The sequence below is a fragment of the Vibrio sp. S/42/10 genome (assembly GCF_029890535.1).
GTDB classification, from domain to species: Bacteria; Pseudomonadota; Gammaproteobacteria; order Enterobacterales; family Vibrionaceae; genus Vibrio; species Vibrio cyclitrophicus.
Genome location: NZ_JAKMZC010000015.1, coordinates 57,672 through 115,342, shown reverse-complemented (window position 1 = coordinate 115,342; position 57,671 = coordinate 57,672). Strand labels below are relative to the sequence as shown.

The following is a 57,671-nucleotide window of genomic DNA, read 5'->3' as shown; positions in this document are numbered from 1 at the left end:
GACTCAAGCTGATTTTTGGCAACAAAGCATCGACATGGTCAAAGTTCAAATCGATGAATTTGAAAGATTGCTGAATCAGAAAGATTAATTGATCTCAATCTGTTCATCGCGGGTAAGAGCTGTGTTAGCTTACGTGGCTCTTATCTTGCTGAAATGACTAAACTTAAAATGATCATCTAGAACAGAATTAAAAAATCATTATTTGGAACAGACGTCGGTTTGTTGATAAGCAAGAAATCTAAAATATATGGGCAGTATTTGTGAGTGATAACGGAGTTTCTGTTGATAAGTGCGATCCTAGCAACACAATTTCTATGTACAATTTATTAACATACGGCCGTGCAATTAAGGAGTAGCGCATGACGAAGACCCTCTTTCGCCAATCATTTCTTTTTGACAGCCTAGATCTTGAGCAAGAAGTGGTTGCAGGACAGACCGTACTGAGTAACGGTGTTCAAATTAAGCTTCATCAACGCGGTGTATTGGAAGTGATTCCCGCAGAGTACAATTCTGAAACCAAAAACATCATCTTTTCAACAGGTGTTCATGGCGACGAAACCTCTCCAATGGAGCTTATCGATAAGCTCATTGAGGATATCGAAACAGGCTTTCAGGAAGTGAACGCGAGATGCTTGTTTATCATCGCTCACCCTGAAGCAACCAACGCGCATACCCGTTTTCTTGATGTGAATATGAATCGTCTGTTTGATGAAAAACAGCACGAGAGCAATCGAGAAGTGGATATTGCGAAGAACTTAAAGTTCTTAGTGACTGAGTTTTATAAACAAACGGAACCTGCCACTCGCTGGCACCTCGATCTGCATTGTGCGATCCGCTTGTCTAAGCATTATTCGTTCGCCGTGAGCCCCAAGGTTCGACACGAAGTTCGCAATAAAGAGCTGTTTGATTTCATTAATAGCGCGCATGTTGAAGCGGTGTTGTTGTCGAACGCACCAACCAGCACCTTCAGTTGGTACAGTGCTGAAAATTTTGCAGCTCAAGCACTGACAATGGAGCTAGGGCAGGTCGCGCGAATTGGTGAGAACCAGCTTGATAAGCTCACTGCTTTTGACCTGGCGATGCGCAACCTGATTGCTGAAATAGAACCAGAGCATTTGCCAAAGAAAACCATTACCTATCGCGTAAGCCGAACGATTGTTCGTTTGCACGATGACTTTGATTTCATGTTCTCTGATGACGTTGAGAATTTTACCGCGTTTAAGCACGGTGAAGTGTTCGGTCATGATGGTGATAAACCATTGATGGCGAAGAATGAAAACGAAGCCGTGGTATTCCCAAATCGCAACGTGGCTATTGGTCAACGAGCGGCCTTAATGGTGTGCGAAGTTGAAACACGATTCGACCACGGTCAGCTTGTGTACGATTAATATCCAGTCGGATTTAATCGACTAAAACAACTACTCAACTGGTTGAAATATCAAGGTTCACATTACGGTGTGAGCCTTGAGTTTATTTGGGTATACAGGTAAGGTTACGCGAACATTTTCAAAGTAGCTTGATATGGATTTCCAACAACTTCTTCACCAAAAACAGCACAAATGGACGCGAGCCATTTATTTGATGGCAGCATTGCTTGTCGCGCTGAGTGCAATTTACCTAATGGTTGGCGATCTCTTCATTTCCCCTCTGGGCACCTTGTCCACGTTAGAACAAAAACTACTGATTGATTTACGCTTACCTCGACTATTGGCTGCTATTGCTATCGGGGCTGGATTAGCCGTTTCAGGCGCAAGTTTGCAAGTCTTACTCGGTAACGTATTAGCCGAACCCGGCGTGCTTGGTATTTCCGGTGGCGCGAGCTTGGCCATGGTGATAGTGCTGTTCTTCTTACCGTTTGCTCCAACTCCAGAACTGTTCATGATTGCTGCCGTTTTAGGCTCGCTCTGTTTCACCGTGATTCTGGTGAGCATGGTCAAAACGATGCGACTGACCACGGCCAAATTATTGCTGGTGGGTGTGGCGTTAGGCATTCTTTCAGGCGCGATGGTGACATGGGCATTCTATTTTAGTGATGACCTAAGCCTTCGCTTGCTGATGTATTGGTTAATGGGCAGTTTGGGTGGTGTGACTTGGTATCAACACTCGCTTACCTTAGTGATGATTCCCGTGATTATTTGGTTGTGTCTGCAAGGTAGCAAGCTCGATAAGCTGATGATTGGCGAGACTCATGCTGCGCAATTGGGTGTTAACGTTCCGAGATTACGCTGGCGCTTGATCTTCGCTGTCTCTATTTTAGTCGGCTGCGCAGTAGCTTTAGGTGGCGTGATCAGTTTTGTTGGTTTGGTTGTGCCACACTTGTTGCGCTTAGCGATTGGTACTGACAACAAATACCTGCTTCCTTTGTCCGCGGTTGCTGGTGCGGCACTGCTGGTGTTTGCTGATATTTGTGCGCGTACATTACTTGATTCTGCAGAATTACCTTTGGGTGTGATGACCACCAGTATCGGTGCGCCTATCTTCATTTGGATGTTAATCAAAAATCATGATTCAAATTAAGAGCCTGAGCGTAGGCGCTCGTTTATTACCGCTATCATTTGAGATCAAGCAAGGGCAGGTGACTCATGTCATCGGTCCTAATGGCAGCGGTAAAAGTACCTTACTAGAAGCGATATCTGGTATTGGTGATGGTTACAAAGGCGATATAAAGATCGATGAGCAAGACTTATCTGTGTTGTCGTTACAAGACTTATCATTACACCGTGCTTATCTGTGTCAAAGCGCAAGGCCTGCCTTCAACTTAGAAGTGTTCCAATATCTCGCGCTCTCATTACCAAGTTCATCACATGGACTTAATACTGAAATCAACGCAGCTTTGGACGAAATAAGCCAGATGTTGGACATCACAGACAAACTTCATCGTTCAATTCAGACACTGTCTGGAGGTGAATGGCAACGCGTACGTTTGGCCGGAATGTGCCTGCAAATTTGGCCGACGCTTAATCCTTACGCAAAGCTGCTGATCCTCGATGAACCCGCAGCTCCGTTGGATATTGCTCAAGAAGGCTTGTTATACAAGCTGATTGTTCGAGTGGCAGAGAAGGGCATTGCGGTGATCATGGCCAATCACGACCTGAACAGAACCCTAAGACACGCAGACCAAGTGTTGTTGCTCGACAAAGGTGTACTTCAAGCATCAGGTAGTGCAGAACAAGTTCTTACTCCCGAGCAGCTTGAGTCGGTGTTCAATACGCAAGTGAAAAGCATCTCTGTAGATAATCAAACCTATCTGCTATTTGGTTAGAGAGGGCGTTTGCTAAAGGTCATTGGGTTAAAGACGAGTGAGTAAAGGATCAAATATGTTTAGATACATCCAAAGACGACGAATCAAAAAGGTCATTAAGCTACTGTCTGTAAGGTTGGTAAAGAGCTATGGAAGTCGTGACTTCTTCTCGATTGGACAAGTTGAAACGAGTTCTCGCGAGTTGAGTAAGCGTCAACAACAAATCGCATTGGCTTTGTTTGATGATTCACAAGATTTGGATGTTGAATTAGTTCCCACTATCCAGCTGTTACGTAATGATGTGTCTAATGACTTCTTCGGCGGCGAGAATTACACCGCGCGTGATGTGCTCAATCTCTTAGGCGGAGGCGGCTGGAAGGGTGGCCGTATGGACGATGACATGTCACATCGCTTTGGTATGAACAGCCGCTACTAACTCTCTTCTTATTGCTGAACTAGTGTACAACTCGTGCAGTGTACTTAGTGCCTAGCTCCAAAGCTCCTTAATCATTAAGTCGCTTTTTTATGCATCTCGGATGGTTTTTCCTCTATCAACACGGAATACTGAAATTTCATAATTCGAAGCAACATCATCTATCTACAACGCTTTTGTTTGAGTTGTGTGACTCTGATTCCTATCAGTATAAAACCCGCTGTCATTGATATAATTGACGTATATATTTTTCGTTGTTCTTTAAGTCAGAAACTATAAACCCTCGAATTACAGTGCTGGTTGGTTAGTAACCAATTAGTTTTGTGTTTAGGGTAAAATAATAGAGAGTGGGAAAGTGACAACAATAAATAATAATATTCTAAAAATAGCAGTGGGTATGGCTATGCTATCGAGTGTGCCGTCAGTGGCAAATGCTCATGGCTGGTCTGAATTTCCAAGTGCACGTCAGAACACGTGTTACGAGCAAGGCGGGGTTTGGTCAGGTACACCACCCAATGCTGCATGTGCTCAAGCAAAAGATATTTCGGGTTCATACCCGTTCGTTCAACGTAACGAGTACGCGAAAAATATCCAAGATTTCAACAACATCAATGCTGTAAAAGCGGCGATTCCTGACGGCACTTTATGTTACGCCAATGATTCGCAAAAACGCGGCATGGGTGCACCTCATACAGGCTGGACTCGCACTGAGCTTAATACTGGTACATTTGAATATGTATTCAATGCGACTGCGCCACACAATCCGTCATTTTGGGAGTTCTACCTAACGAAACCAAACGCAGATCTAAGCAAAGGCCTAGCGTGGGGTGACTTAGATCTTATCCAAGAAGTGGGGAATGTTCCTGTAAGCGGTGGCAAATATCGTATCAACGTAACGATTCCTTCGGACCGCTCTGGCGACGCAATCTTGTATGTGCGCTGGCAACGTGATGATTCGGCGGGCGAAGGTTTCTACAACTGTTCAGACATCACTATCGCGGGTGGCACAACCCCTCCGCCAGAGCCGGGTCCTGAACCTGATCTGGTACGTGGCGACCTATTCATTTCAGAAATTTTTGGTACCCCACAAGTTGGCGACACCGTTAAGTACGACATCATCAACAAGTATGGTGAAGTAGCGCGTAGCTTCGACATCGCTATCGACGCTTCAAACGTTAACGATTGGGCTCGCTTGTTGGCTTCAGAAATTAACGGCTGGCATGAAGAGTTTAAAGATGGTGCGATTTTCATTGGTGATTGGCATGCTGAAATGCAGCACTACATGTACTTTCAAAACGATCCTTCACGTAACTTCTTCAACTCAAAAGATAGCCGTGCGTCAGGGAAACTAACATTGATTGATGGTGGTGACGGTGGTGTTGAGCCATTGAAAGGCGACATCTACGAGCTAGTGAAGAGTGATAATGTAGTGAATGCTGGCGACAAAGTTGTGATTGCAACAAGCGAAGCGGCAAATCTAATTCAGACACAAGGCTCTTCAGTAAGCATTCAAAATAACGGCACGGCTTCTATCGTAGTTGATACCACTGGCATCACTGCAAACGAAACTCTATCGTTTATGGCTAGCTCGATTGAAAGCGAGAGTGTTGAAACCTTCACTTTTGAAGTAATTGCTGATGACGGTGGCGTAACACCAGACCCAGATCCAACGCCGGATCCAGATCCGACTCCTGACCCAGGCACATGGGATTCATCAGCGACTTACCTAGGCGGTGAAGTAGTGACTTACTCGAACCAGTCATGGAAAGCGCAGTGGTGGGTTCAGGGTGGTACAAACCCTCAAGCAACATACGAAAGCGACAAATGGGGCGTTTGGCGTCCAGCTAACTAGTCTTTGTTTTAAAGATACTAATTAGCTTAGTCAAAACTACACAGTAACATCAGCACCATGCTTTATAAGTGTGGTGCTTTTTTGTGGGGTATAAGTAAAGCATGATGCGATATCGTCATGAAAATAATAGTACTGAGTCGACTGTGAAGTGAATTGTGTTTATCTTTATTAGTTCAAGTCTGACTAAAGAGTACATTGGGTTAACGGCTGGTTTTTTCGATGTTCCCATTTACTACTCCATCGAGTGTATCCAAGCCTCAGCTTTTGCGTTTTGTAATGTGTTAGCGAATTATTCCAGAATAAGGTTTTCTTTAATCTCATCGTTAAGATACCCCTGATCAAAATCTGGTGTCATGAATTCGACGGAGGAGGAGTCTAGATAGCTGGTTTCTAGATAACTCGACTCTAGATAATGGGAATCTAAGTGATCAGCACTTGCGTAGGTGGGAATCGCAGAAAACAAAACGATACTGATCGCTGCAGCGATATTAATGGCTTTGTTACGTTGAGAAGTAATTTTCATAGTAGTGCCCTCGAAAGGTGGGCAAATCCATCTGCCTATGAGAATTGAATCTGAGATATTTAGAAGTCGTAAGACAAACCAAGTGTGATGATGCTGTCGTTGTCGATCGGGCCCATCGATTGGCCGTTCAAGTAAAGGTCACCTTCGTTGGTGTTGAAATAGGTGTATTTCACGTAGGGTGTCCAGTCGTCGATGCTCTTAGAGAGAACGACTTCGTGTTCATTGGTACGGTAGTCGCCTTGATGAAAGATTACGTTGTCATCGTTGTGGGTAAACCCGCCATTGGATCCATCACTGTTTTCGTGAGTGTATTGATAAGCTAAATCCCAGCCTGCGAGTGAGTACCCAGCACCGGCGATGAACTTATTGGTGTTAATCGTGGTGTCGCCTACATTCTCGAGTACTTGCCCTGACTGGTTATATCCCAATCCACTGAATACATTGAAGTTGTCGTTCACTTGATAATCAATAATACCTTCGATTAATAACTCTTCACCGTTGTCCCATTTACCGAGTTCACCGTATAGGTTGAACGTGAAGGATTCGCTGATGTGAAAGTCGTGTCCGTAACCCGCGGCTAGCCAACCCTGGTCATCAAAACCTATATAGACTTGTCCATTTTCTGAGGTATCGATTAATGCGCCAGCTTCTGTGGTGTAGACACCGTTATCAGCAGCATTAGAGGCAACGTTTTGTTCGATGTAAACTTGAGTCGAAGTCGCAAACGCTGCGCTGCTGAGTAACGTAAGTGGTAGAGCAATAAGGTTAAGCTTTTTCATGGATTCTCCAGTGTCGTTCTATTGAATTAACTTGCTGGAGAGTATGTGATTAAACTGAATTTATATTAATAGGGTTAACTTTAGTTAAAACCTCAGTTTCATTTATGTTTTCTTAATGCTGACTTGATTGCTTCACGGGTTTTGATGTGTTGTTCGTCATTAGCATAACGGCGGTGATAGAGCATTCGAAACGTGAGCGGTTTTAATTTGATGGGGATAGGGTGAACGCGTAAGCCAAGCGCCGGTGCGAGCATTTCTGCAAAAGAACGAGTAGAAGCGGCGATATAATCTGTCGTGCTTGCCAAAATCAGCATGCTTGAAATTGAGCTGGTTTCAATTCTGACTTTTCTCGGCTCGATATCGCTCTCTGATAAAAATTCGACTGTGTTCATGTTGGCGCGTTTGATCTTGAGTGCAATATGTTCCTCTTGGAAATACTCTTCTTTACTCAGTGTCTCACCAATTCGAGGGTGATTGATCCGAGTCAGACACACGGGTTCCTCATCGACGATGGTTTCTTCAATCAATGAGTGTTTCTTACTCGAAAGTACATCAATGACGATATCCACTTTTTGTGCAGTAAGCGCATCAAACAGTTCTTCTTCTTCGAGCGGCGCTTCCGTGAAGCTTACGCCTTCAACCTGACTAACGAAATGAAGCAAGCTCTCTGTGCAATAAACCTTAAGGTCATTTTTTTGCTGCTCAACCGTTCCAATGATGTTCAATGGGTCTTCTATCTTGTTAGCGAGTGATACCGCTGCTCCAGTGGGTGCGATACCTCGTCCTTCTCTCACAAATAAAGCCTTGCCCACGACACCTTCGAGTCTCTTAATCGCCGCGCTTACCGCGGGTTGAGAAATATCGAGCTGCTCTGATGCCACGGTGATAGAGCTGTGTTTGTAAACGGCCAAAAATGTAGTCAGTAGATTAAGGTCCAAATTCAGTTCCCTCTATTCTTATTGCCACCCATCCAAATCATGGTGGAGTCGTTATTAACTCATAAATGAAATGGAGGTTTTAAGTAAAGTTTACACTATATATCAAGGTTCTGTTTATTAATAAACTTGTTTGCATCGGAGTGAGGAAGGAACTTCATTCATTTACTAAATACTCAGACCGATAGGTGAAACTATGAGAACTTTCGCAAAATTATCAATCATCTCTACAGCAATGATCATCACGACAACCGCTTTTGCTGCTGACCCAATGATGCAATACAACACCAAGCAGACTAACTCTGATATTCAAAAACTCGAGAAATTTGAATATCACGAGGGTGAAACCCTTGAAGAGTATCTGAGCACTCAACCTAAGGGGAACTTGTACTCTTCAGAAGAAGAAGTGCTTTCTGTGTTAATGGGCGGTGTAAACAATGGTGACTATCGCAAAGAAACCAATTCAGGTTGGAAAGAAGGCCTGATGTTTGAGGGCATTGCACCTTATGGTGATCACATGGTGTCGGGCGCAAACTGGTTCCCACGCACTGAAGAAGTTCAACCGGATGAAATGCGTGTCACGTTCATGGGGACATCACCAATGATTCGCCCGGGGCAAGCAAACACCTCGATATACGTAGAATTGGGTAACGGCTCTAACTTTGTCTTTGATTTAGGTGAAGGATCAATTGCGAACTACGTAGCGGCGGGTGTCGCGATGAATGAACTCGACCATATCTTCATTACTCACTTACACGTAGACCATTACGGCTCGTTACCTTACCTGTATCAATTTGGTGGTTGGAATGGTCGCTGGGAAAAGCCGCTTAACATTTATGGCCCGAGTGGTGCGACTCCAGAATATGGCACTCGTCATATGATTGAAGGCATGCAGCAAATGTTGAACTGGCACACCGATGCATTTGATGTGTTCCCATCAGGCAACGACATAGTGGTACACGAGTTTGATTTCCGCGACGACGGTGGCGTTATCTATGACCAAGACAATGTGGAAGTGATTCACTGGCGACGCAGTCACGCAAAAGATGGCGCGTCTGGTTACCGCTTGAATTGGACTCAAGATGACGGTCGAGTGCTTTCGTTTGTTTGGACAGGAGACGGTCGCCCAACTGAGTTGGATTTGAAATACGCAAAAGGTGCAGACTTGTTCATTACTGAATTGCAAACCGAAACGTTTGGTGTGTCTTCAATTATTCAAGGTGTGCCGCCATTCTTAGCACGTTACACCGTTGATACTCACCATACACCAGCGTACGCGGCGGGTTATGTGGCCAATGAAGTACAACCGCGCTTGTTCATGACAACGCACATGACATTCGACCCATATCTCAATGAGGAAACCGTTGCAGAGGTTCGCCACCATTGGCAAGGGCCTTACCACTTCGGTGCGCCAGATGGCATTGTCGTTAACATGACTAAAGATAACGCGTGGGTTCGTGAAGGTATTTTACCTGATTTCCCGAATGCGCGAGCGCCGCAATTTGATATGGCAGATGGGTCTGATTTTAGAATCCCATTACCTAAAAACAGCCGTGAAGACATACAAGAACAAGAGATTCGTGATTTAGAGTTGGATCCAAAACTGTACTACCCAGAAGGCTACCACCCAGAGCTGTTAACAGAGTGGCCAGTCGACCGTGACATCGTGATCCCAGCTGAACAAGTACCAGAAGCAATGAAGCAAGGTATGAACACCAAGCAAGAATACATGGATAGAGTGCGTGCTCACCACAATCTTGAGCGCAAGTCGGTAAGTCGTCCAACTGAGCCTGGTGAAGGAGCAGGAACCGATAACAAATAGGGTATTTGCAGTGAGGGCTGATATTGCCCTCATATCCTAAAAAGTTAGGGAAATAAACCCATTCTCTTACTCAATCATAAAACTATTGCTTACAACTTCTTTGCTTAGAATATCTGGAGTTCATTATGAAAAAATCAATTTTAGCGGTCGTCATTCTATCTTTAGTGTCAGCGTCTGTTTTCGCTAACGGACAATCCAATGCTCACAACTATCAACCTGGTGCGACGAATAACTCAGAACGTTTAGCGGATATTGATCCTAACTACGAACTGACCTTACCTTCAGAAAAAGAAGGCTACACCATGTATGACAACCAATCCATGTCAGACGGCGGGACCTACACAACGTATGTCAAACCGAATCCTTCCGATGCAATGCATGTTGCCGATGAAGGCTCGCTAAAAATAACGCATGGAGAAGGTGGTGTCATTATGACGGAATACACCACAAAGAATGGGCAACACACGTTTTCAGTGATGTGCGGCTACACCTCGGGCCCATCATACTGGGCTGACGGAAAACCAGCGAAGGTATGTGAAGAGGCGCAAGCACTAGCGGTTGCATTGGAAGCAAAAGGTGAATGGGAGGTGAAGCCAATGACTTACACCATCGCACCAGCAAGAATCGTAGTTGATAAGTGATTTTTGTCTACAGAACGCTCTTTATATCGAGCCTCGTTATCCAATCATATTGATTATTTGTAGTGAGACAGAGGGGTACTCAGGCTGAAATGGTCTTGAAGTTCCCCTTAACTTAGCTCATCTCACAAGAAGCTAAGTCAGCCAACTAATCAAATTTGTATTCGAAAATACATAAGGTCTATCCCATGAAAAATACCATTAAGCTACTGGCTATCGCATGTGTTTTACTTACTCCAATGCTTGTTGCCGCTGCCGAACATAATCACAGTCACAATCATTTTAACCCTGAATTAGAGAAACTTGGCGACGATATTATTGGTCTAACCGTGTGTTACAAAAATGGTCATCTATCAGATGAGAATCAAGAGCCTGCGTTTATGAACCTTATCAACCACGCCAATGTAGAAGGTGAGGAGTTGGGGATGTACTACATGGATAAGTTGGGCCCTAAAGCTGAGCAAATCATGAGTGATGATGAGGCTCGTCGCTTATGGACTGAAGATTATTGTGCTGATTTGACTGACACTTATTTGGACTCAGACAGGTTAGCTCAAAGAGCTAATGAATATCAAGGTCATTCCCACGACCATGGGCATCACCATAATCATGATCACCATGGACATGGCGATTTGACGCCAGAGGTACTTGAGCAAGATATCGAGCGAGGGCGTTTACTTAGTATCAACTAAGCCCAATAAAATAAGTCCATCTAGCCTATTGTTAAATATTTACTATTTGTTAGTGTGTCTAGATGCACATTAAGGATGTGTTTCATATTTAGCGAGACAATAGTAGGAGTTGCGATGAGTATTATCGTGAGACGGTCTGAGCCGTCAGATGCAAAGGGAATCAAAGAAGTTTACGAATGCACTAATGCTTATACCGGTACGTTGCAACTCCCAAACCCATCTCTGGAAAGCTGGCAGAAGCGAATCTCCAATATGCCTGATAATGTCTACTCTTACGTCGCATTACTGGAAGGCGAGATTGTTGGAAATTTGGGCATGGAAGTATGTGTAAATCCGAGAAGGCGACATGTCGCTTCATTTGGCATGGGTGTTAAAGACGATGTGTTAGGCAGAGGTGTTGGTAGTCAACTGCTCGCAACAGCAATCGATCTGTGTGATAACTGGATTAACATCAAGCGAATGGAATTAACGGTCTATACCGACAATGAGAGAGCGATTAATCTCTACAAGAAATTCGGCTTTGTTATTGAAGGGGAATCGGCAGGGTTTGCCTTTAGAAACGGCGAATATGTAGCGGTTTATCATATGGCGCGACTGGTATAACATTCGGCTACAACTCAAACAGCTAAAATTAACTGACAGATAATAAAACGCCACGTTATTTAAACGTGGCGTTTGTTGTTTAGCTAACCAAAAAGTGAATAATTTATAAATCTAAAAGATTCGCTTAAGCCGTTAGTGGTTCAAGATTTGCCGGTCGGTAGTGTACTGATTTAAGTACTTTACCTTGGCGAATCGTCTTACCTTCAGATATAAAATCTTCTGCACATTTAGCGATGATGTATTCGCCTTTTTGAACCGCCATCAGTTTGATGTTTTGTTCAGCATAGAAAGCTTCTGTTTCTGCGTATTCTGTTTCGTTACGACATACTTTGCTCATGTTGCTTGAATGTACTTCGTCCCAGCAAGGTAAAAAGTCGATCGAACGGTTATTACAAACATTCAATAGCAAGTCGATCAAATAGCTGATCGCTAGGTTATCTTCAACCTTAGCTTGGCCAAGGTGAACTAAACGCCCCATCAAAACATAAACGCTGTCTACGATAGCGTCAGCTTGCTCAATTTTAGAGTCAGCTTCCGCTAGTTCTGTTAGTTCTTCTATCGCTAGAGATGTATGTAGCGTATCGCCTTTTTCGTCCATTGTTTCAGGATCAGCAACCGGCAGATCAAAAGTGCTGCGGAACTCTTCAATATCGCGGTAAAGGTGATCGTAGATTTCTTGGTTTAGTTGAGAAAGGTTCATTTTCCTATCCATTTTGTTTCGTTAATGAATTATTTTACCAAAGCTAGGAATAGGGTGCTAACGCAAAGTAGAAGAAGTCGACCTATATTCGTTTGACCAATGAGGTATTTTGCATAAAAACCAATTGATTATTATGTTTTTTTACCTTTTACTCTCCTTTATATACCAAATGTTAATGTTGTCATTAAATTCGACAGCAATGAGATCCAGTTATGTATAAAGCTAGTGAAAGCGAAATTGTTATACGACGCTTATATCAAATTACTAATGAGTACCGAAAAGGTTTTGATACCCAGATCGCTCAGCTGCTTATGATGGGACTCGAACGCTTTGATCTAGATATTGGTATTCTGTCAAAAGTAGAAGGCAATCACTACCGAGTTGAACACTGCATTGCCCCTGACGGCGTGGAACTGCAAAGTGGTGATACTTTTGATTATCGGTCGACCTACTGCGAAATTACGTGTAAATCTATCGGCCCTATCGGTATAGAACATTGTGGTAAACATGATAAGTATGCGACTCATCCTGCTTATCAGTCTTTTGGATTAGAATCCTATATAGGCATTCCTATTTTCGTTAACGAAGAGCTTTACGGCACCCTAAACTTTTCAAGTCCTAGACCTTACTACAGAGAATTCAAAGAGTTCGATATAGACGTAATGAGATTAATGGCTTCATGGATAGAAGTGGAGCTAGTGAGAAGGAAACAGGAACGCAAACTGCAAGAGTTGAACGAAAAGCTAGAATACCAAGCTTTTTATGATCCCCTGACTCGTTTACCCAATAGACGTTGCTTATTCCGGACTCTTAATATTGAAGTAGAAAAACTGAAAGGCTCTACTGGAAGTGGAACGCTTGCGGTGGTGGACATCGATTTATTTAAGCAAGTCAATGATACTTATGGCCACCAAATGGGTGATAACGTGTTGAAAAAAGTCGCTGATATACTGCGCAATAACGTTAAAGCTGGGGAGTTCGCCGCTCGCTTTGGAGGCGAAGAGTTTGTTATTTGGTATCCTCATGCTACCCCTGCTCATGTGGAAGATAAGATCAGGATTTTGCTGGAGAAGGTGAAGGCGATTACGCTCGATAGAAAGCCGGTCACCATCTCCGTAGGTGCGTGTCATTTTGAAATGAGTGCGGGCGAGAGCAAATCTGAAAGAATGTCGGCATTGGATTCTTTGATCAAAGTGGCTGACGATTGTTTGTACATGGCAAAAGAAAATGGACGAGATCAGTTTGTTGCTCGTCCATTTTATCAAGAGCGCTTAGGTTCGTAAGTTAAAGTTTGGCGATTTATTACGGTATACTGCCTTTAAGCCTTAGAGATTAATTGAACAGATATGGGAACAGCTTACGACGTTCTTCCTGCGTTAAAGATTCAACTCTCGCGATGTTGGTATCAGGGATCGCTTCAGGGTTAGGGTAGTGCTTCAGCACTTTTTCCATGCTTGCTTCGCGAATTAAGTGGTAAACCGGATAAGGAGAACGATTCGTTAGGTTCTCATCGTCTTCTGGGTCTGCGCCACCAAAACAGTAGTCTGGATGGAAGGTGGCCACTTGATAAGTACCTTCCCAATCTTCTTGTTTGATCAGGGCTTCAATCCAATCAATGAACATGTTGTAGTCGAAAAAATCTTGTAGCATGTTAGGAACAACCACCAAAGTCGTCTCTAACTCGGCAACCGGTGTGTTATCTAACTCAACAAAATGCGTCATGATGTCTTCTAGTAACACTTCTTCGGTTTCTGCTTCGCTCACAAAGATCTTTATTTGCTTATTCCGTTGTGGCTTAGCTGCGAATGGACACAGGTTTAGGCCAATAACGACATCGTCTAACCACTGTTTTACTTGGTCGTGGATGGTTTGAAGATCAGTGCTTTGAGTGTTCGACATAACAGGTTCCGAAATGAAATTTTGCGTAGGATATCAGAACGGACGTTAATCAAAAGCAATAATTGAGTTACAAACTCAGTCATACCTATGCTTGTGCGAGTTTGGAAGCCGATACTTGTAACTGTTTCAACTGATAGACCCATGCAAAAATCGCAACATAGAAGATAGAGCCGCCCGCAATTACGCCATTCCAACCGAATAGTTGCCAACAATACAAGAGTAAGAAACCACCCAGGCTCCCGCCTATGTAATAGTGGACTAAGTAAAGTGCGGTTGCTGTGGCCTTAGCGCTCGGCGCTTTTTGACTTACCCAAGAGTAGGCAAGGGTATGGGCGAAGAACGCGCCGCCGCTAATCAATAACAAACCAGCTAACATGAATGGGACTTTATCGACCGCAGAAATGAGCATTCCGATTAAGCTAATGCACACGCCCATCAATATTCCGCTTAACGGGTCAAAGCGAAGTGTCCATTTGTTGGAGAGCTTAGAGCTTACCGTACCAGCCAAGTAACATAGGAATATCAGTGAAGCTAAACCTACAGGCACTGAGTGAGGTTCGGATACCAACCTAAAGCCCATTACTGAATACAGGTTAACGAATAGCGCGAAGTTAGCGCCACCAATCAACATCGCGAGCCACAAGGTACGGTTTCTTAAGTGCATCACAACCGAGCGGTTATGATGAAAGAACAACCCTTTCTGAGGTTTGAAGTTTTGTTGGTCAGGCAGGCTATACGCAATATAGAGAGCGCCGATTAAGGAGCCGACCACGAAAAACAAAACCGTTGCGTGCCAGTCAAAATAATCCGTAATCAAGCCACCCAATACACGCCCGAAAATTCCACCTAGTGAGTTGGCTGCAATATAACCACCGATCGCGACAGCAAATGCTTTGGGAGAGAGCTCTTCGACCATATAGGCAACCGCCACACCCGCAAAAGCAGCGACAGCAATGCCCATAAACGCCCTTGCAATTACAAGTTGCAACAGAGTTGTTGTGAATACCATGGTTAGCCCAATTAGAGGAATCGCAAATAGACTGAACAAGATGATAGGTTTTCGGCCAAAGGTTTCAGAAGCGATTGCCCAAGGCACCAAGCTGATGGAAAGTCCAAGTGTTGTCGCGGCAAACAGCCAGTTGATCTGAGTTTCCGATACTTGGAAGTGCTCCGCCATGTGCGGCAAGATTGGCTGGAAGAGGTAAAGGTTACAGAAAATGATAAACGAGCCAATTGCCAATGATTGGGTGATGCGTTTGTATTGAGGACTGCCTTTATCAAACATTTACGTTGAGCCTGCGCGAGTTAGTAAGCTATTTGTGAACAAGTTATCAGCACAAGCGTGATTAAAGAAATATATTAAAAATATCACCTTTATATATTTAATATATCGCCATGCTTGAATCAAAACCACTTCGTCATTTCTTAGCTGTTGCGCAGTTTGGTAACTTCACTCAAGCCGCCAAAGCGCTGCATATCGCACAGCCTGCATTGAGTATCTCCATTAAAAAACTAGAACAGACACTCGAGTTAATTCTGTTTCGTCGCGGAGATAAATCCGTCACCTTAACGGAAGAGGGAAAGGTGTTGTTTGAACATGCGAAGCGGATATCCCAGCAGTTCGATGATGCTCAACTTGCGATGAATGAGCTAAAGGGACTAGAAAAAGGCGAGGTTCGATTAGGCGCTCCAAGCATGATGGGCAGTTACTTTTTTCCTCAAGTCGTCATGGCGTTTAAAAGCCAATTCCCAAAACTTAAATTGACGCTGATTGATGCAGGTACTGCTTCTATTCGAGAGATGTTACTGAACGGCGAATTGGATATTGGTGTTATTAACCATGAAAATGTTCCTGATGATTTGGAAACGGATCATCTGCTAAGTTCCGAGATGGTCGCCGTTGTCGGTAAGGAACATCCGCTGGCACAACAGCTTTCGATGACCTTTGAAGAGTTCTTTGCTCAAGAGCTAATCATGTTCAAATCAGGCTATTTCCATCGTGACTTTATTGATGCGACCTGCAAGAAATACAACCTCGATATGACTATCGCGTTCGAGACCAACTTGCTTCCTATGATTCTTTCTATCGTTAAACAAGAGTTTGCGATCACCGCACTTTTGAGCTTAGTGACGGAATACGAGAAAGATGTGGTAGGTGTGCCATTTAAAGACCCTGTAAAACTGAATCTGTCTTTGGCCTGGAGAAAGGAAGGGTATTTGTCGAAAGCCGACAGAACCTTTATTGATTTCGTTAAGCGGTATGTGTGATTTAGTAAGATTTAAATAAACAAAGCCCGAACATCCTCGATTGGATATTCGGGCTTTGTTGTATAGAAGTATGACTGGCTCAAAACACGTTAGGTGTTCTTTGAGTTATACATCTTATCGAAGTTTTTCTGATTCCAGCCGACCATCACTTGGTCACCGATTTTCAGCACAGGGATAGAGCGAGCACCCATTGCCTGTAACTCTTTACGACCACGCTGCATTTTTGCATTCGTTAGACGATATTCAATTTTCTTGGAGTCCAAATAGCGTTGCGCATCTTTACAGTGCGGGCATTTGTCTGCGACGTACAATACAACACGTTTCATTTTTACAATCTCTTTTTGAGTCTAGCTCTTGGTGAATCTCACTAAAGTGTAACGAATCCTAGGTGATTAGAAAAGTGTGATCAGTTACACTATGCGGCTCAATTTTCAAGACCACAACGTATTGTCGTGGTGTAACTTGTACGGTCTTTCAGCATGCATCCTTCTTTACGCTATATTCAAGGCTATCCTAAGCACATTATTGATCCTGTGACTCAACTTGTTGAGTCGGGTAAATTGGTGACGTGGTTTGAAGCTCGCTACCCAAAGAATCATGGAATAAAAAGCGAGAAAGCCCTGTTTGACTATGCGATTGAGATAAAAAATCGCTATATGAAAAAAACACCGCCGATTAGTAAAGTGGTTTACGACGGTAAGATCCACCTAATCAATAATGCACTAGGTCTTCACACTTACGTTGCTAAGAATCACGGCGGAAAGATCAAATCGAAGAACGAGATTCGTATCGCCAGTGTTTTTAAAAATGCACCAGAACCTTTGCTGAGAATGCTTGTGGTACACGAACTGGCGCATATCAAAGAGAAAGAGCACGACAAAGCCTTTTACCAACTATGCTGTCACATGGAATCGGAATATCATCAACTTGAGTTGGATGCCCGTTTATTCATGATGTATTTAGATTTAAAGAAGTAGCCTAATGAGCCAATCACAAAATAGAACTACGCTAAGCCTGTCGAAAAACAGCACTTCATCAGTAAAAACAAAAGACAATCAAAATAAAGAAGATAGCGACAAGCGTATTTCTACAAAGAACACATCTGATAAAAGTCGCAAGAACAGCGTATCTAAAGGCGCTGGTAATAACAAAGCAAAGCGACCTTTTGCTAAAGATAACAAAGGGAAGCAGGGTGCGAATAAAGGTTCATTGAATAAGGGTTCTTTCAATAAAACGGCTTTTAACAAAAACGCAGCGCAGAAAAGACGTTCCGTTGAAAAACCTCAAGGCGGATTGCACCCAAGAAATCAACATACAGGCCGATACGATTTTGACCTGTTGGTCGCAGCACTGCCTGAATTGAAAGAACACCTGATTAAGAATCCAGTAGGGGAAGATACGGTTAACTTTTCTGATCCTCTGGCGGTCAAGCTTTTGAACAAAGCCTTACTTGCCCATCATTACGGTGTGAAGCATTGGGATATTCCTGCGGGTTACTTGTGCCCGCCAATTCCTGGCCGTGCTGATTACATCCACAGAGTGGCAGATCTCCTGAATAGCGATGGCCAAGGTGAACCTTATAACCATGCTTCTGTTAAAGCGTTGGATATTGGTGTTGGTGCGAACTGTATTTACCCAATTATTGGCGCGACAGAGTATAAGTGGCGCTGTACGGGGACGGATGTAGATCCTGTCTCAGTAAAAACAGCAAACTTCATTGCGGAGAGTAATGCGAACCTAAAAGGTAAGATCCGTACTCGCTTACAAGCTGACTCTGAATCTATCTTTAAAGGTGTAATTAAGGATAATGAGCGTTACGATGTCACTATCTGTAATCCTCCTTTCCATGGTTCACAAGAAGAAGCCGATCAAGGGTCGCAGCGTAAGTTAGATAATTTAGCGGCGAACCGTGCAAAGAAAGCAGGGCAATCATTCAAGCCTGAAGCGAGAAAAGCGCCTACTAAGCAAGATAAGCCAACATTGAACTTCGGTGGACAAAAAACGGAATTATGGTGTCCGGGTGGTGAAGCCGCATTCATCTTGAAAATGGCCAAAGAGAGTCAATTTTTTTCGACTCAGGTATTGTGGTTTACAACGCTAATTTCTAAGAAAGACAATGTAGATATGATCCGTTCAGAACTTGGCAAGCTCAGAGCAAAACAAGTGAAGGTGGTTGAAATGTCACAAGGCCAAAAAGTCAGCCGCTTCGTTGCTTGGACATTTATGGACGACGAACAGCGTCAACAATGGATCGAATTGAAATAACCAATCCAGAATTGAGGTAACCAGTTTAAAACCGACCTCTAAAACTAACAACGGGCTTGCTGATATTTTCAGCAAGCCCGTTTTCGATCTAATTATTCAACCATCTAAAACCTAAGCCGTTTTAAACAGAAAGCAGCTCGTCTAATTCATTTTGGTACTTCTGCTGTAATGCGCTGTTGCCGGCTTTCATTTCTAGTTCGATTAAGATTTGAAGTGAGGGTACTTGATAGCCATAACGCTGGTGGAATTTAAACAGACGCAGCCGAGCATCGTTATAATCTTCAGTACTGACTTCTATCTTAGAGAGCTGAAGAATTGATTTTACGCGGTTTGGATCGTGGTCGATGGCTCGGGTGAAATAGTGCTTTGCTTGCTCTGTATTGCCGGCTTTAAAAGCACAAAACGCGGCATTTTCATAACTTGCAGATACCAAGTAATAGTAGGGTTGATCAATGGCACGATTGAAGAACTTGTCTGCTTGTTCAAATTTACCTTGCTTGCACAAAAACGTACCATAGTTGTTCAACACATTACCGTTTTTTGAGTCTAGTCTCAGAGCTTTTCGGTAAGTCCTTCTCGCTGCGTCCATTTCACCAACTTTTTCATAATAATGTGCCATCGAAAGTCGTGCGCGGTAATAGCTTGGAGCATGCTTGACCGCGAGTTCTAGGTTTTCACGCGCTCTCACCATATTGCCTTGTCCCATGTAACCCAAGCCTAATTCGATTCGAGATTCCGACATAGCGATAGGATCACTTTCAATCTTTGGTGGACCTTCAGTGACAGAGACGCAACCGACTAATGAAAGCGAGGCGACGAGTACCATACTTGATAATGAAAGGTGGCGGGATAACGAAAAGGGTTTAGGTAATAATGGCTTGGCAGGCATGTGAAGCTCCTTATGAACACCAACCCATCATATGAAATCAAACCCATTGAAGTGGTAAATCTATTATGGAATGCGACCCACACACCATAAAAAAAACCGCGCCCAATTCGGTGTTTTATCAACAACCTAATGAACGCGGCTTTATATGTTTGTGAATCGGAAGAAAAAACTTAATCGTCTTTGGTAAAGTTGTCTTCGCTGAAGTGATCCAAATCGTAAGGCGTTTGTTGATAAACGCAGTAGTTCAACCAGTTTGAGAATAATAAGTGACCATGACTACGCCAACTTGCAACGGGCTTATTGTCTGGATTGTTGTTCGGATAGTAGTTGATTGGAATAACCGGCTCCATCCCTTCGCCTAAGTCGCGGATGTACTCATTGTGAAGCGTATGAGCATCATACTCAGGGTGACCCGTTACGAAGACATTTCGTTTGTCTTTGGTTGCGGCTAAATATACGCCTGCAACATCTGAAGTCGCGAGAACATCGAGATCAGTATGCTCTGCTAAGTATTCCTGAGAGAAATCAGCATAGCGAGAGTGCGGAGCTAAGAATGTATCGTCGAAGCCACGTAATATAGGGTGGAATGGATTGTGTATCTCGTGGTTATAAACACCAGACAGCTTCTCTTTACGAGTGCGCTTTGGCAGATCATATAAGAGCTTTAAGCCTGCTTGAGCGGCCCAACATACATACAAAGTAGAAGTGACATGTTTGTTTGCCCATTCCATGATTGTTTTTAGATGGTCCCAATAGATAACATCTTCAAATTGAACCAAACCAAGTGGTGCTCCAGTGATGATCAGTCCATCAAAGTTGCGGTTTTTTACCATCTCAAATTGACGATAAAAGTTATCAAGGTGTTCAGTTGGCGTGTTTTTACTTGGTCGGTCATCAATGCGCAACAGTTCTACATCGACTTGCAATGGGCTGTTTGACAGTAGGCGTAAGAATTGAGTTTCAGTTTCAATCTTCTTCGGCATTAGGTTGAGGATCAAGACTCGAAGTGGACGAATTTCCTGTGTCGATGCTCTTGATAACGGCATAATAAAGATGTTTTCTTCACGAAGAACATCGGATGCTGGCAATTGGTCTGGAATGCGAATAGGCACAGCTTTCTCCCTAAGCTAGATATGTAGACGTCTATACTTCTAAATCTATAGTAGTTTGATACGCTTGTCGACATGCAAAGTGGATAGATGTAAATATTTTGTGTTTTATACCAGTTGAGATACCGAGTTTCTTGGAGAACTGAAGTCTGGTCTTTCAAACGTAAACTTGGCGTTATAGCTCAGTGCGTCGGTTTGAAAACTGGCAGATTGCCAAATGTCAGTTATCAAAGCAACTCGTTGGCATTTAAGATAAACTCACGCTTTTAAACAGACCATAAAGTATCTGATGAAGTTAATACTCATTCGAGGGTTGCCCGGTTCTGGCAAGTCAACAAAAGCAAAAACCTACGATGCACTCCACGTCGAAGCCGATATGTATTACGTGAATGAGAAAGGTGAGTACCGTTTTGACCCTAAGCAGTTACAGCAGGCACATAAGTGGTGTCAGAACACTGTAGAAAATGGCTTGAAACAAGGGCTAGATGTGGTTGTTTCGAATACCTTTGTTAAGCATTGGGAAATGAAGGCCTACCGCCAACTTGCACTCAAATATAAAGCAGAATTGTTTATCGAAGTGTGCCGAGAGCAATATGGCAGTATTCACGATATTGAACCGTCAGTGATTAAACGTATGGCGAAAGACTGGCAAGAATAGCCGTGTTCGGGGTTTAATGTCTGTACTCATAGTGAATGACAAACAACATCAATTATATAGAACAACATCAAGGTAACGATTGAAATGGCAAAGCGCTCTGTCATGGTCGACATGACTTCTTATGGTATCTATTCCACTTGGGATTCCAAATCAAAAGATCTTCCAAAAATCCAAGAGTTCACCACCATTGTCGACGCTGAAATCGATGTCGAATTTGGTTATATTCTGAATATCAAAAAAGCCAAAGGTGAGAAGATCCGTTACTGCATTTATCACCCCAATATCACTACAGACAAAGGTGAAGTGCTCGAACCGTTCGATGGCGAAGAGTATGTCGGTAACAATGATTGGGATTTCTACTTAGGTGACACTATCTGGGCGCCTGTCTCGAACAAGCTGGGCAAATGGCGCATGACGGTTGAGCTAAAAGGCAACATCATCGCCGACAAGACATTCGACCTAGTAGCAAAAGACGAAAGCCAGTTTTGGAAGCGTAGAGGTTTTTAGGCTAGAACTTCTGGCTAAATTCAGATACAAAAAAGCCGAGTCACATGTGAACTCGGCTTTTTGATATTGGCTAAATGGCTTTCACCACCTCGCTAACAAGTAAGATTATTGTGTTACGTAAGCCACTACAAACTCAGTGATTGCGACCATGTCTTTCACTGCAATGTATTCTTCAGTGGTGTGAACTTTCGCCATACCAGTAGAAAGGTTAACCGTTGTTAGGCCTTTCGCGTTGAAGTTGTTTGCATCGCTACCACCACCAGTGCGTTTGGTGTTTGCGGTTACGCCAAGCTTCTCAAACGCTGATTTGATAGAAAGAATATGCGGGTGATCGTCTGCAATAACGAATGCATCGTAAGCTCGAGTAGAGTCGATTTCTACTTCAGCGCCGAACTGCTTCGCACTCTCTTGGAATGTAGAGATCATGTGCTCAACTTGAGCTGTTAGCTTTTCGCCGCTTAGAGAACGAGCTTCAGCCACGACTTTAAGCTCTGGCATTACGATGTTAGTCGCTTGACCGCCTTCAACAATACCAACATTTGCTGTTGTTTCTTCATCGATACGAAGCAGGTTCATCTTAGTGATTGCGTCTGCAGCCACTTGAATTGCGCTGATGCCTTCTTCTGGCGCTAAACCAGCGTGAGCAGGGCGACCTTTGATCTTCGCAACAATTTTTTGCTGTCCAGGCGCTGCGTTTACGATGGTACCAATCGGGCCGCCTGTATCAAGCACGATAGCGTGCTCAGATTTGATGTAAGACATATCGAAGTTCAAAGAGCCGAATAGACCGCCCTCTTCGAATACAGTAAATGCAATCTCAATAGTTTTGTGTTCTTTGCCTTCCGCTTTAATTACGCGAACCGCTTCCATGATAGCTGCGATACCAGACTTATCGTCGCCACCCAGAATAGTGTTGCCTTTTGAACGGATGATGCCGTCTTCTATGATTGGCTCAATGCCGATACCTGGCGTTACTGTATCCATGTGGCAGCTGAATACAGTGCTGCCTGAAAGAGTGCCATCTAAACGTGCATAAATATTGAAACCGTTCGACACTTCTTCTGGAACAGCCAGTTTATGTACGTCAAAGCCTAATTCGCCTAGCTGCTCAGCCAGCGCTTCAGCAATGGCTTTTTCGTTACGTGATTCACTATCGATTTTCACAAGATCGCAGAAATGGTCGACAAGGCGTTGTTCATTAATTTGGGTCATTGTTAATTCTCATTATGCTTCCGCTTGTTCTAAAAAATCCGCGGAGGTAGGAACAGGAAAATCACTATAACGCCAATGAGGTAGATGATTGCCTGAGTTAAATCAAGAAAGTCGCCTGATTATTCTAATTAGTGAGAAATACACGTCGTCATTCTGCTAAATAGCGATATTTTAATCTGCATAGCGATCGGTATAATAAGTTTCTAATATAAGTAAACAGCAGTGATATGATCACTCAATTTGTAACGGTCTTAATACATGATATTGAGTGATCTTGAACGAGCATTTGCATTTTTTGAAGTGGTTGGGAGCAGAAGTTGGAAAGTGCTAAGCTTAAAAACACTGGCTGAATATTACGAATCCCAGGGTGACCTTGATACTGCCCCGAAATACTACAAACAATATTATCATGGCAACAAAGCGCTGCTGTTTGATAAAAGGCAGAGCGACATTTTCTTATTAGAACAAGATTATGCAACCGCGACACTCGCCAAAGAAAATGAGCTACTCAATACTGAAAAAGACCTCAACGAATTATTACTTCAAAAGGAACAACTTAGAAACAGAATCGTGATCGCATTAATTATAATGGTCAGCATTAGTGCTATATTGCTGGCGATTAGGCTTCGCAGTATTCTAAGCAAAAATAAGGCTCTTATCACTTAATCGACAACGTGTGAGTTAATGGGGTTATACAACCGACGTTATCTAGAGCAATTATTGACTCAGCCAATGCCATTTGATACTTCGCAGTTTGGAATCTGTATAGTCATTCTAGATCTCGACCACTTTAAGCGTGTTAATGACACCTTTGGACATGATGTTGGTGATGAGGTATTAGTGGAAGTTGGAAGGAGTGTAAAGTAACACTTATACCCAAATGACGTAGTGGCTCGCTGGGGGTGGAAGAATTTGTTCTGTTGTTGTCTGGTTCCATTGATAGGCACTCCGGCTCTCTAAACCTCACTACATCGATAGGGGCATCGATTGGTATTTCTCAAAACCAACTCAACCAAGATACTTACAAAAAGTACCTTAAAGCCGCGGATGATGCATTATATTAAGCGAAAGAGTCGGGTAGGAATCAAGTCATCATCGCTGAAAGTTAATTACTGATTAGAAAACATAAAGCCATTCTGATCTTCGTGAGACAAGAATGGCTTTTGGAATACTTTCAGAACGCTAATATCAAAGTTTGAGTTAAATATGGGTTTTACTTAGCGATATCTTGAATTTGTCTATATCAGTCTTGTTCAATTCGGCTTATTTGGCGATACCTTGCAGCATTTCGACCAGCTCACCTTCTGTAGTCGGTTCTTTAGACAGTTCAATGACTGCTGAAGAACCGCCTTTTAACATATAAGCTTGCGTTCCGCAGTGATCATAGTGGAACCATTTACCACTTACACACACGTCGGTATAACATCTTGGGTCTTGTTTAAGTTCCATATCAATTTCCTTATTAACATTTGCCTAACGTTTTTCAGGCTAATTGATCACAAACTGGCACTAATTGATCTATATCAATTTTGAGGCTAAATAATAACCGAATACTCAAATAAGAGAGCTGTGTCGGTTATCTAAAATCTCAAATCAAGCAGTTAGCGAACAACTCTAAGAGAAAGGTCGTGATTCGAGTTAACAACTGATTCTCTTTTTCTTGCCACATGATGCTTTTCTACTTACGCTACAATCACTTTAATCTCCCTACTTGCGTGGAACATGACTAATATTTTTATCGTTGTAGTGGTGCTTGTCGTCTTCTTTTACTTCATTCAGAAGTACGTATTTAAACATGACGACACAAAAGACCACGCTTATCAAAAAAAAGGGGCATTGCTCAACGTACAGCAAGCCACTTTTTATACGGCCTTGATCTCAGCAGTGGGTAATCATGGCGTGGTGTTTGCAAAAGTGAACATGGCGAACGTGCTTGCTCCTGCAAAAAGCAATACTAAGAAAAACTGGTTTATTGCCAATAACAAGATATCTCGTAGCTATTTTGATTTTGTAGTGTGCGACCCAAGAACATTAGAGCCACGTGTCATCATTGAACTCGATAATGGGAAAGAGTTGAACAAAGGCAAAGTTGACCGAGAAAAGCTGCTCATTCACGTTTGCAAGTCAGCAGGCCTGCCGTTGATCGGTGCATCGGTGAAACACAGTTATCAAGTGAGTCGCTTAAAGAGATTGTTGGCGGCACATATCGATCTTATCGAACCATCAAAGGAAGTTCGCTTCTGTAAAAAGTGTGGTAGCCCGATGATCATAAAATTGGCTAGCCAAGGCGACTATAAAGGACGACGCTTTTTTACTTGCAGTCGCCAGCCTAACTGTACTTATACTGAGAACTACAACGTGGTGTTCGATAGCGAAGAAGAGTCAAACTAATATCTCAAGCTAAAAGTTCCGTTGGAGGTTTAAAAGACACAAAGCATGTCTATGTAGCTAGCCAGTAAAGTTGACTTGAAATGTGATCTATCTCAACCCGTTGATCTGCTTTGTGTTTAAAATTTATTCTGATTGTTGTTTTTAAAAGCAAACGAACAGTTTGTGCAAATTTATCCTTGCACGCTACCCATTCACTCGTTATTATCCATCTCGTTCTGAAGCGTTAGCCACTTAGTAAAGCGGTTAGTTAAGTTTCACAGCATTGCCCGCTTAGCTCAGTTGGTTAGAGTACTTGCATGACATGCAAGGTGTCACTGGTTCGAGTCCAGTAGCGGGCACCAAATTCGTTCTTTATGAACAAGCAAAAAAGCCCACCTAGCGTGGGCTTTTTTGTGCCTGTCGTATTTAGCTAGAACTAGCCGTCATAGCTAAATACCTAGAGGGATTTAGCCTCGAATGATCATTTGCTCGCGCTCAGGACCTACCGATACCATCACGATTGGTACGCCCATCAACTCTTCGATACGAGTTACGTAATCTTGTGCCGCTTGAGGAAGGCTTTCAAACGTGCGGCAGCCAGTGATGTCTTCATCCCAGCCTGCCATGTCTTCATACACGGGCTTTAGCTCAGCTGTCTGTGGCCAAATTGGATTCTCAGTGTGCTCACCTGAGTAAGCAGTACAGATCTTAAGTTCGGATAAACCAGATAGGCAATCAATCTTAGTTAGTGCGATTTCAGTCGCGGCTTGTAGGTCAACACCGTTGCGAGTAGCTACTGCATCAAAGTACCCCATATCACGTGGGCGACCCGTAGTTGCACCATATTCGTTGGAGCTTTCGCGGAAGCTGTCTTGCTCTTCCATTGCAGTTACTAGCGTACCAGTACCAACAGACGAGCTGAACGATTTAGCAACAGCAATAACACGCTCAGGGCGAAGGGCAGGTAAGCCACTACCGATACCCGCGTAAGCTGCGGTTACATTAGAAGACGTCGTCCAAGGGTATTCACCGTAGACAAGGTCACGGCCTGCACCAAGTTGAGCTTCAAAAAGTAGGTTTGCGTCTTGTGATTGCAGTGCTTTAAGAGGCTCAGTCACGTTGCAGATGAATGGGCGCCAAGCCTTAGTCACTTCAAGTAGCCATTCTGTCATTTCAGAAGCTGTCTGAGTGAAATCACATTGAGGGTATAGCGCTTTAAGTTGAGGCATCTTCCAATCAAGCAGGAATTGAATGCGTTGCTCTAAAATCTCAGGTTGATTCAACCAGCCCACAAGAATGCCTTTTTTCATTACACGATCGCCGTACGCTGGTGCAATACCTTGACGTGTTGAACCGTAAGCGCCGTCGCCCAAACGCTCTTCTTCAAGCGTATCTTCAAGGGCGTGTAAAGGGAGACACAGTGTCGCACGATCTGAGATCGCCATTTTAACTTTGATGCCAGCCTCTTGAACTTCTGCAATCTCTTGAGTTAGCGCAGCAGGGCTGATCACCATGCCTGGGCCAAGAACCGCTGTACAATCAGGATTAAAAATACCACTTGGTAGTTGGTGCAGTTTAAATGTACCGAAGTCATTTACTACGGTATGGCCTGCATTGTTTCCGCCTTGAAAACGAATGCTAGCAGAAGCTTGGTCTGCTAAAAAATCGACGATGCGGCCTTTGCCTTCATCACCCCAGTTTGCGCCCACAACAACGATAGATGGCATAATTTTTCTCCTAACTGATTGAGAAATCATGTTAGGCCTACAAGGTGGATAAGAGAAATTAATTATCTTTATTATCTTGATAAGAATTTCATATATCTCTAAAGTCTTAAACCATAAGCGAGATTCCCTATTGGGTTCGTCTCTCATTTTAGAGAATGATGCAAGGAACACAGGAGAGATATGATGCTCGATATTAATTTGTTGAAGACGTTTGTAACGCTTGCGGAGTACAAGCATTTTGGGAAAGCAGCCAATGCACTACACATGACACAACCCAATGTGAGTTTGCACCTAAAACAACTAGAACAACAAACACGCATAAAGTTGATAGACAGAAGCCCATTTCAATTGACTCAAGCGGGTGAACGGCTATTGGAAACGAGCCAAAGAACGTTACTCGAACTACAGATTTGCTAGGCAGATCTCAATGCTATTAACGATCTCAAAATTGGCACTTTGACTATTGCTGTCAGCGACATCATTTCTCGATTCTTGTTGATTCGTCCTTTCCAGAAGTTCAAAGCGCAGTATCCGGGTATAGACCTAACATTGTTGAATACCACATCATCTCAAGCATCGAGCCTAATCAAAAACGCTCAAGCGGATCTTGGTTTTGTTATCGCTAAAGAACAACACAATGAGTCGTTATATTTCACTAAGCTGCAGGATCTTTCTTGGTGTGCGCTAGGCGATGGGTTTGATATTCAAGGGGCTGAAAGAAATATAGAGAATGAGGTTAAAGGCGCAGAAGAAGATTCTGAGCTCACCTTAATTCTACTTGGCCACGATACGAGAACGCGTGATTTCATTGATGAAGGTTTACCAAACCTGAATCTACCAAATTACAGGGTGATGGAAGTAGGGAGTGTTGATGCTCAAATCGATTGGGCGGAAGCGGGGTTTGGTGTGGCGATTGTTCCAGAATTCGCGGTATCCACCAAGCAGCATCTGCATTCGAAAGTGACACCATTAACGAACTTTTCTAGTACGAGCCTTGGCTATATTGTTCGCCAGAACCAAGTATTGTCGAAAGCGACCAAGCAATTGTTAGGTTGGGTGAATGATGAGATTAGTCTGCTGCAAAACAAATAAGCGCCATCATTGACTTTGACTTACCTAAGCCTGCCTAGTATGGGCTTTTTTGTGCTTAACAAGCGCAGTTCTTTTGCAACCAATGGGCTATAGGGCTAATTGGAGCGCACATCAATTATTACTTTCGCAAACCAGAGCTTTGAAATTCGTCGTTGACAAAGTTTGACAATCAAACTAAATTTCAATCAATTGGTTTGACAATCAAATTACTTGTGAGTCAAAGGGAATTTGTCAGCACCATGCCCTAATGACAGATAGCCCTAACCACAATACCAACTAAGGACGCTATTTTGAGTTTTACAACACGTCACCAACACAACTTTTCTTCACATAACAGCCAAGGTGAGAAACGCACATTCTATGTCTTGTTATTGACCGTCGTTACTATGATTGTCGAAATTATTGCGGGTACCATTTACGGCTCTATGGCATTACTCGCCGATGGTTGGCACATGGGGACGCATGCTGCAGCGTTTGGCATCACCTTATTTGCATACCGTTATGCGAAGAAACATGCCGAGAGCGAACGTTTCTCTTTTGGTACAGGTAAAGTTAGCGTGTTAGGGGGCTACACCAGTGCGATTGCATTGGGGATAGTGGCACTATTGATGCTGGTGGAATCGGTGCATCGTTTGTTTAACCCACAAGCAATTCAGTTCAATGAAGCGATCATCGTTGCCTGTATTGGCTTAACCGTGAATGTGGTGAGTATGTTTTTACTCGGCGACCACCATCATGACCACGGACACGAGCATGGCCACAATCATAGTAAGAATCATGATCATTCACATAGCCATGATCACGACAGCGACCATAGTCATAAGCATGGTGAGCACCATCATGACCATAACCTACGCGCAGCCTACATGCATGTGTTGGCGGATACTCTGACGTCTCTGCTTGCGATTGTTGCACTGTTATTTGGTAAGTTCTACGGTTGGAACTGGTTGGATGCCGCAATGGGTATGATTGGCGCACTAGTAATTGCAAAGTGGACGATGAACCTGATGAAGCAGACCAGTCCAATCCTACTGGATGAGAATATTGGTGACGATTACCGTCAAAGCATCACTGAAGCTTTGGCTTCTTACGCCATTGTAACAGATTTGCACATGTGGAAGGTGAGCGGGCATCACTACTCAGCGGCGATTACTCTTGAATCAAACAGTGATAAAACCATCTCTGAATATAAACAAATGCTCGCCAAGTTTGATAAGATTAACCATCTTACTCTTGAAGTGCACTCAAACGGCCATGCGAAATATAGAACAGCTTAATCAAATACTAACCGAGTTCTACGATAAAATGTCTTCGTGGGAGCAATCTGTTGTCAAAGAAACGGGTTACTCCTTAGCGCAAGTTCATACCATCGAAGTGCTTGGTATGCATGGCGCGTTGAGAATGAAAGAACTCGCAGAAAAGCTCGGCATCACTACAGGCACACTCACTGTTCAAATCGAAAAGCTAGTGAAAGCCGAATTGATAGAGCGCCATGAACACCCAACCGACCGACGTGCGATAGTCGTAGCGTTGACCGATGAAGGGCAGAAGATCCATCTTCATCACAATCAGCTTCACTTGAATTTGGTCAATGAACTCACACAAGAATTCGAAGAAGACGAAAAAGTCGTATTGCTGAAATGTCTGACAAAAATGGTAAAAGCATTTTAGTTCGAGTGAGTATAAAGCTGAGAACGAATAGCGACAACTAACCGCTAGCAAGAACATAGATAAGTGGATCGTACCCGAGTAGGGGCGGTCCATTTTTTATGAATCGAAGAAATTGAGCATAATTTTGGTTCCTCTGATGAGCCCAAATAATGTCATTATAGCAACCGAGGTCAATGCAGTATGAAAGTTATTTGATTCAAAGCCTTACGTAGCCTGCTGTTTAAGCCTTGTTCGACCCGTCAAATAGCTGCCTCCCAAATCTATAATTCAACTAATGTACATGTTAGAAATTTGTGTTATTGATAATTCTAACTTTAGGTGCGCTCTCATTGGTAGCTCAAATCCAATTGAGAACAGTACGAGTTAATCACTATATAAATAACCTAGGTTATGCAAACGACTAGAGCTAGATAGATAACTGAAGCTAGATAAACATAAAAATAAGATAACAAAAGTTACACAAAAACTTAGATACCTATTATTAGATTAGTAAAGACGAGTCACATACATGAACATAAAGAACAAGCTCTATTCATTGGGAATATTTTCCATTTTCGGCATGATTGCATTGCTGTTTACCACTTCACAATTTGCAGATACCACGGCTCAAATGAGCCAAGCTAAACAAATCACCAAGGAACTTGAAGTACGATTGCTTAACCTTCGCCGCAACGAAAAAGATTTTTTGTTACGTAGCGATTTAAAATATCTCGATAAATTCGATGTTAACTACAACCAATTTTTAGAATCTGAATCTCAGCTCAATACGGTACTTAGCGATTTGGGTTTGGCCAACAGCGCACGGCTACGTGATGACATTGAAGCCTATCAGGTAAGCTTCGTTGAATTGGCGAAAGCTTATGAAGTCTACGGATTAGCACGAGATAAAGGCTTACTCGGTCGATTTCATGAAGAACTAGACAGCATCGGTGCAACAGTCAAAGCAGAGCAACAAGTCGAACTGTACTTGTTTAATGATCTGATTGAAAAGGGCATATTCGATCCAAGTGGTCTTTCAGTTAGTTCAAGCAAGTTGTTAGATACCGCTAAACAAGTGGTCGCACAGAAGCAAGTCATTGGCTTGAAGCACAACGAAGGTCTGTTAGGACAAGCACGCTCCGGTTCTCATGCTATAGAAACTCAGTTTAAAGAGTTCTCAGCGGTGTTAGAGCAACAAACGCAACAAGAGATGGACAAGCTATCGCTGATTAACAATATCCTTTGCGTCACATTGCTTGTGTCGATCATTCTGTTCAGCTGGTTAATTGTCCGCTCTATCATCGGTAAAATTGAATCTCTACTTTCGGTGATTCGTAACATTGTCGATTCTAACGATGTGTCCATTCGTTCACACATTGATGGCAAAGATGAACTCAGCACGCTAGGCCAATATTTCAACCAATTGCTTGACCAGTTGGAAGGCTTAATCGCGGCGTCTCAATCTAAGTCACTGCAACTGACGCAAAGCACGTCGAACATGCATGATGAGCTTGAATCGGTCATCAAACAGTTTGAAGTGCAAGCTGACCATACTTCAACCATGACCACTTCAGTGCAAGAAATGGTGCTCACCATCGGTGAAATCTCAGAAAGTACATCTGTGGCTGCGGAGGGTGTCCAGCAAGCCAAAGTGAATGCTGATAAAGGTCGTGAAGTGGTTGTAGACACTATAAACAATATTACCCAGCTGTCTGAACGTCTTTCAAGCAGCCAAGACTCGATCAGTTCATTGAACCATCATGTTGATCAAATTGGCGACGCGGTCAATATCATTCAAGGGATTGCAGAGCAAACCAATCTGCTAGCATTGAATGCAGCCATTGAAGCCGCGCGAGCAGGTGAACAAGGCCGTGGCTTCGCTGTGGTTGCGGATGAAGTACGAGCGCTGGCGAGTAGAACGCACCAGTCAACCACTGAAATCACCAGTGTAGTCACCGCAATCCAAAGTCAAATGAACGCTTCGATGACCGAGATTGGCGAATGTAATCAACAAGGGCAACTAACACTCAAAGATTCAGAAGAACTGGATGCAAGTTTGCAGCTTATCTTGAGCGACATGGAAAGTATTCAAGGCAACTCTGAACGTATTGCATCTGCGATTGAAGAGCAGGGCGCAGTGATGGCGCAAGTGAGTGATTCAATCACGGAGCTTAACACCATTTCGAACGACAACAACGCATCGGCTCAACACTGCTTAATGGAGGTAGATAAAGTGGCAGAACAAGCTCATGATATGGATAGAGCGGTAGCGCAGTTTAAAACGTCATAGTGGGTTTGATTTCATTCGGTAGGTAAGAAAAAATCGCCGCGAGGTATTAATCAGACTTAGTAATCTGAGGGCGCAGTTTGTCTGCGCTTTTTTGTGTCTGAAATAATTAGATAATTACAAACAAATTAAAGCGAAAAATGAATGGAAAGGGAAGAACGTTGTTAGATAAGAAAAAAACGACCCTATAGGGGGGGAGGAGCAGGGTCGTTTAATCGTAGTAATTGATTGAAGCGGGAAGTCGTGGGGTTACTTATTTCGACCTTCTAGCACGTCTAGTGCTAGTTCAACCGCCTTATCAATGTTGTCGCATCCCGCTAATTTACCTGAGCTAATTGGCCCAAGTACGTTAGCGTATAACGAGAGCTGCTTGTTAAATGGCAGGCTCAACTGCTCATATAAACGCTGGCGAATCTCGGCGTGCTGCTCAGGAGCGTGAGCAGCAAGGCTTTTCAAAGTGTCATAAACAAGAGTGGTTGTAGTGTTCATTCGTCTCTATATCGTCAAGTGGGAGGCGCTTATTTTATAATCTTTTGACCCTAGCTTGCTGTGATATATGTCATACAATAGTGCAAATGATATTTGCTTTTGGAAAATCTAATGTTTATAGATGTATCTCTTGAACCTGATGAGAATAAGGCATTCCAAAATAGACTTAACTATCTGTGAAATAAACCTAAAATGATGACAGACTGTAAAAGGCAGCTACATTATCGATTTTATTAGCTTATTTGACTGACGTTTAGAGCTTAAAGGAAGAGGAACAAAATGCACTACGACGTATTTAATGGAGACGCAGACGGCATCATCGCGTTGTTACAACTTCGCTTAAGTCAGCCTAAAGAGAGTGTACTCGTTACTGGTGTGAAGCGCGATATCAAGTTGGTATCTCAAGTCGTTAATCAGATGATGGGGCAAGGTAAACAAGGTGATAGTTCATCTGTTACGGTCTTAGATGTATCTATGGAGAAAAATCTATCCGCACTCCATTCACTACTAGACGCAAGTATCGACGTTTTCTATTGCGATCACCATCGTACGGGAGAAGTGCCGAAATCTAGATATCTTGAAACTTTGATTGATACTGCACCTGAATGCTGCACTAGTTTGTTGATAAATCGAAAGTTAAAGGGTGAGCATGTGGCATGGGCAATTGCTGCCGCCTTTGGTGATAACCTAAAAGCTGTCGCTGTTCAGTTAGCTGTTGAGAATGGATTGGATCAAGCTGAAATTGATTTCTTAGAGGAGTTAGGGACTTTAGTTAACTACAACGGATATGGCAGTTCGTTGAGTGATTTACATTTCACGCCAATTGAACTTTACCAAGCTCTTTACCAGTACCCCAACCCATTTGATCTTCTAGCAGATCAAGATTCTGTGTTTTACCAATTACGCAATGCTTATAAAAATGACCACCAAAAACTCATGAGCATTACACCTGTCCATGAGAGTGAATTTGCTCGAGTGTTTGAGCTACCCGGTGAGACTTGGGCGCGTCGCATTAGTGGTGTCTTTGGCAATGAAATCGTGAATCAAGATCCAAGTCGAGCACAAGCCGTTTTAACGAAGAATCAAGACGATAAATCTTACACCGTAAGCTTACGTGCTCCATTATCAAAGAGAACAGGTGCAGATGAAATTTGCGCGAGCTTTGATACGGGGGGTGGTAGAAAAGCAGCTGCGGGAATAAATCAACTGCCAGAAACGGATAAGCAACGTTTTATCAACACTCTAACCAGTTACTATTCAAATAAACCCTAGTGGTGAAATAAATTAGGGCTTTATAACGCCCAGTTTATTTCCATTTCATACCGAAGGGGTAAAACTTTTAACGCGTGCTGTGTGACGAATGGAACTTTAATTGAGCTTCTATGTTGGCATATGAGAACGATCTATATTTAACAGCTCGGTTACGGTAAGGCCGAACAGTAATTGGATAATTTCGAGTGGGTCTTCGGTCGGGAGCCTGTCTGAGATATATTTTGCTAGGCCAAGTACCCCTAATCGACCTGAACCTTCAGAACCTTTTTTGTGAGCCTGCATTACAAACATGCGCATGATCATTTTAAATTGAGTAACTTTCATGGCTTTCTTCCAAGACTCAAGAAGGAGGGTCTTTGACATGAAATCAAGGTGCTGCAAAATGATAGGGAATACCTTTCCTTTGATTGCAACTTCGAAATCGGCATTACTTGGGTAGTAGCCTTGCAAGGTACTTTTTCTAAGGCCGGTTTCTTTGCTTAGTCGATCATAAGTGACGTGATCCCAACCCTCGTTGAGGAAAATATCGAGAATAAGAGCGTTGTAAGAAGCGAAATTGTCCTCGCGTTGGTTTTTGGTGATTCGTCCCATACATATCTCCAGAAATTTGAGACGAAAGGTTAACACAACAGTTATTAAAACTGATGGATAGGTATGATGGTTAACTAATGTTTGACAGAGACTTGTCATTGGCCATTTGGAAGCCTTAACAACGGCATGTTTAAAAGTCTATATGCAACTTTGAATTGACCCATGATTCTAACTTTTTAATAATTATTGATGTGAATTAAGTCCATTTAACCATTTCTTCTATCAATATTAAATGCATGAAATTCAGAATTTTAGCGTTATATTTTCAATGAAAAGTCAAAATCAAATTGATTTTGTTATTCAATCTGTGACTTAAAATCACAAGTTAATTCAAAGCCTCAATTTTTATAAAAATTCCATTACTGATCCATAAATATTCATGACTAAAATGAATTGGTTTGGTTGTGATTGGCACAACTGTTGGTTAGGAAGTGGGATAAATGTTGAAACGTAAAGCTCTGCAATTAGCAGTATCGGTCGGCATGGCCGCAATGTCTGGCGCTGTTTATGCGAATGGATCGGACATGACAAATCCAGATTCGGGCGTTGTGGTTGGTTACTGGCACAATTGGTGTGATGGTGCGGGTTACCAAGGTGGTAATGCGCCTTGCGTAACATTGGATGAAGTGAACCCAATGTACAACATTGTGAATGTGTCATTCATGAAAGTGTACGATGTGGCTGATGGTCGAATTCCTACTTTCAAACTGGACCCAATTATTGGGGTTTCAGAACAACAATTTATCGATCAAATTTCTGAACTTAACAAACAAGGCCGCTCTGTACTGTTAGCTCTGGGTGGTGCGGATGCACACATAGAATTAAAAACAGGTGATGAAAGAGCGTTTGCTGACGAGATTATTCGTCTAACTGAACACTACGGTTTTGATGGCCTAGACATCGACTTAGAACAAGCGGCAGTGACGGCAGCCAACAACCAAACCGTGATTCCAGACGCGCTTAAGCTTGTGAAAGACCACTACCGCACTGAAGATAAAAACTTCCTAATTACGATGGCTCCAGAGTTTCCCTATTTAACGTCAGGTGGCAAATATGTCCCTTACATCGATAATCTAGAAGGTTACTACGATTGGATTAACCCGCAGTTTTACAATCAAGGTGGCGATGGTATCTGGGTTGAAGGTGTAGGTTGGATTGCTCAGAACAACGATGCGTTAAAAGAAGAGTTTATCTACTACATATCTGACTCTCTTATCAACGGAACACGCGGTTTCGACAAGATTCCACACGACAAACTTGTGTTTGGTATTCCTTCAAGCATTGACGCAGCAGCGACGGGTTTTGTAAAAGACCCTCAAGATTTATACGCCGCGTTCGAAACCTTAACAGCTCAAGGTCAACCTTTGCGAGGCGTGATGACCTGGTCTATCAACTGGGACATGGGCACCAACAAGAACGGTCACGAGTACAGCGAACAGTTTATTAAAGATTATGGCCCGTTTGTTCATGGTCAAGTGACGCCACCACCCGTTGAAGGCGAACCAGTACTGAAAGGTATCGAGAATGCACGAGTTCTGCACGGTGTTGTCTTTGAACCAATGGAAGGTGTGACTGCAACAGATAAAGAAGACGGTGATCTAACGCCATCAATCGACGTAGAGGGCTATGTTGAAACAGCAGTTATTGGCACTTATGTTCTGACTTACCGTGTAAAAGACAGCGACAATAACGAAACGGCTAATGCAAGAATGGTTGAAGTGTACAGCCAAAAGCCTACGTTTGGCGGCGTATCTGATACCACGGTCATGCTAGGCGCATCGTTTGATGCTATGGCAGGAGTGACGGCGAATGATGCTGAAGATGGCGATCTAACAAGTACCATCTCACATTCTGGCAGTGTCGATGTGAATGAAATAGGCAGCTACTCGCTTGTATATAGTGTGACAGACAGTGCTCACCAAACCGTCACTGCTGAACGTAAAGTGTCTGTGACTGATGGGTCTAACTGTGCTACGGCATGGGATACTGACACCGTTTATGTTGAAGGTGACCAAGTTTCGCATGACGGCTCAACGTGGGCTGCGGGTTGGTATACTCGTGGCGAAGAGCCAGGGACGACAGGTGAGTGGGGCGTTTGGAAAAAGGTTTCAGAAAGTTCATGTGGTGGTGAAAATCCAGATCCAGGCGGTGACTTAGAACTTCAAGTAACGGGCCTACAATCTGAATACGCACCGGACAACGGCCATGTACATTTAGAGGTGACACTGACTTCAAGCGAAGCACTTGATGTTACAACAATGGTGATAAATAGCGCAGGTACTGTTGTTGAACAGGAGAAAGTGAACTTGGTTGATAGCCGTACTATTACAATGGATCTCTATGATGTAGCCGAGGGCCAATACTCATTTGAAGTGGTTGGTAAGGCAGCCGACGGTGAAATAGTGATGGTAAACAATTTATTCTCTGTAAAGGCAAACGGCGGCACAACACCACCTCCAGGCAATTATCCTCCATATGTTGCGGGTACAAGTTACGCAGCGGGTGACATTGTAATGGGTAGCGACAATGCCTTATACGAATGTAAGCCTTGGCCATACACTGCATGGTGTGCAAGCCCAGCTTACGCCCCTGCAGTCAGCCAATACTGGCAAGATGCTTGGACAAAGCTGTAAGCTCGTTAGAAGTTAGTGATAAGATAACAAACAACGATAGAAGAGAGGCATTTTGCCTCTCTTTTTTTATCTGTAGTTCTTAATACAGTTGGTAGATGTGGAAGGCCGAAAGTTAATGAGACTAGACATTGCTAAAGTCGTTTTTAAACTCAAATCAAGTAAATCATGTTTGCTTTAGATCAAAATAAGAGTGATTATCAATTGTATTATTTATTGAGAAAATGCACTATGCGTACACTGAATTTTATGTGATCTAATTATTTAAAAAATGAATCTTGCACAAGTCGACCTCAATTTATTAGTCATCCTCAAACACCTGTTAGAAGAGAAGCATGTTTCTAACACGGCATTAGCTCTTGATATGAGCCAACCAACAGTGAGTCGTTCACTGCAAAAACTGCGAACGGTATTTAACGATGACTTGTTGGTGAGAGCGGCATATGGCTATGAATTGACGCCAAAAGCAGAAGCGATTAAGCAAGATTTGAATTCGGTACTGACTCGGTTAGAAAAGTTGGTGCATGGCGATGTGTTCGAACCTCACAACAGTGACACAACGGTTCGATTTTTCGGCCTTGTTCCTCAAGTGGCACACTTGCTTCCTAAAGTGGTCGCGGAGATACGTAAGCAAGCACCGAACATGATTGTCGATATTGATTCTATTCCTAAAAGACACTTCGACCCTTTGTTGTCTGGGGATGCACACTTTGTATTGTCGACTCATGAACCATTGAGTTCAGAACAGAACCTGTATCGAATGTTCGTGATCAGTCGCGATTACCGCTTATTGATGAATAAAGACCATCCCTTGGCTGATAAAGAAATTACGGTCGATGATTTGCTCAACAGTCATCTTGGTCAAATTTCTTTGCAAGGAGACAAGAAGCTCTCAATTGAGAGTCGATTTAAAGATCTCGGTTTGATTGATAAGCAACGTCAGCTCTCGATTCCCATCCAGTTGTCGAATTTTAACGTAGCGCCTGACATGGCGGAAGCGACCGACATCATCTTCCACTTGCCTACGCCTTTTGCACTGCAAGCTGCAAAGCAAAGGAACCTCATTTGTAAACGCGTTCCTAAAGCACTTCGCCACCCATCTGAAGATGTGTATTTATACTGGCATAAACGTTTTCACAACGACCCAATGTGTCGCTGGGTAAGGGACCTCTTTAAAGAGGTTTATGCTTAGCGAGCGGCTTTCAGCGCAAGTTATTAACCTTACTATGGCTTTAAATCTGATATTAATAGGTATGTAAAATGTGAGCTTGGTTATTGAAAGATATTGAATATGCTTATTTTTATGTATGTGAATATTGAATAGCGAAAATCAATTTTTGGTATGAAACTTTCATTGATAACAATGGTAAGTGAATGTCTAATGCAAACCATTATCATTACCAATCACATATAAGAATGCATATCATGTCTGAGAGATCTCTTTTAACTCGCACACCTTTATCGATCGCAATTGCTGTTCTTTGTTCGTCACTTTCGGCTAACGTGTTAGCGGAAACAAAAGTGACTGACACGGATGAACAGATGGTTGTTACGGCGACTCGTACTGAAATGGCTTTGAAAAAAGCACCAGCCTCAATGTCGGTTATCACTGCCCAAGACATAGAAGACAGCCCCGGTATTACTTTGGCTGACATCGTTGCTGAGTCAACCAGTGTGGAGTCTGATTTTGACAGCACTCGTGCTGGTCGTCAGATGATCTCGATTCGTGGTATGGATTCTGATTATACGCTTATCATGGTTAATGGCCGTCGTCTAAGTTCAGCAAGCGCGATTATCCGCGGTAACGATTTTGACTTATCTACTATTCCAGCTGACTCAATTGAACGTGTTGAGATTATTCGTGGCCCAATGTCGGCGCTTTACGGCTCTGATGGTATGGGCGGTACAATCAACATCATTACTAAAGCACCAGAAAATGACTGGAGCTCTACAGTAAGCATGGATAACTCATCCCCTATGGATGGCAACGGGGGACAAGAATACTCAGTTGGCTTAACCACTTCAGGTGCGCTGATTGAAGATGAGTTATTTGCTCGAGTGTCTGTTAACCAAACGAGCCGTAATGCATGGCAACCATACTCAGGTACGCATAATTCAGGTTACGATCGTGAAGATGTAACAGCATTAGAAGGCCGAGATACGCTGAGCATGTTAGCAAGCCTGACATGGCATGCAACAGACAACCAAACTCTCGATTTCGACTTTGGTTACAGTGATGACGAGCGTGAATCTGCCGCTGAAAGTTCTAGCTCAGTGATTGAGTCCAATACTCACGTGGTTCGTCATAGCCAAGCTATTACACACAGCGGTTACTGGAGTTGGGGCGATACTCAAGTACGTTATTCTCGCGAGAACGTAACGGATAACGATGCAGCCGATTTAGGAAACAACTTCAGCAGCGATATCGAAGAACTGACTCAAATTGTTGAAGCGTCTGCAACGACTTATCTTGGCGATAGTCACACATTAACGTTTGGTATGGATTACCAACTGAGTGAGTTGACCAATAAAGAAAACCTAGTGAGCGGCACGTCCGAAGCGTATCAAGGTGCATTATTTATTCAAGACCAATGGCTAATGACCGAGCAACTGACAGCAACGATCGGTGGTCGCTTAGATAAACATGAACTTTACGGCGAAGAGTTTAGCCCGCGTGTGTACCTTGTTCACCAAACTACCAATGACTTAATCATTAAGGGTGGTGTCGGTAAAGCGTTTAAAGCACCATCATTGACTCAAAACCAACCTGATTATCAAGTATCAAGTTGCAAGGGAGGCTGTGCTCTGGTTGGTAATGAAGATCTAAAACCTGAGACAAGTTTGAACTACGAGTTGGCAGCCGTGTACACGCAACCACGTTGGAATGTAGAAGCTGCGTTATTCCGTAACGAAATCAATGATCTGATCGACAGAACAGAAGGTTATTGCCCACAAGGTGGTGATTGGAACGAAAGCGCTCGTCAGTGTGAAAATCCTGATGGTTCATCAACGGGTGAACTCGGCGCAAAAACATACGAGAACGTAGCCGAAGCGATCATTCAAGGTGTTGAAATTGCGGGTCAGTACCAAATTTCAGACGAGTGGGGCGTATCGGGTAACTACACATATCTAGATACGGAAGATAAATCTACGGGTGATGAACTTCTTGAGCGTTACAAGCATTCAGGTTTAGTTAAATTGAGCTGGAATCCTACGTATGACCTCAACACATTCGTGAGTGCGCGTTACCGTGGCGAGCGCCAAATCGAAGCCGATCTAATTCAAGATGCTTACACGACGTTAAATATTGGTACCGTTTATAATGTGAACGATTCAGTACGTCTGCGTGCGGGTATCTCGAATTTAACTGACGAATCAGTATCAAACGAACTAGAATACTTAGGTTATGTTGAACAGCCACGTACTTACTATGTTGGTATGACCGCTGATTTCTAATCCGTCTGTTTGTAACTCGATAAATAGAGCCTGATAAAATAACGAACCCACACGACTTAACATCGTGTGGGTTCTTTAGATCTAATGCTCATACATTACTTAGTTAAATAATGTCGGTAATGTAAGCTAATAAGCTATATAGCTAGGAATCCATTAGGCTTTGACACAAGTTATCAGCGCGTTGCCTGAAATTAGATCCCAAGGCAAAAGTTTGTCGTAATCGTGTTCGAAAGTATGAACCTCAAAATAGGGCTTCAATATTTCGAACAGCGCTTTGAAGTTGAACGCCACCATTGGGTGTTCATCATTCCATATTTGCGTTTCACCTGCGGTCGTTTTTTCAATGCTGAGTTTCAGCGCTTGCTTATCACCTTCGCCAGAGTAATACCAACCTGAACGGAACGTAAAATCGTCTTGCGCTTGGTTTGTGGTATGTCGAACAAACAGATCGTTGCTGATCTTATCTTTATCTACCACGTTAAAGCAGAATACACCGCCAGGTTTAAGCGCTTTATGAACGCTTGTAATGCACGCTTTCAAATTCTCGATGCCATCGTTGTAATGGATGGAGTATAAGAAACAAGTGATCAGATCTAGTGGCTCAGATACTTCAAAATTACTCATGTTCTGCACTGAAAAGCTGGCTTCTGGGCAGCGAGCTTGAGCGATGTCTAACATTGGTTTGTTCAGATCAAGCCCACTACTTTGGTAGCCATAGTTAATGAAGTGACGAACGTGTGGGCCGGTGCCACAACCAAGGTCTAGGTGAGTTTTTCCATCATTTCCGAAAATTTGATGTAGCCTACGAACGCAGTTACTTTGCGCTTGGTAGTCAATATCGACACACATTAAATCATAATAACCCGATAGGTCGGTGTAGAGTGCGTTGGCGGACATAGTGGCCTACAGCATTTGCTGAAATAATTGGGGTGGCGCATAGTAAACTAGAACCTAAAAATAACAAGCAAATCTTCGATAAATTCATGTGCATTCAGTACTGTTCTTGATTACTAGCCAAGCACTTAATGACCATGCCACCAACAGTGTGAGCATCGGTATCGTTAGTCAACTTAAAAATCGTCAATATCTAACATTTACTAGTTGGGATGTCAGTGTACAACTTTCCTTTTGTAAGCCTACCCTGATAGCGTCTAGATAACGCTTTTTACTCGGTCTTGGTAACCGAAGATATGAGCGTTCTGATTGTCGACATCGATTCTTCGGTGATTTTGAAGTGTCATACGCCCTTGTGAAGAATCGAAATTCCGACAAGGTATTACGGCGGTTAAATCTAGTTAGATACCCATATCGACCTGACTGCTTATTTTTCATTGAAAATAGGTGCTTTAAGCAAAAGCTAATGTCGTGCTCGTGCTAAGACTTGTCTTGTTGTCATGTATGTGTCAAAAAGGGTACACGAGAAATACAGCGACACTCCATCGTTACAGTGTGTTATTCGCTAGGTATTAGGATAGAGTAATTTTACGGTATCGAAAGTTGATTAATAATTTATTAAGGAAAATGAATCAGTTATGGAAATAAAAATTGACGACTTGTCGGGTGGAGAAGTGATTGCATTGCTTGAAGAGCATTTGGCGGATATGTATGCGACATCTCCACCAGAAAGTGTACACGCACTGGATATTAAGGGTTTAAAGTCGCCAGATGTTACCTTTTTCAGTGCTTGGAAAGAGAACCAGTTACTTGGTTGTGTGGCAATCAAAGAACTTGATACCCAACACGCCGAACTTAAATCGATGAGAACGAGTCAGTTTGCAAGGAAATCCGGTGTCGCAAGCAAACTATTGCAACACGTTTTGGAAACCGCAACGGCCCGCCAGTATCAACGTATTAGCCTAGAAACCGGTTCAGAAGTGTACTTTCAACCTGCTCGTAGTTTGTATGAGAAGTTTGGCTTTGATTACTGCCAACCCTTTTCGGATTATTCGCTTGATCCTCACAGCCAATTTATGACTATTGAGCTCAATTAATGCCAACTGATCTTTCAAGACAACAATTAGTGCTAAAACCGTTGTTACTTTCAACTCATTCAAACTTAAAGATTTAGTTTAATGTCGACTTACTTTGCTGGTTTCACTCTCGGGCTTTCGTTGATCCTCGCGATCGGCTCTCAAAATGCTTTTGTTCTTAAACAAGGTCTGAAGAATCAACATGTGTTTGCCATTTGTTTGGTCTGCGCTATTTCAGATGCCCTTTTGATTAGCTTCGGTGTGACAGGCTTCGGCGCGATTGTGAAGCAGTTTCCACAAATCGAGCAATTTGCTCGTTACGGTGGGGCAGTATTTTTAGGCGTGTATGCGTTCTTGAGTTTACGTTCGTCTTTCACCGAGACTCATGCGCTTGAGGGAGTTGGAGATACCAAGGAATCACTAATAAAGGCGATGGCGATGTGTTTAGCGTTTACATGGCTGAACCCGCACGTTTATTTGGATACTGTAGTCTTGCTAGGGTCGATCTCTACGCAATATCAACCTAACCACATGCTATTTGGTGCGGGCGCGATCACCGGATCATTTGTGTTCTTTTTCTCTCTTGGCTATGGCGCTCGCTTTTTAGCTCCGCTGTTTAAGAATCCAAGAGCGTGGAAAGTGTTGGAGTTTGTGATTGGTATGATCATGGCGTCGATTGCGGTTTCTTTAGTTATTTAGTTCTTGCGTATCGAACTGTGAGGCCGTTTAGTTTACGGCCTTCTAATTTTTGTTGTCTAACTTTCTGTCTTTAAACATTCCGTCTTCTAACTTTCTGTTCCACATGACATTTCATGCCTGTTTAACTTATTTCTAATTTGTTTATTTTTGCCTTTTTCGAGTGTTATTTGAACAGTGACGCTCTGAATATTAACCATGGTGAGGGCAAAGTCTCACTTTTGAGACTGATAAAATATGGCTACAGGTTCGCTTGATAGCGCTAAAATGTTGTGCTAGTTTCCCATTCGCTTTCTAAATGAACGCTGTTTTATTATTCATGGGAGGCTTTATTTTTCATTTTTTTAAACAGTAGCGCAACAGTTGGATTGGTGTCGGAATACATCCAATCCAACTGTTGCGCTATTGTAGGACAGACTAAAAAGGGTATTTACATGCTTAAATCAACATTTCTATTAGGCCTAGTTGGCTTGGTTTCACTTCCTACTTATGCTGCTGGTATCGAAGGCGGTCCATACATTGGTGCAGGCCTTGGTGTCTACCAAGATTCAGACACTGACGGGGCTGGTAGTTTAGATGCTGAAAGCATGGGTTATAACCTTTACGGCGGTTACCAATTTAACCGTATTGTAGGTATCGAACTTGGTTACACGGATTACGCTGACTACGAAAAATTTGGTACTAAAGTGTTGTCGCCGACCTCTTTTTCTGTTGCTGCAAATGTAGGTTACACATTTGATAACTCAATCCGACCTTTCGTGTTGGCTGGCCTGAGCTATGTTGACCTAAACGCTCATGGTTCGAGCTACATTGATGACGATTCTGGTGCTGGTTTTCACTTCGGTGTTGGTGTTGAATATACCCCGGTTGAGAACCTTACACTGCGTCTAATTTCACAGGCAGATGCCGTAAACATCGAACTCTTTAATAACAATGGCAATAGAATCGCGAGCAGAGATGTGGCGTTCAGCAGCGTTACTTTAGGTGCTTCGTACAACTTCTAACAGCTTCATATTTTGGGTCATAAAATAGCTTAAATTTTAGTCGTCAGTTGATTCAATCATCAGATAATTTAATGATTAGTTAAGTGAATTGAATGAGTGACTAACTAATTGGTTTACAAAGTGACCCGTTAGTTTTGAGCCCACGTTATCAAGCGATACCGTGGGCTTTTTTGTAGCTCAGTAGGTTCGTAAAGAAGGTATAATGTGTAGAATCTTATCTTTGACAAAACCGAGAATGCTAGATGTCTGAACTAATCCAACAACAAATTGGAAATATCGCACTAGTCGTCGAAAACTATGACGATGCAATCGAATTTTATACTAAGAAACTTCAGTTTACTTTGGTTGAAGACACTGATTTAGGTGGTGGTAAGCGTTGGGTTCAGGTGTCGCCACCCAACTCGAACGGTACTAACTTGCTAATAGCTCAGGCGAGCAATGAGGAACAGAAAAAAGCGATCGGCAACCAAACTGGCGGCCGTGTATTCTTGTTTTTGCAGACCAATGATTTTTGGCGTGATTATGAGTTAATGAAAGCGAAAGGTGTTGTGTTTAATGAAGAGCCACGAGAAGAAGCGTACGGAACGGTCGTGGTTTTCCAAGATCTGTATGGTACTAAGTGGGACTTGCTACAGTTGAATCGTCCCAACCATTAAGTTCTAAGTTAACTCGATTTACACATCAAAACCGCTCTAACTTTGAGCGGTTTTTTCATATGAAAAGTATCGATTGATGGTACGTTGAAAACAAAGCCTATAAAGCCTGAATTTTATTGTTTTTCACAAGCTTATAAAAGGAAAATAATGCTAACCCATTTGGTAGTTGATCGGTATTTTGATAGATTAAAGCTATTATAGACATCCAGTGAGCCGCAATGAAAATTCTTCACACGTCAGATTGGCATCTTGGCCAAAACTTCTACAATAAAAGCCGCAAAAACGAACATGAACGATTTTTACAATGGTTGCTAGAGCAAGTTACTGATCACGATATCGACGCAATTATCGTGGCTGGTGACATCTTCGATACCAGCACACCGCCAAGTTATGCCCGTGAGATGTACAACAAGTTTGTTGTCGACTCGAATAAAATTGGTTGCCAGTTAGTGCTATTGGGCGGTAACCATGATTCTGTGTCGGTACTTAAAGAAACACAGCAATTGTTGAAGTATATGGGCGCGGACGTGATTCCAAATACCAATGAAGATCATGCGACTCAGGTTGTCGAGCTGAAAGGTAAGGGCGGCGAGGTTGAAGCGCTAGTTTGTGCGATCCCTTTCATCCGCCCTCGTGATGTTTTAACCAGCCAAGCAGGCGTGTCGGGTGTTGAGCGTCAGAAACAGTTGGGCGACGCGATTAAGCAGCATTATAAAGATGTCTACGATGCAGCAGTCGAAAAACGCGATACTTTTGCTAACCGCGACACAATGCCGATCATTGCGACAGGGCACTTAACCGCAATGGGTGTGAAGCAATCTGACTCGGTGCGTGATATATACGTTGGTAATTTGGATGGTTTTGCTGCCGACGGTTTTCCAAATGCCGATTACATCGCGCTTGGACATATTCACCGACCTCAAGTTGTTGCTAAGCGAGAACACATTCGTTACTGCGGCTCACCAATCCCGCTCAGTTTTGATGAATTGAAATCTCAAAAGCAAGTGTGTGTGGTTGAGTTTGTTGAAGGCGAACGCACCATTTCTCAATTGTCTGTCCCGACATTCCAACTGTTGGCCGAAATCAAAGGTGATTTGAGCGAGATTGAATCTCAACTGAATCAATATATTGGTTTGGAAGAAGGCCAAAGCGTGTGGTTGTCGATTGAAGTTCGAGCACAAGACTATCTATCGGATTTACAAGAACGCATGCGTGCCTTAACCGAAGACTTAAACGTTGAAGTACTTCAGTTAAGAAGAGCAAGAGAGCGCCGAAACCAATCGTTAGAGCAAGAATCAGCAGAGACATTAGCGGAACTCACGCCAATAGATGTGTTTGAGAAACGTATCGCACTCGAGGAGTTTGAAAGCGATACAGAGAAAGCGCGCTTAGAAAGAATGACGGTGAAGTTCAAGCAAGTAATTGTCGAAGTGTCTCATGGAACTGATGATTTAAACGGTACAGAAGAGTAATCAAGAATGAAAATCTTAAGCTTAGAATTTGAAAACTTAAACTCTTTGAAAGGGCGTTGGAAGCTCGATTTCACACAGTCGCCTTTTGCCGAAAACGGCTTGTTTGCGATCACCGGCCCTACCGGGGCCGGTAAGACGACGATTCTTGATGCGATTTGTTTGGCATTGTTTCATCGTACACCACGGTTAAGAAGTATCGCCAAAGGCACTAATGAGCTGATGACGCGCGGCACTGGCGAATGTTTTGCTGAGATTGAATTTGAAGTAAAAGGAAAAACTTACCGTTCGAACTTTCATCATAAAAGAGCTCGTGGTAAGCACGATGGCGCGCTGCAAACGCCAACTTGTGAGTTTGCAGATGCAGACAGCGATGTGGTTTTAGAAACGCAGCTGACTAAGAAAATTAAGATGGTTGAAACCGTAACGGGTTTGGACTTTTCTCGCTTCACTAAATCGATCATGCTTTCACAAGGTGAGTTTGCAGCGTTCCTAAATGCCAATGCAAATGATCGAGCAGAACTCCTTGAAGAGCTGACTGGTACAGAAGTCTACAGCCTGATTTCAGAGCGTATTTATGATCACTTCAAATCGAGCGAAGAGTCACTTAATCACCTTAAAGCGAAAGCAGAAGGCGTGAGTTTACTGTCTGAAGAGCAAATCCAAGAACTGACTGGCGAGCGAGAGGCTCTCGAAGCTGAACAGAAGCGTTTAGCCGATCAGCTGAAAGAGTGGCAAGCACATCTCAGTTGGTGGAAAGAAGTGACCAAAGCTGAGCAAACTATCACGACCAGTGAGCACGATCTTAAAACGGCTCAAGATGAACTAGATCGCAACCAAACATCATTAGTTCGTTTAGCAAACAGTGAACCTGCTGAAAAACTGCGTCCAATGCACAAAGATCTAAAGCGTTGCGAGCAAGAGGTCAACACTACTCAAGCTAACTTAGGCAACAGTACCAAGTTACTTGCTGTCCGTGATGCAGAAAAACAAGACGCACAGACTAAACTGACTCAAAGCAGTGTGATTGTCGAACAAGTCAAAGCCGAGCAGCAAGATCAGGAGAAGATCATTGAGCAAGTTCGCCCACTCGATAACCAAATTGCAGTGCTCAAAGATAAACAGACAGCGGCCGTTAACGCAGCGAACACGCTAAACGACCAACAAATGCAACAGCGTAATCAACAGCTCGTTTTAGTGCAAAAAACTGATGAGCTGAAACAACAAGAGCAAATCAGCACTGATTACCTAAATACTCATCAAGCTGACCAACATCTAGAAAAATACTTAGGTCAGTGGCAAGCCAAAGTAGAGCAAGTTCGCACCCTTGAGCGTCAGCATTCAGAGCAGTTGAACTTAGCGAAGCAAGCCTTGTCTGCGGTTGATGCTCAGCAATCAGTGATCAAGTCAGCTCAAGAAGAAAAAGCATCGCAAGACAAAGCATTAGCTGAACTGGTTGTAAAGGAAAGCAATGCAGAGCAACAATGGGAAGCATTGCAAGGCAACACCAGTGAACAAGTGTTGAATGCACAAAAAAATCTGTTGGAGTTTTGGAATCGCAATACGCACTCATTGCTTGAGGTTAATCGTGGCTTCTTAAATGCCCAGCAACAGCTGCACGCTAAAACTCAGGGACATCAAACTAACACTCAGTTGGTCGACAAGCTTTCGAAAGAGCGTGCAGTGCTGGTGGAGCGATACAAAGAAAAAGAGACTTCACTTGAGCGATTAACGCGCTTGATTGATCAAGAAGGCGAACTGGCAAAATATCGTGCAGCATTAGAATCTGGATCTGTATGCCCGCTGTGTGGTTCAACAGACCATTATATTGAGCAGTCACAAGATATTGCCAACTTAGTTGCTCAACAAGAACGTGAAAAGCATGAGCTAGCGGTTATTAAAAAGGACGGCCAAGAGCACCGTCAACAGTTAGATTCTCTAGCACCAATGATTACGGGGCTTAACGATGACATTCAACGTGCGCAAGAGGATATTCAGCAAGCTCAACTTAACTGGCAAGGCATTGTTGGTAAGCTTCAGCAGAGCTTATCGGATTTCGTTGGCACGGCTCCAGAATTAGCATTGTTAACGGTAAGCGATTTAGGCAATGAAGCTTCAGTTGCGACTTTCGCTCAGCAGTGTGAACTTCTACTAAGTCAGATCTCGCGGCAACTCAAAGCGCTAGGTGATGCTAAAGCTCACTATGCCGAAGCTGAGAAACAACGCTTATCTGTAAGTGTTATGGCTGACAAGGCGCAATCTAACCTTGAGTTGGCCGAGCAACGCTTAGCTGACTTGAATAAGCAAAACCACAGCACAATTAAACAAGTGGCTCAGATCGCTCAAACGAAAGAGCAGCAATGGAACTCTTTGAAAGAGAGTATTGTTCAAACTTCTATTGAAGCACCTGAACTTGAGCATATTGATGATTGGTTTACTGCAAAATCGCAAGCATCAAACACATGGCAGCAAACTAAACAGCAACAGGCCGATATTGAGAAGCAGCTACTCACTCAAAATGCTGAATTGAAAACGCTAGATGACAAGTTGAGCAGCCTTGAGAAAGAGCTTGCGACATTGACGCAAGAGAGTGAGTCTTTAGTGTCAGAGCTCACTCGTGTAACTGCTGAAAGGACAGAGTTATTTGGTGATAAAGACATTCAAACCACCAGCAATGCGATGAAGCAAAAAGTCACTGAAGCGGTGAGTACATTTGATGCCGCTCAGTTGGTGCTTAACCGTTGCGAACTTGAACATCGAACCGAACAAACCAAACACACAAGCTTCTCTGAAGAGTTGATGAGCAAGCAATCAGCTCATACGCAAGCGCAGCGTGCTTGGTTAGAAGCAATGAAAGCTAGCCCATTTGAAAGTGAGGCTGATTTTGAAGCTGCGTTGCTAGACGAAGAGGTTAGAACTCAACTTCAAAGCTTGAAGAAGACACTTGAAGAAGCAATCGTAAGCGCACAGGCGAGATTGAACAGTGCTAAAGCGAATAGAGTTGAACTGCAAGCTCACGAGAAAGCCGAAACATGGAGCGCCTTACCGCAAAATGAAGTAGAGCTAGCGATGGCTCAATGTCAAAATGAACAGCAACAACATGCTACTCAAATAGGTGCAATTTCTGCGAATCTAGAGACCGACCGTCAGAATCGCAGCAACCAACAAGACTTGTTCAAACAGATAGAAGAACAGCAATTGGAGTTTGATGACATATCACGTTTGAATTCTTTGATTGGCTCAAGAAATGGTGACAAGTTCCGTAAGTTCGCTCAGGGCTTAACACTTGAGAACTTGGTGTACTTAGCCAATAAACAGCTACAACGTTTGCATGGGCGCTATGAATTGAAACGTAAGACTGATGATGCTTTAGAGTTGCAAGTGCTAGATACTTGGCAGGGCGATGTGATGCGAGATACCAAAACGCTCTCGGGTGGTGAAAGCTTCTTGGTGAGTTTGGCACTAGCGTTAGCGCTATCTGATCTTGTAAGCCACAAAACCAGTATTGATTCGTTGTTCCTCGATGAGGGTTTCGGAACGCTAGACAGTGATACCTTGGATATAGCGCTTAACGCATTAGATAACTTGAACGCTTCAGGCAAGATGATTGGTGTGATAAGCCACGTAGAAGCATTGAAAGAGCGCGTGCCTGTGCAGCTCAAGGTGACCAAACACTCAGGCCTTGGCTTCAGTGAAATGGAAGAACAATACAAGGTTGTTGTTTAGTTAAACTTTTCTCTGTGTGTACAAATACATGCAGGCATAGATAAAGATAAAACAGCTCATCGGCTCTGTCGCTCTCCCTTCTGGAGGTTGACGGCGTTGGGCTGTTATCTTTCACCGCCGTCATTCATCGAAGCGAGGGGCGAGCGTAATGGGGAATCTCTAGTAAACGAAGAAAGTTCATTCAGCGATAAGGAAGCATCAATGCACAAGAAACCATATCTACCCACGAAGATATGTCCGGTTTGCCAAAAACCATTTGCATGGCGCAAGAAGTGGGAGCGTTGCTGGGAAAATGTCATCTATTGTTCAGAACGCTGTCGTCGCAACAAATCCTAATTTAGATCGATATGATCCAACCAGTGACACTTAAAGTGTTAGACTTAAAAGCCTACCGATCTACAAACACAGCCATTACTCCAATCAAGTGACATCAACACCAAATCGCTGTTTAAAAAAACAATCACCCCAATTCTTAATGGTTTTAAGAACCAATTGATAATCACTTCTTCATTTCTTAAGTTAATATTTCTATCTGTAAGATAACTGCTGTATAAAGGCGGCATGAAGATACCAAAAAGAATACAGCCTTTAGTTGACGATGGTTTAGTCGACGAGGTAACAAGCCAACTGATGAGTGGCAAAGAAGCGTCAGTGTATATAGTACGCTGCGGCGATACGATCCGTTGTGCCAAGGTTTATAAAGAAATAAGCCAACGTAGCTTCAAGAAAGCGACAGCATATCGAGAAGGGCGCAAAGTCCGTAATAGCCGTCGAGCTAGAGCCATGGAAAAGGGCTCGGGTTTCGGTCGTGAGCAACAAGAAAAAGTATGGCAAAGCGCTGAAGTTGATGCTTTATATAAATTGGCAGAGGCAGGCGTTCGTGTACCCATTCCTTATGGCTGTTTCGACGGCGTGCTTCTTATGGAGCTAGTCACTGATGATGACGGTTATGTCGCGCCAAGACTAAACGATGTCGTGATGTCAGCTGAACAAGCGATTGAAGATCACCAAGTCATGATGACCTACGTGGTCAAAATGCTGTGTGTTGGTTTGATTCATGGCGACTTGTCTGAGTTCAACGTGCTTGTGGATGAATATGGTCCAGTGATCATTGATTTACCACAAGCGGTTGATGCATCTGCCAATAATAATGCAGAGTGGATGTTGACTCGCGACGTAAATAATATTCGTGATTATTACGCTCAGTTTGCACCAGAGTTATCAACGACAGAGTATGCTAAGGAAATATGGGCTCTGTACGAGAAGGGCGACCTTAAGCCAGATACTAAGCTAACCGGTGAGTTTACAGAAACCGATGAATTAGCGGATATCGAAGCTATCATGCAAGAGATAGATGCGGCAAGAGTTGAAGAACAATACCGTCGTGAACGTGTTAAAGAAGAAAAAGAAGGTGTCGACGACAGCAAATTTAATTGGTCTGAGTCTTAGTAAAGACCAATTAAATCAAAGCTGAACCTAAGCTATGCCTCTTTTGATAAGACAACGTTAACTGTAACGAACTGCTTCTTCCAGACGACTAAACCCAATAGAGCCAAAACTCTGTTGGGTTTTCTGTTTTTATACCAATCACAGTAAGTGATTTAACAACGATAGCTTAGAAACGGTAGAGAACGAAGCCGTGTTTTTCGATAAGTAATGATTCTAGAATCAAAAGTTCAGACGAGGTTATCGGATTTTTTAACGATCTATGGTCAGAATTATTTACCACGATCGGTAGTCCTTATCACCAAGTCAATTGCTCACCATCATACGCGTAAAAGTTGCCACTGTTTTCCGGTATTGCACTGCTGATTATGTCGACCAGTTGGTGGGCGACGTAGCTCGATTCAAACAGCTTTCCTTCAGGCACATTCGCTTGAAATGGCTTTGACAACGCGGTATCGGTTGTACCTGGATGCAGTACTAACACGGTTCCTTTCTTAACCGTTCGTTGCCATTCAATCGACATGGTTTTGATAAACATGTTTAACGCTGCTTTTGATGAGCGATAGCTGTACCAACCGCCTAATCTGTTATCTGAAATACTGCCTACCTTAGCTGAGACGACCGCGAATTTTGGATTGTCACTGAATCTTAGAACAGGTGTGAAATGTTTAGCCAACAGTAAGCTTGGTAGTGTATTAACAGAGATGTTTTTCAGAAAAAATTCAGGGTCGATAGACGATAAGTTCTTTTCCGGCCCAAGGTTTGGCGTGTGAAGCATCCCTACGCAGTTGATTAACCAATCAAGTTTATTGAACCTCGCGCTTAGTTGTGCGACTTCTGTTTCGTTGGTTGCATCGAGTTGATGCCAGTGAAGTCGCGTGTCTTCAAGAGTGGGGCATTGCGAGTGGTAAGTTGCATCAACCTGAACATCGAGAAAATCAAAATGAGACAGCTCAGACAGTAGGTGTTGAACAACTGCGAAACCAATTCCGCCGCTGCCACCAATGACTAATATTTGTAATCTGAGTTGTTCCACCATTATAAGTTCTCCAAGTTAGTCAGTCGTTGTTCTGCAGTATCGAGAATTGCTTGTTGGTCTTGCTGATCCATATTGTCCCAAGATCGATATAACATGCCCATGCGCGGGTTACGGTTTAACGCATCGCGATGTTGATTCATGAAGCGCCAGTACAAGCTATTAAATGGGCAAGAGGATTCACCGCTGCGCTCTTTTATCTGATAGTGGCATCCTTTACAGTAATCACTCATACGGTTGATGTACGAACCGCTGGCAGAGTATGGTTTGGTTCCTACGATGCCGCCATCCGCAAACAGTGCCATACCTCGCGTATTAGGCATTTCGACCCATTCAATCGCATCTACGTAAATGCCAAGGTACCAACTGTCGACTTGGTCAGGTGCTATGCCAGTTATCAAGCAGAAGTTGCCAGTGATCATCAGCCTCTGAATGTGATGTGCATAAGCAAACTCAAGGGATTGACCAATCGCGTGCTTCATGCAATTCATTTTGGTTTGACCATCCCAAAAGTAATGAGGTAATTGTCGGTCGGCTGAATAATAGTTTTTATTGGCATAAGCGGGCATGTTGGCCCAATACACGCCTCGAATGTACTCACGCCAACCAAGTATTTGGCGTACGAAACCTTCGACCTGAGCGATATCGATGCTTGGTTTATCTTGAGCCTTTGACGCTTCAAAAGCCGAGAGTGCCGCATCAATGACTTCGCGAGGGCTAAGCAACTTGCTGTTCAAAGAAAAAGAGAGACGACAATGATACAAGCTCCACTTTGAATCGTGTTCTGTAGTCATTGCATCTTGAAATTGACCAAACAGTGGCAAGCAAACTTGGCAAAAATGAGCGAGTAGAGACAAGCTTTGAGCTCGGTTTACTGGCCATAAGAGTTGCTCACCAACTTCGCCAATGGTTTGTACATGATGACGCTCGATGCGCTTCAAAAGGTCCGAGATATCGTTAGCGAACATCAAAGGCTGCGGTAAGTTGGCGATGTCTCGCTTCTTAAGCTTTTTACGATTGTTGGCATCGTAGTTCCACTTACCACCAACCGGTTTGTCATCCTCCAACAAAATGTCGAAACGTTTTCTCATCCGACGATAGAAGTGTTCCATCATAATGTGTTTGTCTTTCGGAAACTGCGTTTCAATTTCCTCAAACGGAAATAAGAAGTGCTCAGTATCACAACATCCTTTGGTAACATTGGTTAGTTTGAGTTTTGCCATTTGCTGAAGTAAGCGATATTCATCCGGTCTTTGGTATTCAAATTTTTCGGCGTCGAACTCGCTTACATAATGTTGAAGCAGGGCATCCAGGTTTTCGAATTGCGCTGTGTCATCCAATGTTAAATGCAGTACCTGATGACCTTGTTGAGTGAGTTCGTTGGCGAAATAGGACATGGCAGAGAAAAATGCAGCGACTTTCTGAATGTGAGACGCGACATAATCCGTTTCTTGTTTGAGCTCAGCGATCATATAAATCACACTGTCGTCGACTTGCTGAAGCCAAGAGTGTTCAATGTTGAGTTGATCACCAAAAATAAGGCGTACAGTTTTGAATTTCATAGCTTGTCCTGCTTAGAGGCGGAGGTTGTATGCTGGCCCGTCTCTTTCCATTGATTAATAAAGACGTGGTCTGGATCGTACATCTCTGTCTGTTTTGCTAGATCAAAGTGGCGTGATTTAGGCTGTGATTGGTTTATACTTTGATCCTTGTGGATTGATTGGTTGTTATGGATTGATTGGTTGTTATGGCTTGATTGAGTGTTGTGGACTGGTTGATTAAGATCCCCAGCGATATACGCCCAATTTCCCCAGTTCGATGCCACGTCATAGTCAACGAGTTGGCTTTCGAAATAAGCGGCGCCGTTTCGCCAATCCACTCCTAATTCATAGATCAAACAACTTGCGGCCAATTGTCGGCCACGATTAGACACGTACCCCGTAGTATTAAGTTGGCGCATGCAGGCGTCGACAATCGGATAGCCCGTATTGCCGCATTTCCAATTAGCGAAGTTTTGTTGAGTCGTGTTGGTTGCCAGGACCGAATCGATGCTTGGGTTGTCTGTGCCGTTTTGAAACAGGGATGACCCTAAAGATAAGCACTTCCAATAAAAATACTCACGCCAAAGTAGCTCAAAGAAAATCCAATAGGTTGAATCGTTTGAGCCATGTTTCGCTTCAAATTGAACAAGGTTGCGGTAGATCGTCTTTGGTGAGACACAGCCGAGCGTTAACCATGGTGAGAACTTGGTTGAATTTTCTTTGCCATCGAACGCGTTTCTGGTCTGTTTATATTGGTGAGCATAGGGATGTGAAAAATAGTCGTGCAAATGCGCTAGGCCGGCTTGCTCTCCGCCAATGAAGCTGCTGTTGTGTAAACCGTTTACGTTTGTGTTGCTGATGTTTAGGCAGTGTTCATCGAACTTTGAATTAGAGGCCTGTTTCGAGTGACAGTGTGACAAAGCCTTAGGCATTGGTGGTAGTGTGGTGATGCTTAGGCTTTGTGTATCAATAGGTAAGTGCTCGACTAATTTTCTAAACTTGGTGAACGAACGAGGTAACTTAGATAACTCAAAGGGAAGCTGCTCCAGCTCTAACAGCGTTGAATGATGCTGCTGCATTAAAATTAATTTTGGAAAGTTAAACTGTATCGATTGCACAAGATGTCGCTCGTCAAAGCCACAATGATGACTCACAAACAAGTGTGTGGCTTGCTGTGATTTGATAATTTCACTCAGTGCGAAGTCTCTACTCATTTCCTCATCAGTTAATGTTGAAGATCGCAGAACGATGAGCTCTTGCCCTAGGTTAGCTAGGCGGCTTTCTAAATCAGTAATAGACTGAGAAATGAATTTTGCTCGCTCTGCCCCATATTGTTGCTCTTTCGCAAACTTGCGAGAGAATACGGACAAATTCGGCTCGATCACTACACATATCAGTTCATCAACGAGCCGAGACGCTTTACCAAGCAACTCGTTATCGTCGGCTCTTAAATCGTTGGTGAAAAGATAGAGGCCAATCTTCTTCATTGTTTACACTCTGTTTTGTTAATTATTAGACGCTTACGAGTTGATCGGGCGCTAAGATCACAAATGAATGCTGGACGTCGATGATAGTAGTGGGCGATTTAAAGTGGACACGAGAACGAGGTTAAAGAGTACATAACCGAAAGAAGATAGAAGCGAAAGAGCGCACAAGCCAACCAATAACACGGAGAGAGGTTGGCTAATCGTGTTTCGCTTCAATGTCCTTTCTCTTAGACATCGTATATTTTAAAATCAGCCTACTCCATTGGGACGACTAAGATATCGACTGGAGAGGTGTCGATAATTTGTTTCGAATGGGAGATGATCTTATGCCAAAAATCATGGTGGTGACCACATAGCAACAGGTCGACTTTGTTTGCCTCGATGGTATTTTTGAGCTTGTTGTTCAAATCACCAGTACCCACAAAGATATGGTTGATTGGATGTTTGGCGTAAGTCTCGAACTCTTTCAATTTTGCTAAGGTATCTTCATTGAAAGGTAGATCACTGCTATTTCCCTGAATATCAACGAGTTCTGGATAAATTTCTCCGTGTGTACCATCGATATAAACAAACGAAATACTAGCCTCTAGTTTGTTCGCAAAGAAGGTCGCTCTATCAATGAGAATTTTAGTGTCTTCAGACAGTTCAAGTGCGACCAGAATATGTCGGTATTCCATAATTAAAGCCTCTTATTGTGATTTCTTTTACAAGCATAGTTTTTGTTGGCGTAAATGATATCGAAGAGGTCCCATATTGCGCAAAAACGTCATTCAAAGATCTTCTAAGCATTGTGATATTTATATCGCTTTGATTGATAAGAAATTTACAAAAGGTTGTTATAGTGAAGCGCGCTCGATGTACTACGCGATTCAACAAACTAATGCGCTAATAACTAAGAGGCACTAATGACAGCATTACTTACCATTCCTACTCGAACATTAGGCTTTGATTATGACATTGAAATCAGTGACTGGTCTCAAAAGCTGGCCGGCTTTCATGTGTTTGAAGGTGGTAGGCGGCCACTTGATGGTGGCATTGGTTTAAGCTTAAATCTTGTCGAGCAATTTGATGTTGACGGTCGTTGGTTAAACTCATTGCCGGTTCGCTATCGTGAGATCACAGACGATTTCCCAGAGTACCAATATCAAATGCTGTGGTTGGCTGCGAATACCTATGAGGCTGGGCAATTATTGGAGTTGCGTCCGGTCATCTTGGCGTTGATTTGCATGAAATACAGCGTTGATAACCAAAAGGCGTTGGCGCTTAGCCGTTTAGGGCAAAAGAAGATCCTTGAGAAATTGGGCTTAGATAGCAGTAAGGCCACCCTCAAATTCATCGATAAATTAGAGCTTCACTATAATGTGGGTGATGAGCTTGACCATATAATGCGTATTCTTGAACCTCTGCAAAGACGCGTATTGAAGTTTAAGCATTATTCCAAAGTAGGCTACACAGCGTTGCGTTTGGATCAGGTTCATCCGTTTTTAACTGGCAGCCGATTAGGTATTGCTATGGTTAAAGAAGGCAGACTTAATGCACCATCGAAAATGGCGATGTTCCAAGATGCGATATTGCTAGGGCAAGATTTGGAGATAGGAGATCCGCTTCGTGCCATTACCAGTCAGAACTCTTTTGCGATGTTTGAACAACTTCACGACCGTTGGACGGAACAGCGTCAATTACGTCGCTTAGAAGGTAACCGACCAATGGATAAAGACATTCCTTATCCCGTTCCTTTGCTAGGGAACGACAATATTCATCCCCTCACTGATTATTACGATTTGGAACGCGAAGGCATTGAGCAGAAGCACTGTATTGGTGTCTATCACAACCGAATCATGAGCGATCGTTATGTGGTATTCCGCATGCTTAAACCCCAAAGACTAACTATAGGTTTGCGCCGTGTTCCGAGCAAAGCATTTCCGTTTGAAATTGACCAAATCTGCGGAAAAAGAAATGTACAACCATCGAAATCCGCACGGCAAGTGATTCACGACTGGTTAGAAGAAAGTAAACACAAGTACATGAAGTAAAGGGACCGCTTATATGTA

Annotated in this window: 53 protein-coding genes, 1 tRNA gene and 2 pseudogenes (2 of these 56 cut by a window edge); 37 read left to right on the top strand and 19 right to left on the bottom strand. The window is 43.1% G+C overall.

What is annotated here, in order from left to right; all coding sequences use genetic code 11:
* The 6 genes from L8S15_RS16400 to L8S15_RS16375 all read left to right on the top strand — a co-directional run.
* Window positions 1-88 carry the final stretch of a M3 family oligoendopeptidase gene (locus tag L8S15_RS16400; RefSeq protein ID WP_102385539.1) on the top strand. 1,709 nt of this gene lie to the left of the window's left edge, so 88 of the gene's 1,797 nt are visible here — the last part of the coding sequence; the start codon falls outside the window, past its left edge; the stop codon is at window positions 86-88.
* 271 nt (window positions 89-359) lie between these two features.
* Entirely contained in the window at window positions 360-1,388 is a 1,029-nt protein-coding gene (locus L8S15_RS16395) for a succinylglutamate desuccinylase (RefSeq protein ID WP_010441198.1), read from the top strand.
* 133 nt (window positions 1,389-1,521) lie between these two features.
* Window positions 1,522-2,517: a vitamin B12 ABC transporter permease BtuC gene (btuC, locus tag L8S15_RS16390; RefSeq protein WP_010441197.1), complete on the top strand. Its 996-nt coding sequence runs from the start codon at window positions 1,522-1,524 to the stop codon at window positions 2,515-2,517.
* Window positions 2,504-3,262, top strand: a complete 759-nt coding sequence (gene btuD / locus L8S15_RS16385) for a vitamin B12 ABC transporter ATP-binding protein BtuD (RefSeq protein ID WP_102385540.1) — start codon at window positions 2,504-2,506, stop codon at window positions 3,260-3,262. The genes btuC and btuD overlap by 14 nt, the downstream gene beginning before the upstream one ends.
* A gap of 55 nt (window positions 3,263-3,317) precedes the next feature.
* Window positions 3,318-3,677: a DUF6559 family protein gene (locus L8S15_RS16380; protein WP_102385541.1), complete on the top strand. Its 360-nt coding sequence runs from the start codon at window positions 3,318-3,320 to the stop codon at window positions 3,675-3,677.
* A gap of 394 nt (window positions 3,678-4,071) precedes the next feature.
* A complete protein-coding gene (locus L8S15_RS16375) occupies window positions 4,072-5,526 on the top strand; it encodes a lytic polysaccharide monooxygenase (protein ID WP_010441194.1) in 1,455 nt (484 codons plus the stop codon).
* Window positions 5,527-5,815: 289 nt separating this feature from the next.
* Here the strand turns inward: L8S15_RS16375 and L8S15_RS16370 are convergent, their stop codons facing one another.
* The 3 genes from L8S15_RS16370 to L8S15_RS16360 form a co-directional block, all read right to left on the bottom strand.
* Window positions 5,816-6,049: a hypothetical protein gene (locus tag L8S15_RS16370; protein ID WP_280574200.1), complete on the bottom strand. Its 234-nt coding sequence runs from the start codon at window positions 6,047-6,049 to the stop codon at window positions 5,816-5,818.
* 59 nt (window positions 6,050-6,108) lie between these two features.
* Window positions 6,109-6,828 (bottom strand): hypothetical protein, encoded by a 720-nt coding sequence (locus L8S15_RS16365; protein ID WP_280574199.1) that lies wholly within the window; start codon window positions 6,826-6,828, stop codon window positions 6,109-6,111.
* Window positions 6,829-6,926: 98 nt separating this feature from the next.
* On the bottom strand, window positions 6,927-7,766 hold the full coding sequence (locus L8S15_RS16360) for a LysR family transcriptional regulator (protein ID WP_017078016.1): 840 nt from the start codon (window positions 7,764-7,766) through the stop codon (window positions 6,927-6,929).
* Between the two features lie 193 nt (window positions 7,767-7,959).
* Here L8S15_RS16360 and gntH point away from each other — a divergent pair, with 193 nt between their 5' ends.
* From gntH to L8S15_RS16340, 4 genes are all read left to right on the top strand, one after another.
* The gene (gene gntH, locus L8S15_RS16355; RefSeq protein ID WP_017068281.1) at window positions 7,960-9,585 is read left to right on the top strand and encodes a guanitoxin biosynthesis MBL fold metallo-hydrolase GntH; all 1,626 of its coding nucleotides are present in this window, start codon (window positions 7,960-7,962) and stop codon (window positions 9,583-9,585) included.
* Window positions 9,586-9,710: 125 nt separating this feature from the next.
* Window positions 9,711-10,226: a hypothetical protein gene (locus L8S15_RS16350; protein ID WP_017068282.1), complete on the top strand. Its 516-nt coding sequence runs from the start codon at window positions 9,711-9,713 to the stop codon at window positions 10,224-10,226.
* Between the two features lie 185 nt (window positions 10,227-10,411).
* Entirely contained in the window at window positions 10,412-10,915 is a 504-nt protein-coding gene (locus L8S15_RS16345) for a hypothetical protein (protein ID WP_280574198.1), read from the top strand.
* 114 nt (window positions 10,916-11,029) lie between these two features.
* Entirely contained in the window at window positions 11,030-11,518 is a 489-nt protein-coding gene (locus L8S15_RS16340) for a GNAT family N-acetyltransferase (protein ID WP_016784503.1), read from the top strand.
* A 124-nt stretch (window positions 11,519-11,642) separates the two neighbouring features.
* Here the strand turns inward: L8S15_RS16340 and L8S15_RS16335 are convergent, their stop codons facing one another.
* Entirely contained in the window at window positions 11,643-12,218 is a 576-nt protein-coding gene (locus L8S15_RS16335) for a nucleoside triphosphate pyrophosphohydrolase family protein (protein WP_010441189.1), read from the bottom strand.
* A 212-nt stretch (window positions 12,219-12,430) separates the two neighbouring features.
* Between L8S15_RS16335 and L8S15_RS16330 the strand changes: the two genes are divergently transcribed.
* Window positions 12,431-13,501 (top strand): diguanylate cyclase, encoded by a 1,071-nt coding sequence (locus L8S15_RS16330; protein ID WP_010441188.1) that lies wholly within the window; start codon window positions 12,431-12,433, stop codon window positions 13,499-13,501.
* Window positions 13,502-13,550: 49 nt separating this feature from the next.
* Here L8S15_RS16330 and L8S15_RS16325 read toward each other — a convergent pair whose 3' ends face one another.
* Together L8S15_RS16325 and L8S15_RS16320 are read right to left on the bottom strand one after the other, a co-directional pair.
* Window positions 13,551-14,117 (bottom strand): DUF1415 domain-containing protein, encoded by a 567-nt coding sequence (locus L8S15_RS16325; RefSeq protein WP_016784502.1) that lies wholly within the window; start codon window positions 14,115-14,117, stop codon window positions 13,551-13,553.
* Window positions 14,118-14,202: 85 nt separating this feature from the next.
* Complete coding sequence (locus tag L8S15_RS16320) at window positions 14,203-15,402, bottom strand: MFS transporter (RefSeq protein WP_280574197.1); 1,200 nt, start codon at window positions 15,400-15,402, stop codon at window positions 14,203-14,205.
* A 110-nt stretch (window positions 15,403-15,512) separates the two neighbouring features.
* Between L8S15_RS16320 and L8S15_RS16315 the strand changes: the two genes are divergently transcribed.
* Window positions 15,513-16,385 (top strand): LysR substrate-binding domain-containing protein, encoded by an 873-nt coding sequence (locus L8S15_RS16315; RefSeq protein ID WP_016787109.1) that lies wholly within the window; start codon window positions 15,513-15,515, stop codon window positions 16,383-16,385.
* 89 nt (window positions 16,386-16,474) lie between these two features.
* Here L8S15_RS16315 and L8S15_RS16310 read toward each other — a convergent pair whose 3' ends face one another.
* Window positions 16,475-16,711 (bottom strand): glutaredoxin family protein, encoded by a 237-nt coding sequence (locus tag L8S15_RS16310; RefSeq protein WP_004734934.1) that lies wholly within the window; start codon window positions 16,709-16,711, stop codon window positions 16,475-16,477.
* 153 nt (window positions 16,712-16,864) lie between these two features.
* On the opposite strand from L8S15_RS16310, the gene L8S15_RS16305 reads away from it, so the two are divergent.
* Together L8S15_RS16305 and rlmF are read left to right on the top strand one after the other, a co-directional pair.
* On the top strand, window positions 16,865-17,362 hold the full coding sequence (locus tag L8S15_RS16305; RefSeq protein ID WP_102385542.1) for a YgjP-like metallopeptidase domain-containing protein: 498 nt from the start codon (window positions 16,865-16,867) through the stop codon (window positions 17,360-17,362).
* A gap of 4 nt (window positions 17,363-17,366) precedes the next feature.
* Window positions 17,367-18,650, top strand: coding sequence for a 23S rRNA (adenine(1618)-N(6))-methyltransferase RlmF (gene rlmF, locus L8S15_RS16300; RefSeq protein ID WP_046208905.1), 1,284 nt, complete (start codon window positions 17,367-17,369; stop codon window positions 18,648-18,650).
* Between the two features lie 121 nt (window positions 18,651-18,771).
* Here rlmF and pilW read toward each other — a convergent pair whose 3' ends face one another.
* Together pilW and metA are read right to left on the bottom strand one after the other, a co-directional pair.
* A complete protein-coding gene (gene pilW / locus L8S15_RS16295) occupies window positions 18,772-19,539 on the bottom strand; it encodes a type IV pilus biogenesis/stability protein PilW (RefSeq protein ID WP_102385543.1) in 768 nt (255 codons plus the stop codon).
* Between the two features lie 170 nt (window positions 19,540-19,709).
* Window positions 19,710-20,651, bottom strand: a complete 942-nt coding sequence (gene metA, locus L8S15_RS16290) for a homoserine O-succinyltransferase (RefSeq protein ID WP_010441172.1) — start codon at window positions 20,649-20,651, stop codon at window positions 19,710-19,712.
* Window positions 20,652-20,937: 286 nt separating this feature from the next.
* On the opposite strand from metA, the gene L8S15_RS16285 reads away from it, so the two are divergent.
* Window positions 20,938-21,306: an ATP-binding protein gene (locus L8S15_RS16285; protein WP_046208907.1), complete on the top strand. Its 369-nt coding sequence runs from the start codon at window positions 20,938-20,940 to the stop codon at window positions 21,304-21,306.
* Between the two features lie 84 nt (window positions 21,307-21,390).
* Window positions 21,391-21,813, top strand: coding sequence for a DUF3859 domain-containing protein (locus L8S15_RS16280; RefSeq protein WP_010441170.1), 423 nt, complete (start codon window positions 21,391-21,393; stop codon window positions 21,811-21,813).
* Between the two features lie 105 nt (window positions 21,814-21,918).
* Here L8S15_RS16280 and L8S15_RS16275 read toward each other — a convergent pair whose 3' ends face one another.
* Window positions 21,919-23,025 (bottom strand): M20/M25/M40 family metallo-hydrolase, encoded by a 1,107-nt coding sequence (locus L8S15_RS16275; RefSeq protein WP_010441169.1) that lies wholly within the window; start codon window positions 23,023-23,025, stop codon window positions 21,919-21,921.
* Window positions 23,026-23,286: 261 nt separating this feature from the next.
* On the opposite strand from L8S15_RS16275, the pseudogene L8S15_RS16270 reads away from it, so the two are divergent.
* A pseudogene (locus tag L8S15_RS16270) lies at window positions 23,287-24,089 on the top strand (GGDEF domain-containing protein); the annotation flags it as partial.
* Between the two features lie 199 nt (window positions 24,090-24,288).
* Here L8S15_RS16270 and L8S15_RS16260 read toward each other — a convergent pair.
* Window positions 24,289-24,474, bottom strand: a complete 186-nt coding sequence (locus tag L8S15_RS16260) for a hypothetical protein (protein WP_010441167.1) — start codon at window positions 24,472-24,474, stop codon at window positions 24,289-24,291.
* Between the two features lie 273 nt (window positions 24,475-24,747).
* On the opposite strand from L8S15_RS16260, the gene L8S15_RS16255 reads away from it, so the two are divergent.
* Window positions 24,748-25,416, top strand: a complete 669-nt coding sequence (locus L8S15_RS16255) for a DUF2726 domain-containing protein (protein ID WP_010441166.1) — start codon at window positions 24,748-24,750, stop codon at window positions 25,414-25,416.
* Window positions 25,417-25,680: 264 nt separating this feature from the next.
* Window positions 25,681-25,757, top strand: a tRNA-Val gene (locus L8S15_RS16250).
* A 105-nt stretch (window positions 25,758-25,862) separates the two neighbouring features.
* On the opposite strand, the gene L8S15_RS16245 is transcribed toward L8S15_RS16250, so the two are convergent.
* Window positions 25,863-27,122 (bottom strand): adenylosuccinate synthase, encoded by a 1,260-nt coding sequence (locus tag L8S15_RS16245; protein WP_010441165.1) that lies wholly within the window; start codon window positions 27,120-27,122, stop codon window positions 25,863-25,865.
* Window positions 27,123-27,302: 180 nt separating this feature from the next.
* Here L8S15_RS16245 and L8S15_RS16240 point away from each other — a divergent pair.
* The 4 genes and pseudogenes from L8S15_RS16240 (at window position 27,303) to L8S15_RS16225 (ending at window position 32,154) form a co-directional block, all read left to right on the top strand.
* Window positions 27,303-28,214, top strand: a pseudogene (locus L8S15_RS16240) (LysR family transcriptional regulator).
* A gap of 290 nt (window positions 28,215-28,504) precedes the next feature.
* Window positions 28,505-29,491 (top strand): CDF family Co(II)/Ni(II) efflux transporter DmeF, encoded by a 987-nt coding sequence (gene dmeF / locus L8S15_RS16235; RefSeq protein WP_280574196.1) that lies wholly within the window; start codon window positions 28,505-28,507, stop codon window positions 29,489-29,491.
* Complete coding sequence (locus L8S15_RS16230; RefSeq protein ID WP_010441160.1) at window positions 29,469-29,885, top strand: MarR family transcriptional regulator; 417 nt, start codon at window positions 29,469-29,471, stop codon at window positions 29,883-29,885. The genes dmeF and L8S15_RS16230 overlap by 23 nt, the downstream gene beginning before the upstream one ends.
* A gap of 559 nt (window positions 29,886-30,444) precedes the next feature.
* A complete protein-coding gene (locus tag L8S15_RS16225; protein WP_016784490.1) occupies window positions 30,445-32,154 on the top strand; it encodes a methyl-accepting chemotaxis protein in 1,710 nt (569 codons plus the stop codon).
* Window positions 32,155-32,400: 246 nt separating this feature from the next.
* Here the strand turns inward: L8S15_RS16225 and L8S15_RS16220 are convergent, their stop codons facing one another.
* Window positions 32,401-32,640: a PAS factor family protein gene (locus L8S15_RS16220; RefSeq protein ID WP_004733935.1), complete on the bottom strand. Its 240-nt coding sequence runs from the start codon at window positions 32,638-32,640 to the stop codon at window positions 32,401-32,403.
* A 279-nt stretch (window positions 32,641-32,919) separates the two neighbouring features.
* Here L8S15_RS16220 and L8S15_RS16215 point away from each other — a divergent pair, with 279 nt between their 5' ends.
* Window positions 32,920-33,912 carry a hypothetical protein gene (locus tag L8S15_RS16215; protein WP_016797019.1) on the top strand — a complete coding sequence of 331 codons (993 nt, stop codon included), beginning with the start codon at window positions 32,920-32,922 and terminating at the stop codon, window positions 33,910-33,912.
* 108 nt (window positions 33,913-34,020) lie between these two features.
* Here the strand turns inward: L8S15_RS16215 and L8S15_RS16210 are convergent, their stop codons facing one another.
* Window positions 34,021-34,503 (bottom strand): hypothetical protein, encoded by a 483-nt coding sequence (locus L8S15_RS16210; protein ID WP_280574194.1) that lies wholly within the window; start codon window positions 34,501-34,503, stop codon window positions 34,021-34,023.
* 440 nt (window positions 34,504-34,943) lie between these two features.
* On the opposite strand from L8S15_RS16210, the gene L8S15_RS16205 reads away from it, so the two are divergent.
* From L8S15_RS16205 to L8S15_RS16195, 3 genes are all read left to right on the top strand, one after another.
* Window positions 34,944-37,136: an immunoglobulin-like domain-containing protein gene (locus L8S15_RS16205; RefSeq protein ID WP_280574192.1), complete on the top strand. Its 2,193-nt coding sequence runs from the start codon at window positions 34,944-34,946 to the stop codon at window positions 37,134-37,136.
* 268 nt (window positions 37,137-37,404) lie between these two features.
* The gene (locus tag L8S15_RS16200; RefSeq protein ID WP_016795747.1) at window positions 37,405-38,325 is read left to right on the top strand and encodes a LysR family transcriptional regulator; all 921 of its coding nucleotides are present in this window, start codon (window positions 37,405-37,407) and stop codon (window positions 38,323-38,325) included.
* A gap of 233 nt (window positions 38,326-38,558) precedes the next feature.
* Window positions 38,559-40,589 carry a TonB-dependent receptor gene (locus L8S15_RS16195; protein WP_016769227.1) on the top strand — a complete coding sequence of 677 codons (2,031 nt, stop codon included), beginning with the start codon at window positions 38,559-38,561 and terminating at the stop codon, window positions 40,587-40,589.
* A 153-nt stretch (window positions 40,590-40,742) separates the two neighbouring features.
* Here L8S15_RS16195 and L8S15_RS16190 read toward each other — a convergent pair whose 3' ends face one another.
* The gene (locus L8S15_RS16190) at window positions 40,743-41,486 is read right to left on the bottom strand and encodes a class I SAM-dependent methyltransferase (protein WP_010441145.1); all 744 of its coding nucleotides are present in this window, start codon (window positions 41,484-41,486) and stop codon (window positions 40,743-40,745) included.
* 635 nt (window positions 41,487-42,121) lie between these two features.
* On the opposite strand from L8S15_RS16190, the gene L8S15_RS16185 reads away from it, so the two are divergent.
* From L8S15_RS16185 to L8S15_RS16150, 8 genes are all read left to right on the top strand, one after another.
* On the top strand, window positions 42,122-42,580 hold the full coding sequence (locus L8S15_RS16185; RefSeq protein WP_010441144.1) for a GNAT family N-acetyltransferase: 459 nt from the start codon (window positions 42,122-42,124) through the stop codon (window positions 42,578-42,580).
* An 81-nt stretch (window positions 42,581-42,661) separates the two neighbouring features.
* Complete coding sequence (locus L8S15_RS16180) at window positions 42,662-43,258, top strand: LysE/ArgO family amino acid transporter (RefSeq protein WP_016769228.1); 597 nt, start codon at window positions 42,662-42,664, stop codon at window positions 43,256-43,258.
* A 431-nt stretch (window positions 43,259-43,689) separates the two neighbouring features.
* Window positions 43,690-44,259 (top strand): porin family protein, encoded by a 570-nt coding sequence (locus L8S15_RS16175; RefSeq protein ID WP_010441142.1) that lies wholly within the window; start codon window positions 43,690-43,692, stop codon window positions 44,257-44,259.
* Between the two features lie 242 nt (window positions 44,260-44,501).
* A complete protein-coding gene (locus tag L8S15_RS16170; protein WP_016769230.1) occupies window positions 44,502-44,915 on the top strand; it encodes a VOC family protein in 414 nt (137 codons plus the stop codon).
* Between the two features lie 218 nt (window positions 44,916-45,133).
* A complete protein-coding gene (gene sbcD / locus L8S15_RS16165; protein ID WP_016769231.1) occupies window positions 45,134-46,387 on the top strand; it encodes an exonuclease subunit SbcD in 1,254 nt (417 codons plus the stop codon).
* Between the two features lie 6 nt (window positions 46,388-46,393).
* Window positions 46,394-50,110: an AAA family ATPase gene (locus L8S15_RS16160; RefSeq protein ID WP_280574184.1), complete on the top strand. Its 3,717-nt coding sequence runs from the start codon at window positions 46,394-46,396 to the stop codon at window positions 50,108-50,110.
* Window positions 50,111-50,311: 201 nt separating this feature from the next.
* Window positions 50,312-50,446 carry a DUF2256 domain-containing protein gene (locus L8S15_RS16155; protein ID WP_010441138.1) on the top strand — a complete coding sequence of 45 codons (135 nt, stop codon included), beginning with the start codon at window positions 50,312-50,314 and terminating at the stop codon, window positions 50,444-50,446.
* Window positions 50,447-50,671: 225 nt separating this feature from the next.
* Window positions 50,672-51,559 carry a PA4780 family RIO1-like protein kinase gene (locus L8S15_RS16150; RefSeq protein WP_280574180.1) on the top strand — a complete coding sequence of 296 codons (888 nt, stop codon included), beginning with the start codon at window positions 50,672-50,674 and terminating at the stop codon, window positions 51,557-51,559.
* 295 nt (window positions 51,560-51,854) lie between these two features.
* Here L8S15_RS16150 and L8S15_RS16145 read toward each other — a convergent pair whose 3' ends face one another.
* The 4 genes from L8S15_RS16145 to L8S15_RS16130 form a co-directional block, all read right to left on the bottom strand.
* Window positions 51,855-52,595 (bottom strand): SDR family oxidoreductase, encoded by a 741-nt coding sequence (locus L8S15_RS16145; protein WP_010441136.1) that lies wholly within the window; start codon window positions 52,593-52,595, stop codon window positions 51,855-51,857.
* A complete protein-coding gene (locus L8S15_RS16140) occupies window positions 52,595-54,154 on the bottom strand; it encodes a cryptochrome/photolyase family protein (RefSeq protein ID WP_280574177.1) in 1,560 nt (519 codons plus the stop codon). The genes L8S15_RS16145 and L8S15_RS16140 overlap by 1 nt, the downstream gene beginning before the upstream one ends.
* Window positions 54,151-55,620 carry a DASH family cryptochrome gene (locus L8S15_RS16135; protein WP_102290622.1) on the bottom strand — a complete coding sequence of 490 codons (1,470 nt, stop codon included), beginning with the start codon at window positions 55,618-55,620 and terminating at the stop codon, window positions 54,151-54,153. The genes L8S15_RS16140 and L8S15_RS16135 overlap by 4 nt, the downstream gene beginning before the upstream one ends.
* A gap of 254 nt (window positions 55,621-55,874) precedes the next feature.
* Window positions 55,875-56,297, bottom strand: coding sequence for a universal stress protein (locus tag L8S15_RS16130; RefSeq protein WP_010441133.1), 423 nt, complete (start codon window positions 56,295-56,297; stop codon window positions 55,875-55,877).
* A 228-nt stretch (window positions 56,298-56,525) separates the two neighbouring features.
* Here L8S15_RS16130 and L8S15_RS16125 point away from each other — a divergent pair, with 228 nt between their 5' ends.
* The gene (locus tag L8S15_RS16125) at window positions 56,526-57,653 is read left to right on the top strand and encodes a PcfJ domain-containing protein (protein ID WP_010441132.1); all 1,128 of its coding nucleotides are present in this window, start codon (window positions 56,526-56,528) and stop codon (window positions 57,651-57,653) included.
* Window positions 57,654-57,666: 13 nt separating this feature from the next.
* A protein-coding gene (locus L8S15_RS16120; RefSeq protein ID WP_016798573.1) for a hypothetical protein crosses the window boundary here: on the top strand, window positions 57,667-57,671 show its beginning. Its footprint extends 130 nt past the window's final position; the window shows 5 of its 135 coding nt (coding positions 1-5); its start codon is at window positions 57,667-57,669; its stop codon lies beyond the right edge, outside the window.

What these genes read in the sequence shown, in the direction of transcription:
- L8S15_RS16135 (WP_102290622.1), bottom strand. Translation starts at nt 55,620, where the DNA reads ATGAAGAAGATTGGCCTCTATCTTTTCACCAACGATTTAAGAGCCGAC.
- L8S15_RS16345 (WP_280574198.1), top strand. Translation starts at nt 10,412, where the DNA reads ATGAAAAATACCATTAAGCTACTGGCTATCGCATGTGTTTTACTTACT.
- L8S15_RS16190 (WP_010441145.1), bottom strand. Translation starts at nt 41,486, where the DNA reads ATGTCCGCCAACGCACTCTACACCGACCTATCGGGTTATTATGATTTA.
- rlmF (WP_046208905.1), top strand. Translation starts at nt 17,367, where the DNA reads ATGAGCCAATCACAAAATAGAACTACGCTAAGCCTGTCGAAAAACAGC.
- L8S15_RS16130 (WP_010441133.1), bottom strand. Translation starts at nt 56,297, where the DNA reads ATGGAATACCGACATATTCTGGTCGCACTTGAACTGTCTGAAGACACT.
- L8S15_RS16335 (WP_010441189.1), bottom strand. Translation starts at nt 12,218, where the DNA reads ATGAACCTTTCTCAACTAAACCAAGAAATCTACGATCACCTTTACCGC.
- L8S15_RS16375 (WP_010441194.1), top strand. Translation starts at nt 4,072, where the DNA reads ATGGCTATGCTATCGAGTGTGCCGTCAGTGGCAAATGCTCATGGCTGG.
- L8S15_RS16210 (WP_280574194.1), bottom strand. Translation starts at nt 34,503, where the DNA reads ATGGGACGAATCACCAAAAACCAACGCGAGGACAATTTCGCTTCTTAC.
- sbcD (WP_016769231.1), top strand. Translation starts at nt 45,134, where the DNA reads ATGAAAATTCTTCACACGTCAGATTGGCATCTTGGCCAAAACTTCTAC.
- L8S15_RS16325 (WP_016784502.1), bottom strand. Translation starts at nt 14,117, where the DNA reads ATGTCGAACACTCAAAGCACTGATCTTCAAACCATCCACGACCAAGTA.
- L8S15_RS16320 (WP_280574197.1), bottom strand. Translation starts at nt 15,402, where the DNA reads ATGTTTGATAAAGGCAGTCCTCAATACAAACGCATCACCCAATCATTG.
- L8S15_RS16275 (WP_010441169.1), bottom strand. Translation starts at nt 23,025, where the DNA reads ATGACCCAAATTAATGAACAACGCCTTGTCGACCATTTCTGCGATCTT.
- L8S15_RS16155 (WP_010441138.1), top strand. Translation starts at nt 50,312, where the DNA reads ATGCACAAGAAACCATATCTACCCACGAAGATATGTCCGGTTTGCCAA.
- L8S15_RS16350 (WP_017068282.1), top strand. Translation starts at nt 9,711, where the DNA reads ATGAAAAAATCAATTTTAGCGGTCGTCATTCTATCTTTAGTGTCAGCG.
- L8S15_RS16395 (WP_010441198.1), top strand. Translation starts at nt 360, where the DNA reads ATGACGAAGACCCTCTTTCGCCAATCATTTCTTTTTGACAGCCTAGAT.
- L8S15_RS16145 (WP_010441136.1), bottom strand. Translation starts at nt 52,595, where the DNA reads ATGGTGGAACAACTCAGATTACAAATATTAGTCATTGGTGGCAGCGGC.
- L8S15_RS16365 (WP_280574199.1), bottom strand. Translation starts at nt 6,828, where the DNA reads ATGAAAAAGCTTAACCTTATTGCTCTACCACTTACGTTACTCAGCAGC.
- L8S15_RS16180 (WP_016769228.1), top strand. Translation starts at nt 42,662, where the DNA reads ATGTCGACTTACTTTGCTGGTTTCACTCTCGGGCTTTCGTTGATCCTC.
- L8S15_RS16255 (WP_010441166.1), top strand. Translation starts at nt 24,748, where the DNA reads ATGACTAATATTTTTATCGTTGTAGTGGTGCTTGTCGTCTTCTTTTAC.
- L8S15_RS16380 (WP_102385541.1), top strand. Translation starts at nt 3,318, where the DNA reads ATGTTTAGATACATCCAAAGACGACGAATCAAAAAGGTCATTAAGCTA.
- L8S15_RS16225 (WP_016784490.1), top strand. Translation starts at nt 30,445, where the DNA reads ATGATTGCATTGCTGTTTACCACTTCACAATTTGCAGATACCACGGCT.
- L8S15_RS16195 (WP_016769227.1), top strand. Translation starts at nt 38,559, where the DNA reads ATGTCTGAGAGATCTCTTTTAACTCGCACACCTTTATCGATCGCAATT.
- btuC (WP_010441197.1), top strand. Translation starts at nt 1,522, where the DNA reads ATGGATTTCCAACAACTTCTTCACCAAAAACAGCACAAATGGACGCGA.
- L8S15_RS16280 (WP_010441170.1), top strand. Translation starts at nt 21,391, where the DNA reads ATGGCAAAGCGCTCTGTCATGGTCGACATGACTTCTTATGGTATCTAT.
- pilW (WP_102385543.1), bottom strand. Translation starts at nt 19,539, where the DNA reads ATGCCTGCCAAGCCATTATTACCTAAACCCTTTTCGTTATCCCGCCAC.
- L8S15_RS16170 (WP_016769230.1), top strand. Translation starts at nt 44,502, where the DNA reads ATGTCTGAACTAATCCAACAACAAATTGGAAATATCGCACTAGTCGTC.
- L8S15_RS16315 (WP_016787109.1), top strand. Translation starts at nt 15,513, where the DNA reads ATGCTTGAATCAAAACCACTTCGTCATTTCTTAGCTGTTGCGCAGTTT.
- L8S15_RS16260 (WP_010441167.1), bottom strand. Translation starts at nt 24,474, where the DNA reads ATGGAACTTAAACAAGACCCAAGATGTTATACCGACGTGTGTGTAAGT.
- L8S15_RS16185 (WP_010441144.1), top strand. Translation starts at nt 42,122, where the DNA reads ATGGAAATAAAAATTGACGACTTGTCGGGTGGAGAAGTGATTGCATTG.
- L8S15_RS16285 (WP_046208907.1), top strand. Translation starts at nt 20,938, where the DNA reads ATGAAGTTAATACTCATTCGAGGGTTGCCCGGTTCTGGCAAGTCAACA.
- L8S15_RS16150 (WP_280574180.1), top strand. Translation starts at nt 50,672, where the DNA reads ATGAAGATACCAAAAAGAATACAGCCTTTAGTTGACGATGGTTTAGTC.
- L8S15_RS16215 (WP_016797019.1), top strand. Translation starts at nt 32,920, where the DNA reads ATGCACTACGACGTATTTAATGGAGACGCAGACGGCATCATCGCGTTG.
- L8S15_RS16200 (WP_016795747.1), top strand. Translation starts at nt 37,405, where the DNA reads ATGAATCTTGCACAAGTCGACCTCAATTTATTAGTCATCCTCAAACAC.
- L8S15_RS16310 (WP_004734934.1), bottom strand. Translation starts at nt 16,711, where the DNA reads ATGAAACGTGTTGTATTGTACGTCGCAGACAAATGCCCGCACTGTAAA.
- L8S15_RS16125 (WP_010441132.1), top strand. Translation starts at nt 56,526, where the DNA reads ATGACAGCATTACTTACCATTCCTACTCGAACATTAGGCTTTGATTAT.
- L8S15_RS16330 (WP_010441188.1), top strand. Translation starts at nt 12,431, where the DNA reads ATGTATAAAGCTAGTGAAAGCGAAATTGTTATACGACGCTTATATCAA.
- L8S15_RS16230 (WP_010441160.1), top strand. Translation starts at nt 29,469, where the DNA reads ATGCGAAATATAGAACAGCTTAATCAAATACTAACCGAGTTCTACGAT.
- L8S15_RS16370 (WP_280574200.1), bottom strand. Translation starts at nt 6,049, where the DNA reads ATGAAAATTACTTCTCAACGTAACAAAGCCATTAATATCGCTGCAGCG.
- L8S15_RS16220 (WP_004733935.1), bottom strand. Translation starts at nt 32,640, where the DNA reads ATGAACACTACAACCACTCTTGTTTATGACACTTTGAAAAGCCTTGCT.
- L8S15_RS16175 (WP_010441142.1), top strand. Translation starts at nt 43,690, where the DNA reads ATGCTTAAATCAACATTTCTATTAGGCCTAGTTGGCTTGGTTTCACTT.
- L8S15_RS16305 (WP_102385542.1), top strand. Translation starts at nt 16,865, where the DNA reads ATGCATCCTTCTTTACGCTATATTCAAGGCTATCCTAAGCACATTATT.
- L8S15_RS16205 (WP_280574192.1), top strand. Translation starts at nt 34,944, where the DNA reads ATGTTGAAACGTAAAGCTCTGCAATTAGCAGTATCGGTCGGCATGGCC.
- L8S15_RS16140 (WP_280574177.1), bottom strand. Translation starts at nt 54,154, where the DNA reads ATGAAATTCAAAACTGTACGCCTTATTTTTGGTGATCAACTCAACATT.
- L8S15_RS16340 (WP_016784503.1), top strand. Translation starts at nt 11,030, where the DNA reads ATGAGTATTATCGTGAGACGGTCTGAGCCGTCAGATGCAAAGGGAATC.
- btuD (WP_102385540.1), top strand. Translation starts at nt 2,504, where the DNA reads ATGATTCAAATTAAGAGCCTGAGCGTAGGCGCTCGTTTATTACCGCTA.
- L8S15_RS16245 (WP_010441165.1), bottom strand. Translation starts at nt 27,122, where the DNA reads ATGCCATCTATCGTTGTTGTGGGCGCAAACTGGGGTGATGAAGGCAAA.
- L8S15_RS16160 (WP_280574184.1), top strand. Translation starts at nt 46,394, where the DNA reads ATGAAAATCTTAAGCTTAGAATTTGAAAACTTAAACTCTTTGAAAGGG.
- gntH (WP_017068281.1), top strand. Translation starts at nt 7,960, where the DNA reads ATGAGAACTTTCGCAAAATTATCAATCATCTCTACAGCAATGATCATC.